This is a genomic window from Photorhabdus temperata (assembly GCF_025384845.1).
Lineage (GTDB): Bacteria > Pseudomonadota > Gammaproteobacteria > Enterobacterales > Enterobacteriaceae > Photorhabdus > Photorhabdus temperata.
Window position 1 is genome coordinate 57,672 of record NZ_JAJAFX010000008.1, and the last position, 57,671, is coordinate 115,342.

Annotated in this window: 49 protein-coding genes and 1 pseudogene (1 of these 50 only partly in view); 37 read left to right on the top strand and 13 right to left on the bottom strand. The window is 41.7% G+C overall.

What is annotated here, in order from left to right:
• The 5 genes in view from rsxC to nth are tightly spaced (at most 12 nt apart) and all read left to right on the top strand, a layout consistent with a single transcriptional unit that may run on beyond the window.
• Positions 1–457 carry the 3' end of an electron transport complex subunit RsxC gene (rsxC, locus tag LGZ99_RS04705; protein ID WP_036837182.1) on the top strand. The gene continues 1,556 nt to the left of window position 1, outside the view, so 457 of the gene's 2,013 nt are visible here — the last part of the coding sequence; the start codon falls outside the window, past its left edge; its stop codon occupies positions 455–457.
• Between the two features lie 12 nt (positions 458–469).
• The gene (gene rsxD, locus LGZ99_RS04710) at positions 470–1,549 is read left to right on the top strand and encodes an electron transport complex subunit RsxD (RefSeq protein ID WP_036837180.1); all 1,080 of its coding nucleotides are present in this window, start codon (positions 470–472) and stop codon (positions 1,547–1,549) included.
• Positions 1,550–1,558: 9 nt separating this feature from the next.
• On the top strand, positions 1,559–2,188 hold the full coding sequence (gene rsxG / locus LGZ99_RS04715) for an electron transport complex subunit RsxG (protein ID WP_036837179.1): 630 nt from the start codon (positions 1,559–1,561) through the stop codon (positions 2,186–2,188).
• The gene (locus LGZ99_RS04720) at positions 2,185–2,883 is read left to right on the top strand and encodes an electron transport complex subunit E (protein WP_021325415.1); all 699 of its coding nucleotides are present in this window, start codon (positions 2,185–2,187) and stop codon (positions 2,881–2,883) included. Before rsxG ends, LGZ99_RS04720 begins: the two co-directional genes overlap by 4 nt.
• A gap of 1 nt (position 2,884) precedes the next feature.
• Entirely contained in the window at positions 2,885–3,520 is a 636-nt protein-coding gene (gene nth, locus LGZ99_RS04725; RefSeq protein ID WP_036837177.1) for an endonuclease III, read from the top strand.
• Positions 3,521–3,659: 139 nt separating this feature from the next.
• Here nth and LGZ99_RS04730 read toward each other — a convergent pair whose 3' ends face one another.
• Complete coding sequence (locus tag LGZ99_RS04730) at positions 3,660–3,962, bottom strand: hypothetical protein (RefSeq protein ID WP_200875265.1); 303 nt, start codon at positions 3,960–3,962, stop codon at positions 3,660–3,662.
• Between the two features lie 187 nt (positions 3,963–4,149).
• Positions 4,150–4,347: a hypothetical protein gene (locus LGZ99_RS04735; protein WP_036837176.1), complete on the bottom strand. Its 198-nt coding sequence runs from the start codon at positions 4,345–4,347 to the stop codon at positions 4,150–4,152.
• Positions 4,348–4,650: 303 nt separating this feature from the next.
• Between LGZ99_RS04735 and LGZ99_RS04740 the strand changes: the two genes are divergently transcribed.
• Positions 4,651–6,594, top strand: a complete 1,944-nt coding sequence (locus tag LGZ99_RS04740; RefSeq protein ID WP_262978901.1) for an exoribonuclease II — start codon at positions 4,651–4,653, stop codon at positions 6,592–6,594.
• Between the two features lie 85 nt (positions 6,595–6,679).
• Here LGZ99_RS04740 and LGZ99_RS04745 read toward each other — a convergent pair whose 3' ends face one another.
• Positions 6,680–8,677: an alkyl/aryl-sulfatase gene (locus LGZ99_RS04745; protein ID WP_021325419.1), complete on the bottom strand. Its 1,998-nt coding sequence runs from the start codon at positions 8,675–8,677 to the stop codon at positions 6,680–6,682.
• Between the two features lie 640 nt (positions 8,678–9,317).
• Between LGZ99_RS04745 and LGZ99_RS04750 the strand changes: the two genes are divergently transcribed.
• The 23 genes from LGZ99_RS04750 to LGZ99_RS04860 all read left to right on the top strand — a co-directional run bounded on the left by LGZ99_RS04750 (position 9,318) and on the right by LGZ99_RS04860 (position 36,039).
• Positions 9,318–9,767: a phage tail protein gene (locus LGZ99_RS04750; RefSeq protein WP_021325420.1), complete on the top strand. Its 450-nt coding sequence runs from the start codon at positions 9,318–9,320 to the stop codon at positions 9,765–9,767.
• 41 nt (positions 9,768–9,808) lie between these two features.
• Positions 9,809–10,882 (top strand): phage tail sheath family protein, encoded by a 1,074-nt coding sequence (locus LGZ99_RS04755; protein ID WP_036837175.1) that lies wholly within the window; start codon positions 9,809–9,811, stop codon positions 10,880–10,882.
• A gap of 56 nt (positions 10,883–10,938) precedes the next feature.
• A complete protein-coding gene (locus LGZ99_RS04760; protein WP_036837174.1) occupies positions 10,939–12,240 on the top strand; it encodes a phage tail sheath family protein in 1,302 nt (433 codons plus the stop codon).
• Between the two features lie 59 nt (positions 12,241–12,299).
• Positions 12,300–13,562, top strand: a complete 1,263-nt coding sequence (locus LGZ99_RS04765; protein WP_036837172.1) for a phage tail sheath family protein — start codon at positions 12,300–12,302, stop codon at positions 13,560–13,562.
• 18 nt (positions 13,563–13,580) lie between these two features.
• A complete protein-coding gene (locus LGZ99_RS04770) occupies positions 13,581–14,039 on the top strand; it encodes a phage tail protein (RefSeq protein ID WP_036837170.1) in 459 nt (152 codons plus the stop codon).
• The gene (locus LGZ99_RS04775; protein WP_036837168.1) at positions 14,036–14,215 is read left to right on the top strand and encodes a DUF5908 family protein; all 180 of its coding nucleotides are present in this window, start codon (positions 14,036–14,038) and stop codon (positions 14,213–14,215) included. The genes LGZ99_RS04770 and LGZ99_RS04775 overlap by 4 nt, the downstream gene beginning before the upstream one ends.
• The gene (locus tag LGZ99_RS04780) at positions 14,202–14,885 is read left to right on the top strand and encodes a CIS tube protein (protein WP_036837167.1); all 684 of its coding nucleotides are present in this window, start codon (positions 14,202–14,204) and stop codon (positions 14,883–14,885) included. Before LGZ99_RS04775 ends, LGZ99_RS04780 begins: the two co-directional genes overlap by 14 nt.
• Positions 14,882–16,432 (top strand): phage baseplate assembly protein V, encoded by a 1,551-nt coding sequence (locus tag LGZ99_RS04785; protein ID WP_036837165.1) that lies wholly within the window; start codon positions 14,882–14,884, stop codon positions 16,430–16,432. Before LGZ99_RS04780 ends, LGZ99_RS04785 begins: the two co-directional genes overlap by 4 nt.
• Positions 16,433–16,444: 12 nt before the next feature.
• Complete coding sequence (locus LGZ99_RS04790) at positions 16,445–16,867, top strand: GPW/gp25 family protein (protein WP_036837164.1); 423 nt, start codon at positions 16,445–16,447, stop codon at positions 16,865–16,867.
• Positions 16,864–17,277 (top strand): contractile injection system spike tip protein, encoded by a 414-nt coding sequence (locus LGZ99_RS04795; protein WP_036837163.1) that lies wholly within the window; start codon positions 16,864–16,866, stop codon positions 17,275–17,277. Before LGZ99_RS04790 ends, LGZ99_RS04795 begins: the two co-directional genes overlap by 4 nt.
• 85 nt (positions 17,278–17,362) lie before the next feature.
• Positions 17,363–20,035, top strand: a complete 2,673-nt coding sequence (locus tag LGZ99_RS04800) for a baseplate J/gp47 family protein (protein WP_051769153.1) — start codon at positions 17,363–17,365, stop codon at positions 20,033–20,035.
• Between the two features lie 15 nt (positions 20,036–20,050).
• Positions 20,051–23,395 (top strand): baseplate wedge protein, encoded by a 3,345-nt coding sequence (locus tag LGZ99_RS04805; RefSeq protein WP_036837162.1) that lies wholly within the window; start codon positions 20,051–20,053, stop codon positions 23,393–23,395.
• Positions 23,396–23,504: 109 nt separating this feature from the next.
• A complete protein-coding gene (locus LGZ99_RS04810) occupies positions 23,505–24,692 on the top strand; it encodes a tail fiber protein (RefSeq protein ID WP_036837161.1) in 1,188 nt (395 codons plus the stop codon).
• A gap of 63 nt (positions 24,693–24,755) precedes the next feature.
• Positions 24,756–26,345: a contractile injection system tape measure protein gene (locus tag LGZ99_RS04815; protein ID WP_036837160.1), complete on the top strand. Its 1,590-nt coding sequence runs from the start codon at positions 24,756–24,758 to the stop codon at positions 26,343–26,345.
• A 9-nt stretch (positions 26,346–26,354) separates the two neighbouring features.
• Positions 26,355–28,436 carry an ATP-binding protein gene (locus LGZ99_RS04820; RefSeq protein ID WP_036837159.1) on the top strand — a complete coding sequence of 694 codons (2,082 nt, stop codon included), beginning with the start codon at positions 26,355–26,357 and terminating at the stop codon, positions 28,434–28,436.
• Positions 28,437–28,460: 24 nt separating this feature from the next.
• Positions 28,461–29,360, top strand: a complete 900-nt coding sequence (locus LGZ99_RS04825) for a Pvc16 family protein (protein ID WP_036837158.1) — start codon at positions 28,461–28,463, stop codon at positions 29,358–29,360.
• A 204-nt stretch (positions 29,361–29,564) separates the two neighbouring features.
• Positions 29,565–31,250 carry a membrane-targeted effector domain-containing toxin gene (locus LGZ99_RS04830; RefSeq protein ID WP_036837156.1) on the top strand — a complete coding sequence of 562 codons (1,686 nt, stop codon included), beginning with the start codon at positions 29,565–29,567 and terminating at the stop codon, positions 31,248–31,250.
• 35 nt (positions 31,251–31,285) lie between these two features.
• Positions 31,286–32,215, top strand: coding sequence for a hypothetical protein (locus LGZ99_RS04835; RefSeq protein WP_036837154.1), 930 nt, complete (start codon positions 31,286–31,288; stop codon positions 32,213–32,215).
• A gap of 43 nt (positions 32,216–32,258) precedes the next feature.
• The gene (locus LGZ99_RS04840) at positions 32,259–34,112 is read left to right on the top strand and encodes an RTX toxin (RefSeq protein WP_152552698.1); all 1,854 of its coding nucleotides are present in this window, start codon (positions 32,259–32,261) and stop codon (positions 34,110–34,112) included.
• Between the two features lie 376 nt (positions 34,113–34,488).
• The gene (locus tag LGZ99_RS04845) at positions 34,489–35,199 is read left to right on the top strand and encodes a hypothetical protein (RefSeq protein ID WP_023046450.1); all 711 of its coding nucleotides are present in this window, start codon (positions 34,489–34,491) and stop codon (positions 35,197–35,199) included.
• A 182-nt stretch (positions 35,200–35,381) separates the two neighbouring features.
• Positions 35,382–35,582: a hypothetical protein gene (locus tag LGZ99_RS04850; protein ID WP_152552697.1), complete on the top strand. Its 201-nt coding sequence runs from the start codon at positions 35,382–35,384 to the stop codon at positions 35,580–35,582.
• Between the two features lie 61 nt (positions 35,583–35,643).
• Positions 35,644–35,871 carry a hypothetical protein gene (locus LGZ99_RS04855; protein WP_152552696.1) on the top strand — a complete coding sequence of 76 codons (228 nt, stop codon included), beginning with the start codon at positions 35,644–35,646 and terminating at the stop codon, positions 35,869–35,871.
• Positions 35,872–35,889: 18 nt separating this feature from the next.
• A complete protein-coding gene (locus tag LGZ99_RS04860; protein ID WP_200862502.1) occupies positions 35,890–36,039 on the top strand; it encodes a hypothetical protein in 150 nt (49 codons plus the stop codon).
• Between the two features lie 86 nt (positions 36,040–36,125).
• Here the strand turns inward: LGZ99_RS04860 and LGZ99_RS04865 are convergent, their stop codons facing one another.
• Positions 36,126–36,344, bottom strand: a complete 219-nt coding sequence (locus tag LGZ99_RS04865; protein WP_023046448.1) for a hypothetical protein — start codon at positions 36,342–36,344, stop codon at positions 36,126–36,128.
• A 352-nt stretch (positions 36,345–36,696) separates the two neighbouring features.
• Between LGZ99_RS04865 and LGZ99_RS04870 the strand changes: the two genes are divergently transcribed.
• The 6 genes and pseudogenes from LGZ99_RS04870 (at position 36,697) to LGZ99_RS04895 (ending at position 44,600) form a co-directional block, all read left to right on the top strand.
• Positions 36,697–41,694, top strand: coding sequence for a putative adhesin (locus LGZ99_RS04870; RefSeq protein WP_081858258.1), 4,998 nt, complete (start codon positions 36,697–36,699; stop codon positions 41,692–41,694).
• 289 nt (positions 41,695–41,983) lie between these two features.
• The gene (locus LGZ99_RS04875; RefSeq protein ID WP_235184647.1) at positions 41,984–42,337 is read left to right on the top strand and encodes a helix-turn-helix domain-containing protein; all 354 of its coding nucleotides are present in this window, start codon (positions 41,984–41,986) and stop codon (positions 42,335–42,337) included.
• Positions 42,334–43,614 (top strand): type II toxin-antitoxin system HipA family toxin, encoded by a 1,281-nt coding sequence (locus LGZ99_RS04880; RefSeq protein WP_036837150.1) that lies wholly within the window; start codon positions 42,334–42,336, stop codon positions 43,612–43,614. The genes LGZ99_RS04875 and LGZ99_RS04880 overlap by 4 nt, the downstream gene beginning before the upstream one ends.
• A gap of 17 nt (positions 43,615–43,631) precedes the next feature.
• Positions 43,632–43,790 (top strand): annotated as a pseudogene (locus LGZ99_RS04885) (CcdB family protein); the annotation flags it as partial.
• Between the two features lie 163 nt (positions 43,791–43,953).
• Positions 43,954–44,181, top strand: coding sequence for a type II toxin-antitoxin system VapB family antitoxin (gene vapB, locus LGZ99_RS04890; protein WP_036837149.1), 228 nt, complete (start codon positions 43,954–43,956; stop codon positions 44,179–44,181).
• Positions 44,178–44,600: a type II toxin-antitoxin system VapC family toxin gene (locus LGZ99_RS04895; protein ID WP_036837147.1), complete on the top strand. Its 423-nt coding sequence runs from the start codon at positions 44,178–44,180 to the stop codon at positions 44,598–44,600. Before vapB ends, LGZ99_RS04895 begins: the two co-directional genes overlap by 4 nt.
• 81 nt (positions 44,601–44,681) lie before the next feature.
• On the opposite strand, the gene LGZ99_RS04900 is transcribed toward LGZ99_RS04895, so the two are convergent.
• The 6 genes from LGZ99_RS04900 to LGZ99_RS04925 form a co-directional block, all read right to left on the bottom strand.
• Complete coding sequence (locus LGZ99_RS04900; RefSeq protein WP_036837145.1) at positions 44,682–45,161, bottom strand: nuclear transport factor 2 family protein; 480 nt, start codon at positions 45,159–45,161, stop codon at positions 44,682–44,684.
• A 36-nt stretch (positions 45,162–45,197) separates the two neighbouring features.
• Positions 45,198–45,803 carry a TetR/AcrR family transcriptional regulator gene (locus LGZ99_RS04905; RefSeq protein ID WP_036837143.1) on the bottom strand — a complete coding sequence of 202 codons (606 nt, stop codon included), beginning with the start codon at positions 45,801–45,803 and terminating at the stop codon, positions 45,198–45,200.
• A 324-nt stretch (positions 45,804–46,127) separates the two neighbouring features.
• Entirely contained in the window at positions 46,128–46,454 is a 327-nt protein-coding gene (gene yciH, locus LGZ99_RS04910; protein WP_021325445.1) for a stress response translation initiation inhibitor YciH, read from the bottom strand.
• Positions 46,444–47,190, bottom strand: a complete 747-nt coding sequence (pyrF, locus tag LGZ99_RS04915; protein ID WP_021325446.1) for an orotidine-5'-phosphate decarboxylase — start codon at positions 47,188–47,190, stop codon at positions 46,444–46,446. Before pyrF ends, yciH begins: the two co-directional genes overlap by 11 nt.
• Positions 47,191–47,234: 44 nt before the next feature.
• The gene (lapB, locus tag LGZ99_RS04920; protein WP_021325447.1) at positions 47,235–48,404 is read right to left on the bottom strand and encodes a lipopolysaccharide assembly protein LapB; all 1,170 of its coding nucleotides are present in this window, start codon (positions 48,402–48,404) and stop codon (positions 47,235–47,237) included.
• A 6-nt stretch (positions 48,405–48,410) separates the two neighbouring features.
• Entirely contained in the window at positions 48,411–48,722 is a 312-nt protein-coding gene (locus LGZ99_RS04925) for a LapA family protein (RefSeq protein WP_021325448.1), read from the bottom strand.
• 589 nt (positions 48,723–49,311) lie between these two features.
• Between LGZ99_RS04925 and ribA the strand changes: the two genes are divergently transcribed.
• Positions 49,312–49,908 carry a GTP cyclohydrolase II gene (gene ribA, locus LGZ99_RS04930; RefSeq protein WP_036837141.1) on the top strand — a complete coding sequence of 199 codons (597 nt, stop codon included), beginning with the start codon at positions 49,312–49,314 and terminating at the stop codon, positions 49,906–49,908.
• 65 nt (positions 49,909–49,973) lie between these two features.
• Here the strand turns inward: ribA and acnA are convergent, their stop codons facing one another.
• Positions 49,974–52,649, bottom strand: a complete 2,676-nt coding sequence (acnA, locus tag LGZ99_RS04935) for an aconitate hydratase AcnA (RefSeq protein WP_036837139.1) — start codon at positions 52,647–52,649, stop codon at positions 49,974–49,976.
• A 252-nt stretch (positions 52,650–52,901) separates the two neighbouring features.
• On the opposite strand from acnA, the gene LGZ99_RS04940 reads away from it, so the two are divergent.
• The gene (locus tag LGZ99_RS04940; RefSeq protein WP_023045299.1) at positions 52,902–53,729 is read left to right on the top strand and encodes an Evf family palmitoylated virulence factor; all 828 of its coding nucleotides are present in this window, start codon (positions 52,902–52,904) and stop codon (positions 53,727–53,729) included.
• 50 nt (positions 53,730–53,779) lie between these two features.
• Here LGZ99_RS04940 and cysB read toward each other — a convergent pair whose 3' ends face one another.
• Both cysB and topA read right to left on the bottom strand, forming a co-directional pair.
• A complete protein-coding gene (cysB, locus tag LGZ99_RS04945) occupies positions 53,780–54,754 on the bottom strand; it encodes an HTH-type transcriptional regulator CysB (RefSeq protein ID WP_021325452.1) in 975 nt (324 codons plus the stop codon).
• Between the two features lie 307 nt (positions 54,755–55,061).
• A complete protein-coding gene (gene topA / locus LGZ99_RS04950) occupies positions 55,062–57,659 on the bottom strand; it encodes a type I DNA topoisomerase (RefSeq protein ID WP_023045298.1) in 2,598 nt (865 codons plus the stop codon).
• Between the last annotated feature and the right edge of the window lie 12 nt (positions 57,660–57,671).

A 57,671-nucleotide genomic window follows, 5' to 3' on the forward strand; every position in this document is an offset into this window, starting at 1 on the left:
AGACAATTCAGCAGCCATCGCTGCCCGTCAGGCAAGAAAAGAACAGCTTCGTGCTCGTCAGGCAGAAAAACAGGCTACTGAAAATATCAATACTGTTACACCTGATACACCTGAACCAGCAGGTTCAGAAGATCCTCGTAAAGCCGCATTAGCAGCCGCGATTGCCAGAGCTAAAGCGAAGAAAATCGCCCAAAGTCAGGAAGTGACACCGTCACTAGAAACAATAGAACCAGAATCTACCGCTGATGAAAAGCAAGATCCGCGTAAAGATGCAGTCGCGGCTGCCATTGCCCGTGTTAAAGCCAAGAAAGCTCAAACACAGCAAGCAACCGACATTCAGGCAGAAGCACCACCAGCAGAAGAAACTGATCCGCGCAAAGCTGCCGTTGCCGCCGCTATCGCCAGAGTTAAGGCAAAGAAAGCCGCTCAGGAACAACAGAAAATTTCAACAGAATAGTGATTGTTATCAATGAAATTCAGGCCCGTTCAAACTGACAATAAAAAGCTAAAAGTCGCAAGTTCGCCTTTTACACACAATCAGCAAAGCACCAGCCGTATTATGCTGTGGGTTGTGCTGGCAGCGATACCCGGTATTGCGGTACAAACTTACTTTTTTAGCTACGGTACATTGTTCCAGATCCTGCTTGCAGTTATTACTGCCCTGCTGGCGGAATCATTTGCTCTGTCTCTGCGTAAACAATCGATTATGACGCGTTTGCAGGATAATTCCGCGTTGCTGACAGGCTTACTTTTGGGAATCAGTCTGCCGCCACTGGCTCCTTGGTGGCTGATTGTATTGGGAACAGCTTTTGCAGTGATCATTGCCAAACACCTGTATGGTGGTCTTGGTCAGAACCCGTTCAACCCGGCAATGGTTGGTTATGTCGTGCTGCTAATATCATTCCCGGTGCAAATGACCAGTTGGTTGCCGCCTATGGATTTGATGGCAGCACAAATCACACCGCTGGACAACCTGACAATGATCTTCACCGGACACACTCCCGATGGAGCAACATTGCAACAGTTGCAGCAAGGTTTCGACGGAATAAGCCAGGCAACACCACTGGATAGTTTTAAAACCGGTTTACTGACTCACAATATTGATGATGTTCTGCGTCAGCCAATATTACAGGGATCTCTGGCAGGCATCGGCTGGCAATGGGTCAACATTGCCTATCTTGTTGGCGGACTTATTATGCTCAACAGAAAGGTTATAAGCTGGCAAATTCCTGTGGCATTTATCGTTATGTTAGGTCTATGTTCACTCACAAGCTGGCTGATTGATCCCAGCCGTTATTCCCCGCCATTATTACAACTGTTTTCTGGTGCAACCATGCTGGGCGCATTTTTCATTGCAACCGATCCGGTCAGTGCATCTACAACCCCCAAGGGCCGTTTAGTTTTCGGCGCAATGATTGGCTTGCTAGTCTGGGTCATCCGTGTTTATGGTGGTTATCCTGATGCGATAGCATTTGCCGTCTTATTGGCGAATATCACCGTGCCGCTGATTGACCATTACACTCAACCCCGTACTTACGGGCATAAATAAGGAGCCGTTATGTTAGAAACAATGCGACGTCACGGCATCACGCTGGCTATTTTCGCTGCAATCACTACCGGACTGACGGCTGTCGTGAATTCACTGACTAAAAGTACCATCGCAGAACAGGCCGCGTTACAGCACAAATCACTGCTTGATCAGGTTGTTCCACCCGCTTTGTATGACAACGATATGCAAAACGAATGTTATCTGGTCAGTTCTGATGCTTTAGGAAACAAATTACCTCATCGTCTCTATCTAGCCCGCAAAAATGGTCTGCCGGTGGCGGCAGCGTTGGAAAGTACAGCACCAGATGGCTATTCAGGGGCTATTCAATTACTGGTCGGAGCAGATTTCTCAGGAAAAGTATTAGGCGTGCGGGTGACAGAACATCATGAAACTCCTGGCCTGGGCGATAAAATTGAAACCCGGATTTCAGACTGGATCAAGGTATTCTCAGGGAAAACCGTAAAATCAGATAATAACCGCCACTGGGCGGTGAAAAAAGATGGTGGTGAGTTTGATCAATTTACCGGCGCCACTATTACCCCACGCGCTGTGGTAAACTCAGTCAAATGGACCACTCTCTATTTACAAACCGTACCTGAACATCTCTCTTCTCTGGAACCCTGTGGAGAAAAATCATGAGTGAAACCAAAAACTTATTTACCCAAGGACTGTGGAAAAATAACTCCGCTTTAGTACAACTGCTGGGATTATGTCCACTGCTGGCGGTGTCTTCCACTGCAACCAATGCGCTTGGTTTAGGGCTGGCAACCACACTGGTTTTGGTCTGTACCAACATTGCGGTGTCCAGCCTGCGTCGTTGGGTCCCCAATGAAATCCGCATTCCAATTTATGTCATGATAATCGCTTCGGTTGTCAGTACCGTACAAATGCTGATTAACGCCTACGCTTTTGGCCTGTATGAATCACTGGGGATTTTTATTCCGCTGATTGTCACTAACTGTATTGTTATTGGTCGCGCTGAAGCCTATGCTGCCAAAAATCCGGTCATGCCGTCTGCCATTGATGGTTTAGCCATGGGATTAGGCGCCACTTTTGCGCTGTTTGTTCTCGGTGCGATGAGAGAAATTCTCGGCAATGGAACCCTGTTTGATGGCGCTGATCTGCTACTGGGCAATTGGGCTAAAGTGTTACGAATAGAAATCGTTCATATGGATTCCCCTTTCCTGCTGGCTATCTTGCCACCGGGCGCTTTTATTGGCTTGGGGTTAATGCTGGCAGCGAAATACCTGATTGATGAAAAAATGAAAACCAGAGCGATAAAAGAAAAGAGCAATACAGTAGCAATGTCACCAGGACCAGAGAGCTCCATTTAATATGAACAAACAAAAACGTATCGACATTTTAACGCGTTTACGCGATAACAACCCAAAACCAACGACTGAGTTGGTTTTCACCGCCCCCTTTGAGCTGCTTATTTCAGTATTGCTTTCAGCTCAGGCGACAGATGTGAGTGTTAATAAAGCGACAGCGAAACTCTATCCGGTTGCCAATACACCTCAGGCCATTCTTAACCTTGGCGTAGATGGGCTGAAAGAATATATAAAAACCATTGGCCTATATAACACCAAAGCGGAAAACACTATTAAAACCTGCCGGATTTTGCTGGAAAAACATGGTGGTGAAGTTCCTGAGGATCGTGCTGCGTTGGAAGCACTGCCAGGCGTTGGCCGCAAGACAGCCAATGTAGTATTAAACACCGCTTTTGGCTGGCCGACCATTGCTGTAGATACACATATTTTTCGGGTGTGTAACCGTACTCATTTTGCTCCCGGTAAAAATGTTAATGAAGTCGAAAATAAATTACTGCAAGTCGTCCCGGCTGAATTTAAAGTCGATTGCCATCACTGGCTTATTTTACACGGACGTTATACCTGTATAGCCCGTAAACCTCGTTGTGGTTCTTGCATTATTGAAGATTTATGCGAATACGATTGCAAACAAGATCTATAAAAGGCTAAGGGCCGTTGCGGTGAGACGAATAATCGGGAAAAAGATGTTGCACTCACCCTCCCCTTACACCCAATTACAACCAGAAATTCTGCACGCTATCAAGAATATTCAATTTCCAGTTAGCTTATTTTTCATGCTGTCAGTCTTCGACAGATATAATCTTCACATCAAATATTTGCTCGACAACCATCTTTGGTGACGTCGATAAAGACCAAACAGAGAAGTACAATACACCTGTCAAAAGAACAAATAACAATGAACCAGCAGCACCTTTGATAATATCTAATATATGGTTAGGTTTAATATTATTCAGTTCAGAATGAACTTTTGCTGAAAAGAATGCTTCCCTTTCCTCAAGATCTTCCTCAAGAACATCAGCCAGAAACCTCTCTGTCAACACAGTAGCCTCACTACGGTAAAACTCAAGTTGTGCAGGAGACATCGATAATTCATTGAAAGGCTGAAGATCTCTATCTATTGGGTCTCTTTGATGTTTTTGTTTAAAATCCTTAATAAACTGGATTTTTTGACGTTTGTAGACAGAAATAGGAAATTATCCCATGAATATCATCATCCGAGTCTACCAGCTGTTCATAGATATAATTATATTCTTTAGCCACAACACCACACTAACCTTTAGGATGCCTAACAGACTGAGAAGCCGAGCGCCATGCTGCTTTCAGCTCTTCACCAGATTTCTTCAAAGCATGATTACTAAACCCATAAATAGTACTGGCACGATTTGAAGGTTCCACCTGGCGCCTTAAAATACCTCTCGCAGCACGCTTTACTGCCGTTGTGGTAAAGTTTGAATTTACTTTGTTCATAAGCCACTCCAACGAAAAACCGTACCATATTATCACATAATGGCCGCACTTCTGAATGCCAGATCGTAAAAACTCAGACTGCCAGTTGATTTATTTGGCAAATGAGATTTTCAACTTTGACTACATTATATTGCTTTTAAGTTTAAAGAAAAAGTTTACCCTGAGTAATTATTGTAATTTTCATTGCAAAATCCATACTGTTTTATGCTATTTTGAAGATGTTACTTGCTCGACACCGCTGATTCGCGTAAAAATGTTATTCCAAAACTATCTGATAATAACCCTCAACTTTCTCCGGATATTATGTTTCAAAACAATCCGCTGCTTGCACAGCTAAAACAGCAACTTCATTCCCAGACACTCCGCGTAGAGGGCCTTGTAAAAGGCACAGAAAAAGGTTTCGGATTTCTGGAAGTCGATGGGCAAAAAAGCTATTTCATTCCGCCTCCACAAATGAAAAAAGTGATGCATGGCGATCGGGTTACCGCCGCTATTCATACTGATAAAGAAAGAGAGATCGCCGAACCAGAAACCTTGGTCGAGCCATTTCTGAGTCGCTTCGTTGGCCGTATCCAGAAAAAAGAAAATGACAACCGTCTATGGATCGTTCCTGATCACCCTCTGCTAAAAGACGCCATCCCTTGCCGCCCGGCTAATCAAGTCACTCATCCGTTTCAAAACGGTGACTGGGCCGTCGCTGAAATGCGCCATCATCCTCTGAAAGGAAGCCGTGGCTTTCATGCAGAAATTACCGGCTATATCACCGAAGGCGACAATCACTATGCACCCTGGTGGGTAACACTGACCCGTCATAATCTGGAACGTAATGCGCCAGAGATGACTGCCGATTGCCAATTGAATGATGGCGATCTTGAGCGGATAGACTTAACTTCTCTGGATTTTGTTACTATCGACAGTGCGACCACAGAAGATATGGACGACGCTTTGCATGTCGCCAAACAAGATGACGGCAGCCTGAAACTCAGCATAGCCATTGCTGATCCAACAGCTTATATCGCAACTGACAGCGAACTGGACAAAATTGCCCATCAACGCGCTTTCACTAACTACCTGCCAGGTTTCAACATCCCCATGCTGCCGCGCGATCTGTCAGAAAACTTATGTTCTCTGCGTCCGAATGAGCGCCGCCCTGCATTGGTTTGTCAGGTGTCTATTCTTGAAGATGGTCAGCTTGGTGACGATATCGCGTTTTTCTCTACCTGGGTTGAATCAAAAGCGAAGCTGGTTTACGACGAAGTTTCTGACTGGCTGGAAGGAAAAGGTACCTGGAAACCTGCTTCTGAATCCATTACAACTCAAATCAATCTCTTAAAAGAAATGAGTGAACGCCGTAACCAATGGCGCCACCAACATGCCCTTATTTTCAAAGATCGCCCTGATTACCGCTTTATTCTTGATGAAAATGGTTATGTGCTGGATATCGTCGTAGAACAACGTCGTGCATCAAACCGTATTGTCGAAGAAGCTATGATCACTTCTAACCTGTGCGCGGCAAAAATACTGCGCGATAAATTAGGCTTTGGCGTCTACAATGTCCATACCGGTTTTGAGCCACTCCAGATTGAACAAGTGGTTGAATTACTGAAAGAAAATGGTATCGAAGAAAATGCAGAAGAGTTGCTGACACTGGATGGCTTCTGCAAATTACGCCGTGAATTGGATAAACAGCCAACACAATTCCTTGATAGCCGTATTCGCCGTTTCCAGACTTTTGCAGAAATTAAACCTGAACCTGGTCCCCATTTTGGCCTCGGTTTTGATGCTTACGCCACTTGGACATCACCAATCCGTAAATACAGCGATATGGTTAACCATCGCTTACTGAAAGCAATTATTCAAAAAACGGATGCAGAAAAACCAGCAGAAGAAACCTGCCTGCAACTGGCTGAACGTCGCCGCCTGAACCGTATGGCTGAACGCGATGTGGGTGATTGGCTATATGCGCGTTTCCTGCAACCCCATGCAGGAACCGAGCAACAATTTACCGCAGAGATCATTGATATTACCCGCGGTGGTTTGCGTGTCCGGCTGGTAGATAATGGCGCGGTCGCCTTTATACCGGCGCCATTCCTACATTCTGTGCGTGATGAACTGCAATGTAGTCAAGAGACAGGCACCGTGATTATCAAAGGTGAAACCGCTTACCAATTGAATGACATTATCGACGTCCGTATCGAAGAGGTAAGAATGGAAACGCGCAATATCGTCGCGCGTCCCACTGCCTGATTTCTCTCATAAAACCTTTCTAAATCAAACTACAGCGATTAAGCTGTAGTTTGTATTTAAAAAATCAGCTCTCAGAAGCCAAAAATTACATCATATTCTGTTCTACACGGGGTGTCACAATGTTGAACCAGAATGGGAAATTATCCAGCATACCAAGGAACTCATTAAACTTAGCGCGCTCTCCCTTAATTTCCACATTCCGTTTTTTTACCTCATTATCAAATTCTTCTTTACCCAAGTGAATTTTATCCAGAATAGCTTTGGTTAACGTCAATGTAACATCAGCCTGTGCCACCTGCTTATCCGTATAATTCAGCACCCCATTTTCCACGGTCAGTGTATAACGCTTATTGAGATCGGTAAGATTAATATTCATCACCCATTTTTTACCGGCAGCTTTAGGCCCATTCAGCCGCACGGCCAAATAATCAAATAACATCTCCGGTGATATGGCACGAATCGTATCCGGGCTGCCAGCATTCAAGCCGCCAGACTTTGGTACACCATGACGCAGTTCCGATGCGCCCTGCAAATAGATCGAACGCCAAGAATTTGATTCAGATTGATAACCTAATTGCTCATAAGTTTTAGCTAACAATGCCTTCCCTGCCACACTATCGGGGTTAGCAAAAACAACATGCTTAAGCACTTGCGCTACCCAACGATATTCCCCTTTATCAAAATCAGCCTGCGCCCGTTTTATCAACGCAGCTTCACCACCCATATATTCCACATATTTAATCGCAGCAGGTTTCGGCGGCAAGTTATTCAAATCAGAAGGATTTCCACTGTACCAACCCATATAGAACTGATAAACCGCCCGCACATTATGGCTCAGTGCTCCATGATAGCCACGGTTTGGAAAATAACGTGCAAGCTCTGATGGCAATCTAAGCATCTCGGAAATTTCTTCACCGGTGTAGCCTTTATTCATCAGATTCACTGTTTGGTCATGCATATATTTGTATAAGTCACGTTGTTTCTTGAAATAATCCACCACACGCTCTTTACCCCACATCGGCCATTGGTGGCTCTGGAATTTTACCTCGACTTGATCCCCATATAACTCAATAACTTGATCAATATATTTCGACCAGGCTAAAGCGTTACGTACCTGAACACCTCGTAACGACAAAATATTATGCATGGTATTCGTGGTATTTTCCGCCATCCACATCGCTTTCCATTGTGGAAACCAAGTATTCATCTCTGCGGGAGCTTCCGTGCCAGGCGTCACCTGGAACACCATATCCACACCATCAATCGTCACTTTTTCACCCGTGAGCTTGATAGTACGTGTTGGAGGGATCAACGTTACCGTTCCACCCGCAGATTCCGCACTCAAACCTGTCCCTACATGCCCCTGTGGAGTCCGTGGCAACACAGAACCAAACATATAAACAGCCCGACGGCTCATAGCATTACCGGCAATCACCTTCTCACTGGCAGCCTGCTCCATAAAACCTTCTGGCGCAATAATTTGCACTTTTCCTGCTTTAACATCATCCTCGTTAACAATACCGCGTACACCCCCGTAATGATCAACGTGAGAATGGCTATAAATCACACTGACCACCTGTTTCTTACCCAAGTGTTTACTGACCAGATCGTAGGCTGCTTTTGCTGCTTCAATGGATGTAGCCGGATCTAAAACAATCCACCCGGTATCTCCCGCAATAAAGGTCACATTAGCCAGGTCATAACCACGCACTTGATAAATACGATCGCTCACTTTATAGAGCCCATATTCCACATTAAGTTGTGCATTACGCCACAAGCTAGGGTTAACGGTATCTGGAGCCGGTGCTTTATCGGTAATAAATTTACGATAACTATCAAGATCTAATATGACTTTACCTTTATCATCACGAATAATCAGAGAATCAGGTCTGGCAATAAGACCTCGTTTAGCATCATCAAAATCAGATTTATCGTTAAATGGTAACGTTGATGCCATTTCAGCATTAACTTGTTTAGTGATTTCAGTAGCTGGAAGGGAAAGTTTATCGTGACTAAATGATGAAGAACTAAAAATGGCAAACGATACTGCGGTTGAAATAGTTAATAAGCATTTGTAATTCATAAGATATTATTCCTTTAGACATATTAATTAGGTTATTAAACCAGAAGTAACTTTATCCATAAAAACCAAACGATATGAATCATAGCCTGGTAATAATAGATAGTAATATGGAAATAAGTAAAGGAAACAAATCCAAGTTATCCCTATTAGAATCACAACAAAAAATATTTGCCATTATAGTAAAACTATAAATAACGACATTAATCGCCATTCTTCGTTATTAAAACCTAATAACCTGACATATTAAACCTGAGAAAATAATTATACGTAATCCTCTGTTAACAAATCGCTTTGCCGAAACTTGTCATTATTTATATATCAAAATTTATAACACACTATTTATTCATCCTTTTATAGAAAAATATAACCATGTGATTGCAAAATAATTTACATTGTGATTATTCTATTGATTGATAATTTTAAACATTAATAATTGATATTTGAAATTGATTTGAGTTGACTATAATCCAACGTGATCATCAATGTGATCTCAAATTCACCGAATAACGTTTCTATATGAAGAGTAACCAAGAAAAACCAGGTTAGTGCGGTAGCTATTGTCTATAGCTACCGCACTAATAAAAACAAAGCAATAATCGCTTTTAATTCGCAATATAAATGAAAAATAAAGGAAATAATTATGGCTACAACTACAGATCAAATCGCTGTTGACTATCCGATTCCTACTTATCGATTTGTCGTCTCCGTTGGTGATGAACAAATCCCTTTCAACAACGTTTCGGGACTGGATATTACTTATGACGTTATCGAGTATAAAGATGGTACCGGTAATTACTATAAAATGCCGGGCCAACGTCAGTTAATCAATATTACGCTACGTAAAGGCGTATTCCCTGGGGATACTAAACTTTTTGACTGGCTTAATTCCATTCAGCTTAATCAGGTTGAGAAAAAAGACGTTGCCATTAACCTGACCAATGAAGCCGGTACCGAAATTTTAATGACCTGGAGCGTAGCAAATGCGTTCCCAACCTCATTAACCTCCCCTTCTTTTGATGCCACCAGCAATGATATTGCGGTTCAAGAAATAAAACTTACTGCGGATCGGGTAACCATTCAGGCAGCTTAAAGCATTTATGCAAAATACCGCCCAATAATTGGAGGCAATATATGACAACAACAACTTATCCCGGTGTTTATATTGAAGAAGACGCCTCGCTGTCACTTTCTGTTCGCTCTAGTGCAACGGCAGTGCCTGTTTTTGCTGCCGCAGATGGCAATTTACCTAATACTCCTACCAGAGTTAATAGTTGGTTGGAATATCTGACACGAAAAGAAGATAAAAAATTCGATCCCACCAATAAGCTTGATGTCGCACTGCGCGCTTATTTTATTAATGGAGGTGGATATAGCTATCTCGTAAAAACGAGTGAATTAACAAATCAAGTTCCAAAGCTTGACGATGTAACATTACTGGTTGCTGCTGGAGAAAATATTACCACTGCCGCAGCTGAACTTTGTATATCAGGCAAAGGATTATTTGCTATTTTTGATGGCCCGCAGAATGATACCAATATAAAAGAACCAGACACAGTACTCCAACCTTATACTGCTACCCATTATGGCGCAGTTTATTATCCCTGGCTGACCGCTAAATGGGGAGAAAATAAAACCTACGTTGATATTCCACCCAGCGCAGTCATGGCCGGTATTTATGCCAGTGTCGATAATAGTCGAGGTGTTTGGAAAGCGCCGGCTAATGTCCCTATTCAAGGCGGATTACAACCTAAATACCCGGTGACTGACGACCTGCAAGCGCAATATAACAATGGTAAAGCGATAAATATGATCCGTACCTTTCCTAAGAGCGGCACGCTGGTTTGGGGAGCCAGAACCCTTGATGACAGTAATAACTGGCGTTATATCCCGGTTCGCCGCCTGTTTAACAGCGCAGAACGAGACATTAAAAATGCCATGAGTTTCGCGGTATTTGAACCCAACAGCCAACCAACCTGGAAAGCCGTACATCGGGCTATCGATAATTATCTCTATGCCCTCTGGCAACAAGGCGGACTGGCAGGCGACAAAGCTGAACAGGCTTACTTTGTTCAAATCGGTAAAGGCACCACCATGACCGAAGACGATATCAAACAGGGCAGAATGATTGTCAAAGTGGGTATGGCGGCGGTTCGTCCGGCTGAATTCATTATTCTGCAATTTACCCAAAACGTTGCCCAGTCTTAATGGAGCGGTAACTGATTCAGGATCACCGCCTATTTACCCTATTTAAGGAAAACCTCATGGCTTCTGCAACCTATGCCACACCGGGCGTTTATATTGAAGAAGACGCCTCGCTATCGTTATCAATTAACACTAGCCCCACAGCTATTCCCGTTTTTATTGGTAAGTTTTTCAAAAAAAACGGGAGCCAACTGGAAAAAGGGAGCTGTATTAGAATTACCAGTTGGTTGGATTTTACTTCGCAGTTTTCATTATCGCCCGCAGTATCAGTAAAGGCTACAGCTGCGGGTAGTGACCCTAAAACCTATACCTATTCTGCCACTGTTACCGCGACTTCTTACAGTGCCTTTGCTGTACAGCACTATTTTAATAATGGTGGCGGCGTTTGTTATGTATTGCCGTTGATAGAAACTGAACAAAGTGCTGTAACAGCAGAATTAGCAACTCTGCCAGATCTAATTGAAAAACAACAGGAGATTACCTTACTAGTCTGCCCTGAAACGGATATAGAATTAAAACAGAAAGTCTACGATGCGGTAAATTCGCTATTGCAGGCAAAAGTGGGTTACTTCCTGATTGCTGATAGTAAAGACGGGACAGAAAAACCAAGTACCCAGCTAGATAAAACCGCCGTCTATTACCCTGATTTAGTGACCTCTTTTACTTATAGCCGTCCGGCGGATGATAAAATTGTGCTGAACGATTATGAAGGTTCAGCTAATCTGGCCGCACTGAAAACTGCTTCTCCAAAGGAATATGCTGCCGCTAAAAAAACAGTCGATGACAAATTAAGAGCCACTAAAATTATCTTACCCCCAAGTGCCGCAGTCGCGGGTGCCTATGCTGCAACCGATGCCAATCGTGGTGTCTGGAAAGCGCCCGCTAACCTGGCATTGAATAATGCTAAACCGTCTGTGGCGATCACAGATACCACTCAAGGAACCATGAATGATGCGGGTATTAATGTCATCCGTGCCTTTACCGGCAAAGGCACGCTAATTTGGGGAGCCCGCACATTAGATAAAACGGACAATTGGCGCTACATCCCAGTTCGACGTTTATTTAATGCGGCGGAACGGGATATCAAGAAGGCAATGCAATTTGCTGTCTTTGAACCCAATAGCCAGCCAACCTGGAAACGGGTACAAACAGCCATTGACAACTACCTCTATCAACTCTGGCAACAAGGGGCACTCGCGGGAAATAAACCGCAAGAAGCTTATTTTGTTCAGATTGGTAAAGATATCACCATGTCCGAGGATGAAATTAAACAAGGCAAAATGATCGTCAAAGTCGGTATGGCCGCCGTGCGTCCTGCTGAATTTATTATCCTTCAGTTTTCACAAAACGTAGCACAGTAATCGTACTGAGGCGCGGTTTAACGCCGCGTCCATTCAGTCATTAAGCTAAGGAGACAATAATGACAACGGATATAAAACAGCCTGGCGTCACAATAGCGGAAAATTCAATATCTCTGAAACCAAATAATGAATTTATCGGCGTACCGGTTTTTATTGGTTATACCGAAAAAAGCTCAGACAATAAAACAGCTATCAAGCTAAACAACCTTGTCGATTTTCCCCTATCATTTGGTAAGTCAGGATTAATGTATTATTCAGTGCGTCACTTTTTTGACAACGGCGGTCAGCAAGCCTATTTACTGTCATTGGGTCATGATAAATCGTTAACCGATTTTCAATTATTGATCACCGCCCTACAACAGGAGTGGGTGAAACAAGCGATTTCCGCAGAACATGAAATCACGCTAATTATCGCTCCTGATATTACCCGCTTTAACCAAGATGATAGCATTACCCAAGGAATAAAAGCCGGGTTATTAGTACTTGATTTTTTCATAGAACCACTCGGCAGCCTAGGATTAGAGGTTATCACTCACACTAAAAAAGCCCTCTGGCAACAAGCATGGCAATCAATACTCGATCTTTGTAAAAGTCAACGCGGCATCATAGGATTACTGGATGCCCCGGACGATCCAACACTAGCAGCTGATTGCCTGGCTAATTTTTCCTCAAGTGATCGACAATGGGGCGCCGTATACTGGCCTAGGCTGATAAGTACTTATCAGGAGAAAGATAAACATATCGTACTTTCACCTACCGCTGCGGTCGCCGCCGTCATCCAGCGTAATGACAACCAGAAAGGAGTATGGACCGCGCCCGCCAATGTAACTTTAGCCAAGGTGATAAGCCCAGTACGCTCTCATATTGAAGCCGATAAACTCTTTAATCAGGACGGCACCTCACTGAATCTGGTTCGCAGCTTCCCCGGCAAAGGCATTAAAATCTGGGGATGCCGCACCTTGGACAACAAACCCGATTCTCCCTGGCGCTATATCCAAATCCGCCGTTTGGTTTCCTATATTGAAGCCCATATGACCCAACTGGGCCGCGCCTTTGTCTTTGAACCCAATAACGCCATCACCTGGATGAAGTTTAAAGGTCAGGCTTACAACTGGCTGCGTCAGTTATGGTTAAAAGGCGGGCTGCGCGGCACCCAGGAAGATCAAGCATTTGAGCTACTGCTGGGTGTTAACGAATCAATGAGTGAAGCGGATATGCTGGCTGGAAAAATGATCATGAAAATCAGACTGGCCCTGTTAACTCCAGCGGAATTTATCGAGCTGAGTCTGACATTTGATACCCGTACCGGAACCACCAATTAAATTAAACAGGGGCAAAACATGCACAATCTCTACACCCCGTCAGTGTCACATCGTTTTATCGCCAGCTTTCTTTTTAACAATATCCCCAGCCCGCTCGACATCGCCTTTCAACGGATCTCAGGCCTGAGCCGTGAGCTGCAAACCACTCAACACAGCCAGGGCGGGGAAAATGCCAGAAATGTCTGGCTGGCCGAAAAAATCCAGCATGGCAGCCTGGTGCTGGAGCGCGGTGTCATGACGATCACACCGCTAACCTTAGTGTTTGATCGCGTCCTACGCGGCGAAAAAGCGATTTATGCCGATGTCGTCGTCATGCTGCTAAATGAAAAATCTTTACCCGTGGGAAGCTGGACAGTCAGTAACGCGCTACCGGTCCGATGGTCCACCAGCGACTTTGATGCCAATAGCAACGCCGTTTTAGTAAATTCCCTAGAATTACGTTATCAAGATATGCGCTGGTTAGGAGTGAAAGCATGACTATAGAAATTAAGGAACTGATTATTCAGGCCAAAGTCACTGATACTGCGAGTGACCCATTATCCCCCCAAACGCTAGCCCAGGAAAAACTGGATAACGCCCGTCTGATTGACCTGGTGAAACAGGAAGTGCTAGACGCATTGCGTGAAACAGGAGGCTATTATGAGTTTAATTGAACGTGGCCTGTCCAGGCTCACCCTCACCGCCTTCAAAGACCGGGAAGGGAAAGTTTCCGTCGGCAGTTTGCAGGCCATGTATAACCCCGACACGATCCAACTCGATTATCAAACCCGCTATCAACAGGATGAAAGTGTTAACCGTGCCAGCCAAAGCAGCCGCTATGTGTTATCTCAGCCAGCCGGATTGTCATTAATCCTGCTGTTTGATGCATCAATGCCCGGTAATAACACACCAATAGAAACACAACTTGCGACCCTGAAATCCCTGTGTGCGGTAGATGCCAGCACCAAAGTGCCCCACTTCCTAAAAATCAAATGGGGCAAAATGCGCTGGGAAAACAAAGGCTATTTTGCCTGCCGAGCCAATGGCCTCACCATTAATTACACCCTGTTTGATCGGGATGCCACGCCGCTGCGGGCCAGCGCCACCTTATCCTTGGTTGCGGACGAAAGCTTCGTTATTCAGGCTACCGAACGGCAATTAAAATCCCCCCCAGCCACCGCGGTCAGCGTAACCGATATGCTCTCCCTGCCACTGATAGCATTGGGTGCAGGCGCTTCTCTGGCTGGTGGTATCGATTATCTCTCTCTGGCCTGGCAAAACGGCCTGGATAATCTTGATGACTTTACCCCCGGACAAACACTGCAAGCTAAGGGGGATGCATGAAAATACCCACAGTAACCATTAATATAGGTGGTAAAACACTCAATCAATTTACCGTGATCAGTCTGACAACAAACCATCACATCAATGGTATTCCTTCGGCCAACATCACACTGGGCATAGCTGGTGATGCCAATCATATTTTTGACGCCAAGACGCAGGCTGAACTGGCAAGTTGCCGTCCAAGCCATGAACTTATTGTTCAACTCCAAAAAGCCGTGTTGTTTAAGGGAGTCATCGTTCGACAGACGCTTGGGCTTAAAGGTCAGGACAGCATCGTTACTTTGACAGTAAAACATCATCTACAAAAACTAACACATAGCTTTCACTCGCAGCTATTCAATAAACAGAGTGATGAAGCGATTATCAAGAAACTATTCAATCAAAACGGTATCCAAACAAAGATAAAACAAGCGCCTCAACTCAAAACCACTCATGAGCAAATGGTGCAATTTCGTTGCAATGACTGGGCCTTCTTAAAAAGCAGACTGGTTGCCACTAACACCTGGCTGCTGCCCGGTAATGAATCGGTTACGTTGACAACACCTAAGGCCCTGAACCATTCAACTGTGCATACGATCCACCAGCGTGGCAGCGATCAGGACATTGTGCTATTTGAAGCGGATCTGCAATGGAATAACCAACACAGCCCTAAAACAGTGAGTATACGTGCCTGGGATATTGCCCAACAAAAGCTTTCTCAGGGAATTCAGGCGAAAAACAGCGGGCTTGGCAGTCACAAGCTAGCGATAGACAGTATCGAAACCCTGACCAGTCAAGAATGGCAATGGGTTCTCAGCTACCCGCTGGATAATGAACAAACCAAATATCTTGCTCAAGGCATCATGGATAACCTGAGAAGTCACAACGTATCCGGCAGTGTTGAAGTTGAAGGCAATGACCACTATCAACCGGGTGATCTCCTTGCACTAAACGGCTTTGGTCAAGGCATGGATGGTCAGGTAATTATCACCGGCGTCAGTCAGAAGATTAATCAACGACAAGGCTGGCGCACCCGGTTAACCTTAGGTATGCAACCAGACGTGGAACATCCCGTACCGCAAGTTAAAGAACTGCATATCGGTATTGTGGAAAAATACCAAAAAGACAGCCAATCACTGGGCCGTATTCCGGTCAAAATACCGGCCTTAAACCTAACCCAAGGTGTACTTTTTGCCCGCTTGGGTAAACCTTATGCCAGCAACGAAAGTGGATTTTGCTTTTATCCAGAACCGGGGGATGAAGTGATTATCGGTTTCTTTGAGTGCGACCCCCGTTTTCCGGTGATATTAGGTTCCATGCATAATCCTAAAAATAAATCTCCGGTAGAACCCAGTGAGAAAAATCAGATGAAAACCTTAGTTATCAAACAAGGAGATAACAAGCAGGAATTAATATTCGATAATAAAGAAAACACAATGGCACTTAATTCGACTAAAAACCTCATCACTAATGCGCAGGAAATTAAAATACAAGCCGAAAAATCCCTGTCAGCCTCTGGAAAATCAGGGGTAGATATTAAAGGCTCGAAAATTAACTTAACACAATAATAAGGTATTAAGATGACAAGCAAAATATTAGCCGATATTTATGGCCGGGGCTGGAAATTTCCACCAGAGTTTTCCATTGAAACTGGAGTAGCAATGGCCGAAGGCGCCGAAAATGTTCGCCAAAGTATGAAAATCCTTTTTTTAACTGAACCCGGTGAACGGATTATGCGTGAAGATTATGGCTGTGGTTTGAATGATTATATGTTTGAAAATATCAGTGATGAATTGTTGTCGAATATTCAAACCCGTATTGAAGAGCGAGTACTACGCTATGAACCCCGAGCAGAAATCACAGATATTCAAGTCAATCAGAAAACAGGCTCACCTAATACTCTACACATTCAAGTGACCTACTCCCTGAGAGGCAGCGGAATCAGTCAACAACTTGAAGGTATCCTTGAGATCGGCGAAGGCCGGATACAGGTGAGCTTATGAGCAAGCAATTAATCATTGATGGTGACAGCCTGCTATTTGAGCCGTTGTTTGGCAACCGGCAGGTCACGCTCCTGGGGCCAGCAACCATCAGAGGCAGCGGACACGCTCAAATCCAAGGCAAAAAGATCGCCATTGTGGGTGATGAAAAAAAGGTACAGCTCCAGGCGCAATATATTACTCCCAGCCACCCTATACCTGGCATGGGAATGGTCACCATTGCCCAATTAGATGCCAGCCAGCAGGTGAATTTTTGTCGCAGTCCTATCACAGTGATTGTTGCCGGGCAGCAATTTACCGCCCGTTTTACTCCGACACAGCCGGCGAAGAGTCAGGCAGGTCCAGATATCACGACACCCAGTATGGGAAAAGGCCGTTTTATTGCCAGTCAATATGCCGTCAATGCCGGATAAATAACCCTTCAAAATTCATTATTAAATAACGATCTTATTCTGTAAAAAGATATCAGAAATATATTCAAATAATAGGTGGTATAATATGGGACTCAGCGAATTAAAAAATAAACTTGCCACTATCGTACCAGAGACAGAATTTAAACTTGATGAAAGAAGTACGCTGGATATTTTAAACTGGCTACAAGAATACGCTAAAAAAATTCCTTTTGATCAAGAGAAAAAGCAGTTCTGGGATAGTTTCTATTTTATTCAGGAAAATAGTCCTGAGAAATTAGCCGATCTTTACCAAAACATTAATAAAGCAAATGGCCATTTACCAGCCCATCAAGCTTTTGTTTTAGCTTTTTTAAAACTCTTAGAAACCTCCAAAGTTTTATTTAATACTTTTCCAGCACGACATCGTGATCTTTATTACCGGGAATTATTGGGACTGAAACCGAGAAGCGCCCAGGCGGATAGCGTTGCTTTAGGCATTACTCTAAATACAGATAATGCAGAATATCTTATCCCTAAAGGAACCTTGTTTGATGCCGGGCAGGATAGCGCTGGAAATCCATTACAATATGCATCAGATACAGATTTACTGACAAACCAAGGAAAGCTGACCGATCTACGTTGGCATCGGAAAGATAACGATGGTTGGAAATCAGCAATACTATTAAGCGCTTCAGACAATATTGAATTACCTGAAAACGGTATTCGACTTTTTAGCGAAACATCCAATGATATCGAGGTTCATTCTGGTCGCTTGAGTTGGGGCAAAATAGAAACAGATATATCGTCATTAGCTAATACATTCTATTTAGGCTTTACCGATGTATTACCAGGACAAACTTTATCCCTGTACTGGCAGTTAGAAGGTTCTAGAAAACTCCCTTTATCCTGGTTTTACCTCAATAAAAACAACAATTGGAGTCCACTGGATAAGTTGATTGACGATAAAACTCGTAACCTGTTTGACCGAGGAACCTGGCGTACCTTGTTACCCCATGATGCTTCAAATCAAACCTCTCAAATGCCAAAGGGGCGGTTCTGGTTGAAAGCACAAACGCCACTAATAAGAAATCTACTGACGAAGACGAATAAGGGAAAACTGACTGATCTGTACTGGTATCGGAAAGATAATGGTAGCTGGCAATCGGCAATGCCTCTTAATTTGTCCAATGACATTAAATTACCCACAAATGGCATTCAAATTTTTAGTCCAACATCTAATGATGCCTCGGTTTTATCCGGCTACCTGATTACCACATCTTCATTTGCTATGTCGTCAGGAAAACTCATAATTAAAGCCACATTAGCAAGTAAATGGGGAGGTGATCCTGCACACATCACCGCTCAAATTAGCTCAGGAGATCACTGGCTTTCTCTGTCAGCAAAAGTTAACGATAAGATTATTGAACTTAGTTTATTATCCAGTGATGCACCTGTCACCCCCCCTGATGCCTTGGATAATATGAAGTTTAAAGAACCAGTATTAAAACTAGGCACCTTTCAGGGATCGATTTTACCTAAGATTGAGGGTATTGAAATTAGCATTGACGACAGAAGTAATGTGCTATCAATTGATCACTTCTCCGTTTATCCATTGATGCCTTTTGGCTGGGGTAATAAAGACTCCGAAGTATCTTCATTAACCAATGGAGAATTTTATTTGGGTTTTACTGGCGTATTACCAGGGGATACTTTATCCCTGTGCTGGCATTTAGAAGGCTCTAAAAAACCTGCTTTATCCTGGTCTTATTTATCTAACAACAATACCTGGGAATCATTAACTGAACCACCCCAAAGTTCATCTAACCAGGAAATCTGGAGCACTTTATTGCCGCAACAGGCATCAAACACAGCATCTCAAATGCCAAAAGGACGTTACTGGCTAAAAGCACAAATATCAATAGAAGAACAAGCAATACCAATAAAGGTAGCCAGTAAGATTGAACCTCTGGATTATCCCAAAATTAAGGGCTTGTTGTATAACGCTACAACCGCAACTTTAATCAACACAGAAACCGTCGAACAGGATCATTTTATCAACGGCTTGCCCGCCAAGAACATTAAGCAGCCGGTCAACGCATCTGTTGCAATCAATGACGTCGCTCAACCCTGGACATCCTGGAATGGTCACCCGAAAGAAGACGAACAAACCTTCCTGAAACGGGTTCCCGCCCGGCTTTCCCATCGTAACCGAGCATTGAATTGGGACGATATTGTCACATTACTAAAAGAGCAGTTTATCAGCATATTTGATGTTAAATACCCTTCTACTAATGAATTAACCAAAATACCAACGCCAGAAAATCGCCAATTAATCGTTATCCCAGGTAATCGCTACAAAGATAATGATGATTCACTACGCCCAGAATTGAATCAAGCCCGGTTGACCGAAATGGTCGAATTGTTAGATCGATTAAGCAGCCCCTGGACAACCATTGAAATTAAAAATCCCACATATGTTAACGTTCTAATCCACTATGAACTGATATTTGCCTCGGATGTTAACCCGGATTATGGCCGCCATCAGCTACAACAGGAGCTAAGTCGAAAATATATGCCATGGGAAGAAAATACTGCTATTGGCGTAACACTAGGTAATCATATTGACTACTACCAGTTATTAGCCTCGATTCAGCAATCACCTCTGGTTGAACGGGTCACCAACTTAACTTTAAAAAAAGACAACCAGCCTACCGTAAGTGAAAATATAGAAGCCACAGATGATGAAGTATTGATTTTAGTCTGGCACAAAAATCCCTAAACGAAGGAGTTAATAATGAATAATCGAGATACGCTATTTCCCATTATTAAAGACTATATTACTTTTGATACTTTACTTGCTCAAGCAAAAACCGTTATTGGACAACAATCCAATCAATGCTGGAACGATATGGAGGAAAATGATCCAGGCATCACTTTATTGGAAGCCTGTTGTTATGGTGCATCCGATTTGGCCTATCGCCACTCACTCCCTCTCAGGGATCTCCTAATTCCCAAAGAAGAAGATGAAAGGGCATCAAGTCAAGGTATTTTCCCGGGCGAATTTGGCCCACAACAAATGCTGACCTGTGGTCCAATTACCGCAGAGGATTATCGCCGGGCTTTATTAGATTTGCATAGCAACGACAAAAACGATGGTTATTTTCTCTTTAACGATGTACAGCTTATTCGTGAACCTAAAAATAAACGCTATCAATACTGGTATAACAAAGAAAAGAGAGAATACAGTTTTAAAAACCACGGATCAGATAGCGCATTAACGCTAAAAGGAAATTATTATCTTTATTTACTCCCCAGCAGGAAAACTGAAATTAATAAAATTCAAGCTGAGAAAAGCTTACAGGATTTTCTGAAAGACAATCGCAATTTGGGAGAGTCAGTTAGTAATATTATTTGGTTAAAACCGGTCAATCTACCGTTGAAAATTGATATTCAACTTGATAATGACGTCAAAGATATCGCTGACATCTTTGCCCAAACTTATATGACAACGGAACGAGCGATTGCAGAGAAACCGCTACGTTATACCATCCAAGAGATGAAAGAAATGGGTTTCAGTCATGAAGAAATTTTTGATGGACCTTATTTGCATCACGGCTGGATACCCGAACTCCCTCCGGTTAAAGACTATAACGGCGCTATGGTATTAAATCTAAGCCCTCTAGTTAACCAATTATTAGCAATCAAAGGCGTTCAAAGCGTTACCCGATTCACGTTAGATGATAATAATGAAAAAATTTCTAAGTTACCAAATGATAATTGGTCCTGGGAAATCGATCATGGATACTATCCCAGACTATGGGGCAGCGATCCATTAGAGTTAATTACCTCACAATCAAGCCCAATCATCATTACCGCCAAGGGAGGGATTAAAGCCAACGTAACTAAACAACAGGTAGAAGAAAAAATAATTTCAGAACCTCTGATTAATACACAGCCTGAACTATTAAATTGGGGAAAGCATCGTAAAGTCCTGGATTACTACCCGATAAGCAATAAGTTACCCGCCTGCTATGGATTACAGGCCAAAAAACCTACGCCACAGCAAGTACAATTGCACCAATTTATGCTCCCTTTTGAACAGATGTTGGCTAACGGCTGCGCTGAACTTGCCCTCTTACCGAAACTCCTGGCTTTTAAACAACGGGGGGAGACCGTATATGGTGTGCAATGGCCTTTTAAAGCGGGTACAGTCAGTTACAACGTTCATCAACAGATCATCTCTGACTTAACCGCAAAACTAAATTACGATTCACAAATCTATATTAATGATGATATTCAGAGGCCCAACTATATAAAAGAACTGGAAATCTTAGATCATCTGTTGGGTTATTTTGGCGCTCAACTTGCCGCCAGACCACTTACCCTTGATTTTCAGGATTTTCTGGACACCCAACGTGGTTATTTAGCCCAACAACCGGAATTGACCTACCAACGTAATAATATCCGGATTGATAAAATATCGGCACTACAAAAACGGATTGCTGCCCGGTTAGGTTTAGGCGGGGAATGTTTCAGTGACACGCCTGATCTGGCTAATTTGCCTTTCTATTTAATTGAACACCGCCAATTACTACCGGCAAAACCCGATATCCAATTCAATACTAAGCAAAAACCTGATTCTCTGGTGATTGAAGATGATCAGTTAAGAATCACCCAAAAAGGTACAGCAGGCCGCTTATTACAAGGCCAGGTGATTAACCTGATTATCATTGAAGGTGACAGAGAATTTACTTTGCGGGGGCAAATGATCACCGAGGTGGCAGGAGAGACATTCTCCCTTAGCACACGCAATAGTTCGGATCTAGAACACAATCTGGAAAGAGTGCTGGTGGCATCTAAGCAAGACAAACTGTTCTGGCAAAACAGCCCAGTGTGGCTGGAAGATATGGATTATCAATTGGTGTATGCCGATGCCACATATCAAAATGCTACCGAAGATGAACATTGGATCACCTCCAGCACCCAAAGCCCTTTCCCTGCCATGATTGAAGAAAATGACGAAATCACGCTGAAATATGTCATTACCCCATCAGGGCCATCCACAAGCACATTAGCCCGTGCAGTTCGTGCTGAAAAGAAATCCGAATATGAACTTAAAGCACGCGTCGTTAAATTTGATCGCATTCAAGGCAAGATATTAATTAGACGCAATCAAGACTCACGGGATAATTTTCCACCCGAGACAGAAGCATGGCGCTATCGCTGGTATTTCTCCAGCGAAAAATATGCCCTGGCCGATCGCTTCTCATTTGTGGTTAGCGTGGTAGTGAATCGCCTGTTAATTGAGAGTAACAACGTTGACCCTTACAAACTAGAAACCTGGGTAAAAACAGAGATTCTCTCTGAATTTCCCGCACATATTTCGATGATTATTCACTGGTTGTCACCAGAACATTTCATGAACTTTGCCAGCACTTATAAACGCTGGCAAAACAATGATGCGCCTTTAGGGGACGAGGCATACCATATTTTAGAGACTTTAACCCTGGGAAGATCACCTTCCGCTGCAACCGGTATTGGCAGTATGCGAATTGCCACCGAACAGCAGCGTATTGAGGTCATTGGTGAATTGGGCGATCAATGGAATGAAGAAGTAATAAAAGATAATCAGCTATTATATGTTCCTTATACTAAAACGGTAGTATTGGTAAATATTGACTTCAATAAAGAGAATAATAAAGAAACGACTGTTTCAGAACTTCTGTATCAACCGGTAGATAATAAAGGAAAATTGGTATTTTTAACTGATAACAGTCAAATAGGCCCTGAATATGCCGTATTGAAATCAGATAATGCATGGACAGATTACCACATCAAAGTGAAAAAGAATAAAAATGGGGTTATTACCGATGAAATATTGCATATTAAAGGAAGAAAGAAAGTCGGAATTAATTTATCGTGGACAGCAATGAATTTATATGATCTTGATACAGATAGTCGCTGGTCATTCTATTATGGATTTGTATTAGACGATAGCCAAGATCTTTCTGGTGCATTATTCCACACCGAAGAGCCCCTTATTTTATCACTAAATTACATATCTGCCTCTAATGACCTTAAAGGAGAAGCGAATACAAAATTTGGTTTTTATTTCTCCTATGATGGAAAAAAACTTTAACAATATAAAATAAGCATCTCGTTTATTCACACATCAAAACATTTCAAGAATCTCTCTATTATTTTAATCTCTCTTAGTATAATAGCCCACATAATATAAGGTGATAAGCATGGAAAAGAAATATAATCTGAAAAATTCCGGAGATAATCTGGAAAATGCCAATATTAAATCACAAGGGCCTTCAGTCGGTGATTTAAAAAACCGTTTTAAAGAAGGCAGTATTCCATTACAGACCGATTATGCCGATTTGATTAATATTGCTGACATTGGGCGTAAAGCTTGTGGTCAGGCACCGCAACAAAATGGGCCAGGAGAAGGATTGAAACTGGCTGATGACGGTACGCTTAATCTAAAAATGGGTATACTTTCCAGCCAAAACTTTTCTCCATTAATATTAGAAAAAGATATTTTATCTGTAGACCTTGGTAGCGGTTTGATTAATAAAGCCAATGGAATATGTGTTGGTCAAGGTAATGGTATTGTTGTCAATAATGACAATGTGGATGTCAAAGCCAATAATGGTATCAATGTTGATACTAATGGTGTCTCTGTAAAATCAAGAAATTCCACGATTAAAGTCGAATCTACGGGGATATCAGTAGGTATTGGTTGGGGAGTAAAAATAGGTGGTGAAGGATTAGATATTAAGGCCAGTAGTGGCATTAGCGTCGATAATAATGGTGTTTCAGTCAAAGCCGGTAACGGTATTACGGTGAATTCAGACGGTGTTAGTATTGATCCCAATAAAATACTCCCCAAAGGAATGATTGTGATGTTTTCTGGTAGTAATGCTCCTACCGGATGGGCTTTTTGTGATGGTAACAGCGGAACCCCAGACTTAAGAAGCCGTTTTGTCATGTGCGGTGAAACTATTTCTGAAACAGGGAAAAGCAGTAATAAAGCCAGTGGAAATGGGGGTGGAAAAAACTTTTCCAGAAATACAACATCAACTGTGGTTTCGGTCAATGTTACCGTGCAAAGTACGACATTAACAGAATCACAAATACCCAAGCATAAACACATTGAGAGCATGCCCTATTATAACACTCGAGGATTCGCATATGATTATACGACTATAGGAAAAACTGGCTACAAAATAGACAACTCAGATAACGGATATATATGGACAAAATCATATGGGACAAACTCATCTGGGTCAGACTATCATCCACACACATCAGAAACAGGAGGTGGACAAGGACATAATCATGATGCAACAGCATCATCTCCTTCACATACTCACAGTATTGATGTAGTTCCACCTTATTATATTTTAGCTTTTATTATGAAACTCTAACTTCATCCCATACAGAAAGACTTAAATTATCTATTTTTTACTCATTACCAAGGATATATTGATATGACTTCGGAGCCAAATCTGTTAAATCGGATTACCATCACTATTGAAGCTAATAATCAACAGGTGGCTAAGAAAGTATTGCATGGTTCCCTGCTTAATCAATCAAATATAAACAGACTAATTAATTCATATTTCAATCAACATGACATTAATCAGAATATATATTTAGAAACACTATCTATAAATCTTGGAGAAATAAACTTATATGAATTTAATTCACTGTTTCCTGTTCAGCTCAATGCTGCTTTAAGTAAGGCATTGAGCCAATATCAGATAAATAATCAGGAGGAAAATATCCTTTCAGAAGGGTCCAGATCTCAAAAAATTACCGGTAATCTTCCTTTATTACACGATAATAATCCAAATAATGTTGATGATTTTATCCATTATTTACATCAAAAAGATTCCACATTAAATCCAATGGAGAAAATGAAGAATAGTAAAATTGCAGATATCAATATTAAACAACTCATTAATCAATTAACACAGGTACAAAACAAATGGACACTATTATTGGTAAAAAGCTGTTTATCTGAACACAGCCTGCAAAAACTTCTGGCTATCAGGCAACCGGCTTTATTAACCGCCATTAATGGTAAATTAACGGAAAAAACAACCAAATCACAATATCAGGAGGAGCTTGTCTCCTCCGAACAACTGATATTCAATGCACTGGGATATATACAGCGGCATAACATACAGGAAATACCCAAACCCGATGCTAAAATTATCTCACTCATCACAGCTGAATTAAATAGTAGCAAACTTAACGCAGAACCTGTTATTACGCTATTTCGCCAGTCTATAGCCCACAATACCCCATTAAATGGTTGGCTAAAGCAACTCTGGCAAATAGCCCCTATTCTACAACTCTGTAAAAAACATCTATCAATTGAGGAATACCGATATCTATCGGAACGCTTTATTCCAAATAATATAGATAAAAATGGCTCTGATATTGAATCAGCAAATCGGCAAATATTTTCAACACTGGATAATACATCCGTTACAGGAGAAGATAATCTCAACCCATTCCGACCTAATAACAAGCCACACTTTGAGCCGATTCTATTACCTGAACAAGCCCTGCCACGTCAGGTAAGTAATGCGGGGATATTGGTTCTTTGGCCAATACTACCCGCCTTGTTTAATCGGCTTGGTTTGCTTGAAAAACAAAAAGTTATCCATCGTCAAGCCCAGTTCAGCGCAGTTGATCTCCTTGATTATCTAATTTGGGGAACCGAAGAAATACAGACAGAACGAAAAACACTAAATTACGTTCTGTGTGGGCTAACGGCCAATGAAGATACGGAATCACTCTCTATTGAACCAGAAAAGCAGTTAATAACAGAACAATGGCTGGATGCTATTATTCGTCAACTTCCCAGTTGGAAAAAGTTAAGCCGCAATGATGCCCGCCAGTTATTTTTACAACGACCGGGTGAATTACTGGTCGATGAGCAGGAAATCAAAATCACGATACAGCCTCAGCCATTTGATGCACTGTTAGCCGATTGGCCCTGGCCTCTCAATATCGCCAAACTTCCCTGGTTGGATCGCCCTTTACGGATCGACTGGCAAAACATTTAAAAGGTTTATATGAATTTCCCACTAACAAATAACCACGATATGGTAGCAGAATTAAACTGGATTTATCCCCATCTGGAACGTATCGATCTGCTATTACAACGTTACTACTACCAAAAAAGAGACTGGTTCGATTCCTTACCGGAGAGTTTCTTACTGACCGAAGACGAAGTGGATCAACGTTTAGCGGAACCACAGGGAATTCCTCATTGGCTAAAAAAGAATAATATCGTTGGCAATGCAGAAACAGAAGGTAATTCTACCTCCGGTGCATTATCACTGTTAATCGAACGTTTTGAACTCACGGAATTTGAGCGCGATGCTTTACTATTGGGTCTGCTACCTCATTTTGACAACCGTTATCATGCACTGTTTGCTGTTCTGCACGGCAACAGTAAAAAACAGTGGCCCAGTTTTGCTTTAGCGATTGAATTATTTAGCCAACGCCAAAGTGATTGGCAATTACTGCAAAACAGCTTTTTACCGCAAACACCGTTAATTAGTCACCATTTATTACGACTCAATAACCAAGAGGAGCCCATTTGGCTACAAACGCAATTTTTAACCCACAATGCAGTCTGGCATTTTTTATCAGGTCAGCGAATCGTTTTACCTCCCTTGATAACTTGTGCTTATTGGTGTCACCCCGCCCCACACACTCGGTATCCGCCAACCCTTTATCATTCTCTTGAAAAGATATTGTTAAATGAAACGGACGAAATACGCCCGCTGTTGATACTCAGAGGAAAACAGGACAGTGCCAGAGAGCTGGCAGTGAGTAATATTATGTCGTTTCATGGCATCAATACCTTAACCCTTGATTTAGCCCGTCTGCCAGACGAAGAGAATACCGCCACAATATCTGACCTGCTAACAGGCGTAATAAGGGAAACCCGGCTACACGATGCCTGCTTATTAATTCGCAACTTTTCTTTGCTGGCAGAGGAAAAGAAAATATTGCACAGCGAATTATCCACCCTGTTGAATCAACCAAAATTGAGAGTGGTTTGCCTGGCAGAACCGAGAGATTCATTAATATGGATTAAACATCTACCAATGGTGCAAATTGAGATGCCGGTGGCAACTCTGGCGGATAAGCAAGCCATGCTGAAAGAAAATCTGCCGGATAATATCGTTCAGAAAATGAATATCACTCAGTTATATCAGCGTTTTTCATTTACACCGGAAACATTACCGCTAATTATTACAGAAGCTTATCAATACCAGGCCCTGCGACAACCGGAAGGCCAATTAGAAGAAGCGGACTTACGTAAGGCATTAAGTTTTCGTGCTCAACAGAATTTCGGCAAATTGGCTCAACGAATAACCCCCAAACGCAGTTTTAATGACTTAGTGATTTCAGATGCATTAACTCAACAGTTAAAAGAAATCATTGCCGCCATTAATTATCGAAATCAAATATTAGACGCAGGCTTTCAGGAGAAAATAGGTTATGACACCGGTATTAGCGCCCTATTTTATGGTGAATCAGGGACCGGAAAAACGATGGCCGCAGAAGTAATTGCCGGGCATCTTGGGGTTGATTTGATTAAGGTAGATCTTTCCACCGTGGTGAATAAATACATCGGTGAAACTGAAAAAAACATCTCCCGGATTTTCGATCTCGCCGAAGCTGACTCTGGCGTATTGTTTTTCGATGAAGCCGATGCTTTATTTGGCAAACGCAGTGAAACCAAAGATGCTCAGGACAGACATGCCAATATTGAAGTTTCTTATTTATTACAACGACTGGAAAATTATCCCGGACTGGTGATCTTAGCCACTAATAATCGCAACCATTTGGATAGCGCTTTTAACCGCCGTTTTACCTTTATTACCCGTTTCACTTATCCCGATGAAGTCTTACGCAAAGAGATGTGGCAAGCAATCTGGCCTGAGCAACTTAATTTATCAAATGAACTTGATTTCGATTATTTAACTAAACAAGCCGATCTAACCGGAGCGAATATCAGAAACATTGCCTTATTATCATCAATGTTAGCGGCGGATGATAATGGTGAAAGAATTGAAAATAAACATATAGAACGGGCAGTTATCCTTGAATTGAATAAAACTGGCCGGTTGGTTTTTTAAATATTAAATAAAATTGGAGTTAATATGACAAATATAATTGATCCTGACAATGCTATTATTGCAGTTAATAACGCATTAAATGAGATCTTATCTCAGCGTTTAAGCATCTCTGGTCAGGAAATTGATATCCGCTTTGATCTGCCAGAAGTAAACTCAATCCCATCAGCGCCGACAGTAAGTATATTTCTCTATGATATACACGAAGATCTGCAATTACGTTCTGCGGAATCAAGGCTTTATAACCCTGCAACCAGCACATTATTACCAGGGTGGGTAAATATTAACTATAACTATTTAATTACTTATTGGCATTCGAGTAACCCAAGAGGCGGAGATAATCCTGACAGTAAGCCAGATAACCAAGCTGCACACGTCATGACAGCTATTTTAAATGCATTAATTAACAACCGACAATTACCTGATATTTCTGGTGCCTACACCAGAGTAATACCACCGCAAGAAAGTCTAAATAGCCTGGGTAACTTTTGGCAAGCGCTCGGCAACCGCCCTCGCCTTTCTTTATTATATTCAATTACCGCACCGGTAAAACTGCAAAATATTGAAGATGCTATAAAACCCATTAGCGATATTTCTACTTTTGTGGATCAAAAATCAAATCTGGATAATTCACAAATAAACCAGGCTCTGGCAGATAAATTATATGCCGATTTAGGCGGAACAAAAGAGGTACATCTTGCCCTTACCAAAGTCAATCTGGCAACCCAATTCACTACGGAAAACAATGAAGATCAGGAAAATAAAAACGTTATTCTTGAAGTTTCTGGCATTACCACTTCAATTTATTTACCCAAAATAAAAAGTGTTCTCTCAGGATGGAAAAGTAATCAAAGTACCGTTGTTAAGGTAAATGGAATAGGCATTATTGTTTACGAAGAAAACTCCAATAAGTTAATGGGAATTTAAAATTTGCTATTTATATAAAGAGAGTATTTAATGAGAATAACTACCTATACATTAATATTTCTTCACTAAAATGTTTCATTAATATATTAAAATATTTTTAACTTAATTTTCTTTATCTCTAAAAAAACTAAATGACAATAGGAAATTGAACTATATATTATTTATTCCCAATCTATCTCTTACCGAAGATTAACAGGTGATAATATGGAATATGAGTACGATAAAACAGACGATAGGAAAAGAAAACACTCAACACAGTGGGCAGATTATGAAGAAAAATCATTTGTGCCGACATTAGACTTATCTCAAAGTCGTCAACATAATCCATCACGCGACGCTTTAAATAGGGCAGATAACAATGAAACATCTCCATTACTCCATAATCTCATCACCAGTGATAATTTACGCAAAGAGGCGGCTGTCTTTGCCAAGCGGATTGGTTCCTCTTATCAGAGAATTCTGGATGGGCTTCACCGTATCCATACTCTTAATGGGAATGAGCAGTTAACCGCAGGCTTCGAACTGCATCAACGTATTACCCGTTACCTTAAGACACATCCTGACTCCAAACGTAATACTTCCCTGAGAAGAATGCAGACGCAACTGGAGGATCTAATGTTTACCGGTACTTTACAGATGGTACGTCGTCCTTTGCTGGAGATGGCGGAAAGCCGCCCTAATATGGCATCACGGATCTATCAGATTGCCTGTAACGAGACCCGAGGTAACACGCCTGGGCTGACCGATCTGATGGTGCGATGGGTAAAAGAAGATCCTTATCTTGCGGCCACGACAGGCTATCAGGGAGAAATCCCCGACGATCTGCCTTTTGAGCCTAAATTCCATGTAGAGTTGGGCGCTCAGTTTGATGATTTCAAAAAATGGCTGAACATAGCCCAGAGCCAAGGGTTACTGACTCATGCCCGGCTTGATGAACCGAGTAAACGGGTTCATCTCGGTTACAGCTATAATGAACTGCTGGATATGACCGGAGTTGAAAGTGTGCAAATGGCGGTTTATTTCCTCAAAGAAGCGGCCAAACAGGCCGATCCGGGATTTGCTGGCTCACAAGAAGCCATTTTACTTAACCGTTTTGCTAATCCTGCCTATCTGGCACAACTGGAACAAGGCAGACTGTCGCAAATAGAAGCGATCTATCATAGTTCCCATAACACTGATGTGGCAGCCTGGGACAAGCAATTTGACGCCGATGCGTTGATACAATTGAACCACCGGTTGAATGGCAGTACTGATTTGGACAGCCAATTATCGCTGCTACTCAAAAATCGCCAGGGGTTGTTGATCGGTGAAAGTCACGGTTCGGATCTGAACGGATTACGTTTTGTCAATGAGCAGATGGATGCATTGAAAGCGCATGGCGTATCCGTCATTGGTCTGGAGCATCTGCGCTCAGATTTGTCTCAACCGTTGATAGATAACTTCCTAGCAAGCGGAGATATGTCAGCTGAATTGGCGGCAATGATTAAGACCAAACATTTGGATCCTGCCTTATTTGAACAAGCCAGAATTAAGAGCATGAAAATCATTGCATTGGATGACAACAGCACGACACGCCCTGTCGTGGCAGGCACACAACATGGCCTGATGTATCGAGCCGGCGCAGCAAATAATGTGGCGGTTGAACGTTTGCAACAATTGCCTGTGGGAGAGAAGTTCGTTGCCATTTATGGTAACGCTCACCTGCAATCCCATGAAGGTATTGACCATTTTATACCCGGCATGACTCATCGTCTTGGCTTGCCCGCTCTCAAAGTGGATGCCAATAATCATTTTGTGGCTCAGGCAGATGATACTAGCCAGCGTAAGCGTTATGACGATGTAGCCAATGTGCCGCGCATTCAGTTAATACCACAAGCAAAGCTACTTTAATAACCGACTAATTACCAACCATTAACGGTGATAATATGGTATACGAATACGATAAGACGAACGATAGGAAAAGAAAACGCTCAACACAGTTGGCAGATTCTGAAGAGGAATTATTTATTCAGGTATTAGATTTGCCTCAAAGCAGTCAGAATAATCCGTCACGCGATGTTTTAAATATGGAAGACCAGCATGAAACACCAAAGGATTTTATTGACAGAACAGGTCGTGGGAAACTATTCCGTGCAATTCGTATGATGGCCTCGGACAAGCGGGAGCCAATCACGGAAAATCAAGTTATTGTGCCTCCGGATGGTGATCTGTTTACAGAATTAAAAGATAAACATCAAGATAGAGCTGATGAATATAAAAAACTAAAAAAATGGCCAGAATATGCTTTAATCAAGGCAACTGCCCCTACCGCTAATACCCCAATTGCCCAACATATCTCTGGTGATAATGTGTTAAGCGCCTATATCTCTACAGGTGATGCAAAAGGAGCCGCACAGAATACCGTAATGAACTGGAATGGGATTGGACCGGTTTCAGAAAGAAGGAAAAGACCAGAAAAAACATGGTCTCCAATCATAGAGATTGATGTAAGCAAATTGCCCGATACCACTAAAATCTTCGATTTAAATAAACCAGATAGTACTTTCTTTGATGCCATGAATAGCAATATTGCTCAAAACGCCTTTGCAGATAAAGAAGTGCTGATTTCACCAGAAATACCAGGCAATGCTATCGTACGCGTCATTAACGATCCGGAGGAGATAAAACAACTTGCTGATCTTAATCCAAGCCATTCTCCCATAGCGAAAAAAAGTGCTATCCCTGAAGAAAAAATCATCTTTGGTGAGAAAACATCTTCTTCTATATATGATAGCGATGCCACTATATCGTCAGAGTTACCTGTTTTTCAAAAACGCAAGAAACCGAGAAACATAAGAACGCGTACGGATAGTTAAGATGTGTAACGCAGAATTTCTGATTCTTTTCATAGGTGATAATATGCCAAAAAATAAATATAGTGATAATACCAATCATTCAAAAAGTAGAGAGAAAAAATTTTTAGCCCAACCGGAGAACTCTATTGAAGAGGATGAGGAAGAGATAGACAACGACACATTAGAACGGCAACTATCCTTACTGAATAAAGGAAACAAACAATTTATCGATTCCACCAAACGACGCTTTGGTAAGATAAATTTAGATCAGCCCAGCAAAGAGCTGAAAACTGTGCGTAACGCCTTCAATAAAATAGTCAAACAACCTGATGAAAAGCACGTATTGAAACTTGAAGAAGCTTTATCTCATTGGCAACAGTATGACCCCAATGAGTTTGCTAAACGCAGTGAACTGGTAAAAAACCTGCGTTCTGAGATGAGTAAGCTGATCTCACACCGTCAAGCTCAGAGAGCCAAATCTGCTGGGATCCTAGGTATCACAGTAGCACCTCAACATGTTAAGCAATTTAATCCAAAAGTATTGTTCGACGGGTTTGGGCGCGTAGTGGGCCTGAAAGAAGATATAACACAAGACGAAATTTCTAACCTTACTCATTCGAAAATCAAGTCATTAACCCAAACTAACTCTACTGCGGAGCGAGAAGCCCCCAAAACCGAAAGTGAAAGTATCATAGCTTTTGTTACTCGACTGGAAGAAGCAGCTACTCCTGAAACTAGACCCTTAATTGAGAGAGCTAAGGAACTTTGGTTCACTGGAAAGGTGACAGAAAAGACTATCAAAAAACTATTTGAAGATGCAGTCACTCAACTGCATGCATATCCAGAGCTACAATCTCTGGCACAGCAGTTACACACAGATGCCAGTAAAAAAAAGACTACCGGACAATATATCGATAGCCTGTTTGGTCGCCGTTTTGATTCCGAACTGGCACATGAAATGGTGAAAGCCCCTTCAGAAAATGCGAAGAAGACCTCCAGACAGACAGGACAATTTCTGATACAAGAATTTGAACAGTTTATGCATAAATTGTTTCCTAATACAGCCGACAGTGAACGGCATGATGACCGCATTACAGCTAAAATGGCCTCTTTTGCTAAAGACATTAAGAAGGATATTCGCCCCTGGTTTAGCCAAGTACCTGAATTAACCGCATTCCTGGATGAGCCAACCTTTGCTAACTTCAAGGCTATGATGACCAAGGTGAATGATGGATTTGATGTAATCAAAGTGCCATTTCTCGCAGTAAAAATGGCGATCAGTCAAGATATGGGAATGGGTCAGGCTTCGTGGAAAACAGAAGGTGATCGTTTCTATATGCAGGAGGTTACCAAGACCCGTTCAACCGGTACCCAGCTCACCGCAGGAACTGATCTTGCACACAAAGTTAAGCTGATCGAACAACAGACTGATGATTATGGTACTGCTCTGCCCTATCAGCCTGCGGGTGACAAATATGACAACTTCGGGTATGGCCGGAAGGTCGCTGCGGGCCGCATCCTGACTCCTGGACAAGAAACTGAATTCGAACGTAACGCTCTGGCACAAGGCCATTCTGTTGTGACAGGAGCATCTGGCTCAACCAATATCATGGTTCATCTCAATAACTATATTGCTAGTAAGGATCCCTCTTTCTCGGCAGATCAGGGATATCTTAATACTTTAGCGTTTCTGGTGTTTGACGGTGGTCACTCTGTCAACGAGAGTCTGGCCGTTTATAAAGCATTGCAAGTAAAAGGTGATGAACGTAAGCAGGTACTGCAAAGCTACACCGCCAATTATACGGACTTAATCGATATCGCAGGGGAAGCAAGCGAAAAATGGGTGAAACCAGCACTGGATAACGCCTTTAAGAAAACCCAGGAACTTTATCGGAAGATTAAAAAACATGAAACCTAAGTCATGAATATGCTAAACAAATATCATATCGAAATAAAACCTAAATCTGATAGATTCAATTAATGCTAAAACATTTATCGCCAAGGATATGAAAATTATTGAATATATTATAAATAACAGTTTCAATAAAAAACAATTGGAATTAATCACATCCTTAAAAACTCAAACCATTATTATAGCTGGAATATACAAATAATTACTTCAATTATTCCAGAGACAAAAAAATTATTTTCAACCATCCTAATTATTTATCAAAGAATAAATATCAATTATTAACAGAAGATTAAATTAGAATTAATAATATAGAACGCGAATACAGTAAAAAAACAAAATCAATCCCATATAACTTTTTTATCATAAATAGTTGGTATGAAATATGAAAAAATATGAAATGTTAACATTAAGGCGAGATCTCGAATCACTAGGTTATAAAAAAAAGAACAACCCATTCTTATGGGAACAAAATAAGGATACTGTTCATGAAAGTCTTTCCAATGAGTTCCCTAACAATCGAAGGAACCAGAACCATCTTAATGATTTAGCAGAGTATTGCTGGTTAGTTTATCGTAAAGCCCTTTTATCAAAGGGGCCTATGTTAATTGGTCGAGCTAATGATCTTTGGCAAGAAAAATGGCTTAAGCCACTTGGACTTGGTAAAGGAATAAATGAGAATTTATGGAACAAAAATGCCCACGGAAATATGCTGGTAATAGACAAATGGTCTGGTGTAATTAATGATTGTTGGGTGCTTGGTGGTATTCATAGACATGCAGATTTTCATCTAATGTCAACAGCAGCCCCTGCTAATTTATGGAATCACGAAGAGGGCTACCATGTAGTTACAGCGAGAGAAATATTAGGTCTTCTCAATTTTGGATATCAAAGAGAAAAACGAGGTGGACAAGTGATTTATACATGTAAGAATTATTCTTCCGCCGATAGAGCGAGTCTTCTTCCCTATAATGTTTTAATGAAAAAGGCAATAGGACAGGGACCTTCTTCAATTACAAAGCTTATTTCTGAACAAGTGACAGGTTTTAACGAGGAAATTAAAACGTTCGATTATTCTAGCTTAAAACATATATAGATAAGAGATTTATTGAATAAAATGAGCTTGTAAAAATAGATTGTGTTATTAACCCGAATTCTGGATAAGAAATTGACATGAAGCCTGTTCCAGGAGCAGTGTTTTGGTGCATGCCGAAACAGCTCCGGGGAGGAACAGGCTATGGACAACTTAGTTGAAATTTTCTGTGATGTCGATGATTTTTGCCGTTTTCATCCAGTACCGTCGCCGATTTAAACGTTGATGAATATAAAAAACAGTTAAGAGGGGAAAAAAGTGTCTATGTCAATGTGTACTCTGATGCCCTGAAAAGAGTCTATGAAGACCCATTATTAGGGCCTGAACATGTCGCCCATATCGCTATCCATGAGTTGTCTCATGGTGTCTTGCATACTCAAGAATAAGTATATTGGGGTTCTGTCCAGTCCAGGATTGCACGACTTAACTGATTTGCTCAGTATTTTGATGCCACCGGCAAATGAGCAAGATAAAACAGAGAAACAACGCCGTGCCACTGGCTCAAGAAAAGCGCTGGAAAATGCAGATTCATTTACCCTATCAGCACGATATTTGTATTACACCGCACAAGATCCCGATTTTTTGTTATCTCTCCACAAGGAGTACACCGAGTTCAATAACAAAAAAATTGATCGATTGATTATCAGTCCCCCCAAATGGACCAGAGCACAGTAATTCCATTAGCTAAACCGTATGGTTGCCGACCCCGCCGGGCACTATTCACGACCCGATGTAACCTGTCTTCTTTTAGATAAGACCCGACGTCTGCCCGCTATCATCAAAGAAACCGAATGGTGTGACAGCGAAGTTTGTACTGAGAAGGAAACGATCAATACACAGTAGAAGAAAGATCTGATGATATCAATACCAAGCAGAAACAAATAAAATAATTTTATAAATTCATTTTCAGCCGCGCAGTAGTCATTCAGTTACACCAGTCCCTGTAATACGCGGCTGAAATACGTTGGATCATACCACATCAGATACTTGTTTCTTAGTACCGTCTTCTTTAACGCCTGTTTTTTCATCCCGCCTCCCCTGTCCATTTGTATCTGACTAATTATAAAGAATTTATTAACCCATCCCATCATTTCAATCATCAGATAAATCGCTAAAACTAACCTGAGTCCTACCTGCTGTTCACTCAATATGGAGGCTTCATTAAGACGCCTATCATAAAAAATAATAAATAAATACTTATATATAATTAAACAAATTAATAATTTCCACTTACATTAATTAGTATTTTACATTAATTGACTTTGATTATAATTGACCAACTTGATTAATGTGATTTTAAGGTTATGGGTAATATTTAATTATCAATAGTAATCAATATAAATCAGATCAATGTGGTAGTGATTCAGTTAATGCTGATAATCATCCCCATTCATCCTTCCATTAATTTGGTAAATGCAGTGAAACAAAATTGTAAAAAACATATGACAACATTGTAGTTTTTATTTTTCATCTATAAATATAATCAACTAGGAGGATTATATGTCACATTCCGATTATGATATTGAAAATACCAATAGTAATGCACCCTATGCAAAAGGAGAAAATAACAGCATTTTATCTCCAATAGCAGAATCTTCATCCTGGAATCAACGACATCCTGATCAAGAAGAAACAGAACATGCTGTAGTCCAGGGAAAATATTGGGAATACCAACGTAATAGTAATGAAAATTGCAAAGATAATAAATGTAATAAGAATAGCGATGAGGTATTTGTCTCTCTATTGAAGGGTAATCAGAATTACCCAACCTGGATCACATCCGATATTAAATCAACGAGTCTATACATAGTTGAAAATCTATCTTCTTATCGTCAATATTCACCTGAATTCCAAAAATCTCTAAAAGAAAAGTTGAGCATAGTTTTTGACAACTATTCCGAAATAAAATATTCTGATTTACTGCATACAATAAATAACATCCTCAATCTTATTTTTATAAAAGATTACAAAAAGACAGATAGCGATGCAGCAATAAATACTCTACTGGCAAAGATGGAGATTCTTAACAAACTAAAAAATCTGCATAAAGATGAAGTCGCCACAGATAAAATCAAAATAGATGTATGGGACGAATTAGGTATCAACCCCGAAGAACCCCTACTGAAAATATATCGTGAGGCATTTTCTACAGGCGATATCGATGATGAAATCTATTCAGATGCACTGCTGACTTTTATGTCAGATGGCAATATAGAGTTAAGTGATAAAGAAAAGTCAGATTATAACCAACGAATTAAAGATAAAGAAGATCTTTTTAATTCGTATAAACAAGGCATTGAAAAGGTAACGAAGCTAATCACCTCAACTAATATTAATCCAGGCATACCCATTACTGACTCGGAAATTAATCAAGGTATTAATATTGGCGATGATATATTATTAGCCCAATTAGCCAAAGAAGAGATAACACTAAAAAACCAAAATCGCACCGAATATAGCCAGAAAGATATTTTTGAACTGCAAACACTACAAGCAGCTAAATATCATTTATTAGTTTTATCTTCATTAGGCGCCCTGCTTTATCAAATTGCACCTAAAGTAGGAAAAATGACTAAAGGTCATGGTGATTATCGCGATATTATTTTCGCCCAAAATCAGGCCAAGTTATTATTTAAAAAACATAATATTCAATATGATACTGATCATGTTCTTACCCAGGAATCAAAACATATTGATATGGAAGGCTGTATTATTTTAACAGCAGCAATCATTTATCGAATGAGAAAAGAAAATGCTAATGTGGAACAGGCATTTAATTACTCCACATTAGAAACAATAAAATTATTTGAAAATGACAAGATAAAACTTACCCCTTTCAATAAAAAAAATGTAAAGCCGGCAGGATACTTTTCTTTTATCGATTTCAAAAAGAGAGATAAATTTGATTCACAATACAATTTTAATGAGCAATTTAATGTTTATAAAAACAAATACAGTCATTATGAATCCATTTCACTCAGTAAATTAATATTCTCATCTCCTGCTGCGCAATTAACTGTCGAAGAAATTGTTAACCCACCAGAAGAAGCTTTTCTCTATTCAGTCGAACAGAGTATGGGAAATGTCGCCATGATAAAAATGTATCAAGGTAATTGGCTGGTTGTCTCAACAATACAAGGAGGAATAAAAGCAAAAAAATATACCCAACAGCAGGTTGATAGCCATCCCACCTTACGTGCCATGTCTAGACCCCATGCCTTATTTTTAACTGAGCTAAAAATGGAGATAGGCATGGGCATATTAATGCCAAATATGATGGTCAATACCGGGAAAAGGCTTTTTCCGATTGGCTATGAGCGTTCTAACACGCTGATTGGCTTTTCAGAAACAAGCAGATATAAGCATTCTTACGATGCATTTTGGAATGATTATTATGGTATAACGTCAGGAATGAATGTAGGAATTAGTTTCACCGGTTCACCTAAATTTAATTTTTATAAAGAAGATAACTTACTTTCTGTTACCGCAACAATAATACAGCAAGGTTTAAACGATATTGCAATAAAAAGTAAACAAGCGCTGGATATTACCTCTGGGTGGCATATAGCAGCAACTATTCTTATTCCTTTCTACAATGTTATCTATAAATCAACAACCGATAGTGAATATCAATTAACGGGAGAAGATATTGGTTCAATTATCTTTGATACAGCAAATGTGCTGTTAGTTGTTGCCACCTTAGGCATGTCACTGACTGAATCAATGGCTGCAAAAGTAACACAAACCACATTGCGCCTCAGACAAGCCGGCCTGTCCGGGAGAGCGTTAATTCAAGCAGTCATCAGAACATTACCAGAACATGGCATAATCACCCTACGTCAATCTTCCAGCATTCTGCTCGGTGGATTAATCGATTTAATCGAACCTTTACCAATCAGATCAACACTGACCTTAACTTACCGGGGAGTAATCAGCGCAGTAGGGGCAATGAGAAATAGTATTAAACTTGAGAAAAGTTTCGCTGATATTTTTGGCAAAAGCGTTAAAGGATTAGGTAAACTTAAAGATGAATGGAAAATCAGTCATCTTCCACTCGACGGAATAGCATCTCATTCAAATGAAGGAATATATAAAGGGATCTATTCAATACGCCCTGCTAATGTAGAAGCAGCCGCAAAACAAAACTACTATATAAAGGAATCTGGCGCTAATTATCAAGTCAAATGGGATGAAGCAAATCATACTTGGCGTGTCGTCAACCCTGCCTACCCCGAACAATTTAGTTACTGGCCTGCGGTTAAATTAGATAAAAATGGGCATTGGATTACTCATGCCGATGTATCTAATAAATTTCTTATTCTGGAGCAAAGTAAAAGAATAACTCAGGAACTTGAGGCAGCACACAGTAATATTAATAACGATAAGATATTGGATGCATTTATTCATATCAATACCGCATTCAAAAATTGTGAAAAATATGATATCGATAAACTCTCAGATATTACTGACACATTAACACATTTTTTCGAAAAATCGCTAAAACTTGGAGATAAGACAGTTCTACTCAGCACAGAGATAGTAGATATCCAGCAGGCTTGGATCCGTAAAGTTATCTTACCATTACAAAACAATCCGAGTATTTCGATTGAAAAAATTAATGCTATCAAAACCGAACTTCCTTATTTACTAAAAGAAATATTTTCCTTCGAAAATCAAATACCCAACCAAGCAGAGATAAATAGAATTGCCCTTGCCATCGAGGAAATACCGTTCACATCGATGCCAAAATATACTTCGGGCAATATCTCAAAAACGGCTCAATATACATCAATAGAGAGTAACCGTGTTGATATTCCTCCTGTGGGGATCACAATAACAGGTAATCAACTATTTATTAATCAAGTCACTCATGCACTAAACGAAATAGACCAAATACCCTCTGGAAATATTGTTATTCAAGAACTTGAAAAACAGGGTTTAAATATACAGCCTCCAACAATGAGTGCCATTGTACGCGAAAAAGATGGGCAATTTTATGCCAGAAACAGCACCGGTAGCAGTATCGCCTTTGATCCAGATAATCATCTGATTGGTATGGAAGAAAAAATTACCGAGGAACCTTGGCGTTCTCGTGAACCTGCGATTGCTTTATATCATGAGATGCTACATATCTATTATAATCGTTACCCAACATGGTTTACTTCTATCGATAATAAAATGATTGATAAGAAAATCAGTGGTGGTTTTTCTACACTGGAAGAATCACGTATTGTGGGAACAAAATATTACGTTAACGATGAAAATACGTTATTTGATTTCAGTAATTCTGATTATTTATTGGAGAATAATTCAGCCCTGTTAACGGAAAATAGATTCAGAGCAGAACATGCCATATTTAAAGGCAAAAATGAATACATTATCCGACCTTATTCTGGCAAGGGCGATAATCAAATTCCGCTGACAAACATCAAAATAAACATAAATGAATCACACCGAAATGTCATGGGCGTTGGTGATGGAAAACCTGAAAAAATGCCCGATGAGTCGGCAACTGATTACCGAAACAGAGTGAGAGAATGGAGGAAAGCCAATAAGAAACCAGAAACAGATATTGGAACGGGTGATATTAGAAAAACAAAAGCGGCAACCAGGATTAAACATTTACAAAAAAGCTATCCTCAATTAGAGCCACAAAGAATTGAGTTGGGTGGTGCATTCCAATTATGGACAGTACCGAATGAGCCTACCAATAAATTGATGCTAAGTTCACACGGATATTTTTTCTCTGATAGTGCAGCGACACAAGTCCCGGCAGGGAAAACGATCCAGTTTCTTGGCCCCCACAATAAGACATTATTGGAAGCACCAGAAAACCCATTGAATTCTCCCTTTGATGTTACATTGGGTAATAGCGGCTTGACGGTACAACCTTATGCAACAATTAAAGCAGGCAACACAGCAAGTCTGGCTAATGTAAAAATAGGCGATAAAACTTTTACCGTAAACGATATTCAAAATATGGCTGCCAATGATGTTGAAAACTATCTGCTTGCTACCGGAGTAGAAGCTAATAGATCAAATCATGGCAAGGTAAGAAATTATGGTATCAAATATTACGAAAGAATGCCTGATGAAGAAGTTAAGGCGGCAATATGGAAAAACAGAGCAAACGATACGGCAATCATTAAATATGATGCACTCGTGGTTAGCCCTGAAGCAGGAAACCGTAAAAAACTGTCTGATATTTTTGCCCTGATGAAAACAGACGAAAGGATGGCAAAGTATGACGAAATAACCTTTGTCGCCTGTCGTGAAGAGCTTAATAGAATGAACATGAAATCAGTACATGACACCGGCCTTGGCGGCGGTTATGAACCCAAGCTGGAACCAACGGTTACTATGTCACGCCGGCGACGAGAGGCGGCACTCACTCCCGATGGCGCAATAATCTATTCTGTTATTACGGTAAATTTGCACCATAATCTCACAACAGAAAAAATCGTCGGTATAGCACCTTTCTTATTTATAGATAATTAAAACGTACCTTTATATCATCTGAAATACCAAACTAAGGCGGGGAGCCCCTCCCCACCTTATTTATACCAAATAGACAATATTACCGGTTTACCTACCAGCAGACTGATATGTCACTGACATCTCTTTTCTAAAGGACTCATATACAACCCTAAAGAACCTTAAACACCTTTATGAGACTCATATGACGCTCTTAAAATCTCCCCTGCATATCAAGTTTTGGTAAAATAAGAGGTATAATAAAATCCCTTAACTAGAAAATCCAAATTTAGGAGGTGTGTTTGTGGCTCTAATGCTTTATACCGAATCAGAGTTACTGGCAGAACTTGGGCACCGCCTTCGGGAGCACCGACTGCGACGTAACATGCTCCAGACAGAGCTAGCGCACAGGAGCGGTATTTCTGTCTCTGCGCTCAAAAAACTTGAAGGCAGCGGACAGGGCACGCTTGAGAATTTTATGAAGGTTGTCTTTGCCCTACGGCTGGAGAACGAAGTGAAGTCCCTGTTTGTGCCACAACAAATCAGCATTGCACAGCTCGAAGCCATGAAGAAACCGGTTCGCCAGCGCGCCCGGCGAACCCTTCGCCCGGCCCGGAAACTCTCCTACAATGTCCGCGCGCATCAATCAGGAGGATCAAAAAAATGACGGTACGAAACTTTCAATATCGGTCACTGAGCCGGCTACAGGTGATCTACAGCGGTTGGGGAGAACAGTGGGTGCTGGGCCATCTGGCCGAAAGTACCGTGCGTGGACGTTATTTATTTGAGTACACCCATGACGCTCTTGAGAGTGGCATCGAATTCTCACCCTTGAAACTGCCGCTTTCCACAGAGACTTACACGAATTTTGAGCATTTTCAGGACTGGCTCCCTGGCTTCATCTCAGATTCTCTACCGGATGGGTGGGGACGGCTGCTTATGGACCGGTTCCTTCGCCGTAATCATGTCGATCCTGGCCGGATTTCAGTCCTGGAACGTCTGGCCTTGCTAGGCGATAACACGATGGGAGCACTGACCTACCAACCTGTTCTGCCTTTACCGGACGACCAGGAAGACAAATATAGCATTCTGAGCTTGACCGGACTGGCTCAACAGATCCGTCAAGAAGTCACTGGTCAGGATTCGGAAGCACTGCAAGAACTTTTCCTGCTGGGCGGCTCGCCCCACGGGGCCAGGCCAAAAGCACAGGTAGAATATAATCCATCCACCGGCCAGATGAGAACGACTGCGTTCCCAGGGAGTGAACCCTGGCTGGTCAAATTCCCCGCAGCAGAAGAAAACCCTTGGGTCTGTGCCCTTGAGGAGGTATATGCCTGTATGGCCAGAATGGCGAACATTGATTTCCCCGCAAGCCGCTACTTCCGTCTTGAAGGGGAACTCGCTGCCTTCGGTGTCCGACGATTCGATCGTGAGAATGGAATGCGAGTACCGGTACTGAGTATGGCCGGCGCTCTGCATGCCGATTTCCGGTTACCCTGTATGGATTACACAGATATCCTACGGGCGACTGGGTTCATCACACGCTCTGTTGTTGAGAGAGAAATCCAAGCCCAGCGTATGGTGTTCAACGTGTTGATGTATAACCGCGACGATCATGTGAAAAACTTCGCCTTCATTCTGAATGAAAACGATGAGTGGGTAGTATCCCCCGCCTATGATCTGACCTTTGCGGACGGACCCGGCGGACAACATCAGACCGCAGTGGGTGGTCACGGTTCGGATATCACCCGCACCATGTTACTGAAGGTTGCCAACAATGCGGGCATCGCGCAGGACAGAATGAACAACATTATTAATGAAGTAGCAGATGTCGTCGCCGACTTCGCTCATACTGCACAGGATGTGACTGATGATATTCCCACTGATGAACTTCATCAGGTCACGAACTGTATTAACCGTAATCTATCTTATCTCAAACGGTAAATGAAAGCCCTTGGTAGATCCCCCTTATCAGGCTGATAGACGACAAAAAATATGCTGTCATGACTCACGAACTAGCCAGTATATCTGTTCATGCTTTGGGTGCTGAATTTTGCGATGCATCGCAATACCGCAATCAGGTAAAGGCGGCACTCAATTTCTTCTTTGACGGTATTTAGTCGGATAAACGCAAGCTGTTGCCAGACTGCGCTTATCCGACCAACTCCCTTGCGAGACGATGTTAGCCGGAAATCTTGCTGGCTTGGAAGTATAATGGATATGTTGACATATGCTAGATGCAGGCATATATTGTGCACATATGTTAAACAAAAGGAGGTTCACATGCGTACCGTAGCGATATTTAAAAACGGTAATAACCGGGCAATAAGACTCCCAAAAGATATGGATTTTGATGGTATCGCCGAATTAGAAATTTCCCGTATCGGGGACTCCATTATTCTGAAACCAATAAAACCCACATGGGATTCTTTTCTGTCACAGGAAAAAGCTGATAATAATTTTTTAGAATCACGCCCTGATATTATCGAAGAAGGTCGCGTGAAATTATGAAAAATATTTATATGCTGGATACCAATATCTGCTCTTTCATTATGAGAGAGCAGCCAGCGAATGTTCTCCATAAATTACAACAATGTGTTTTGTACAGACATGAAATTGTTATCTCAGCAATTACCTATGCGGAAATGAAATTTGGAGCTATTGGCAAAAAAGCTTCTCCGAAACATACCATACTCGTTGAAGCATTCTGTCAACGCCTTGATGCCATCCTGCCATGGGATAAAGCCGCCGTAGATGCTACAACCGATATTAAAAACACGCTGACCACAGCAGGAACACCGATCGGCGCTAATGATACAGCTATCGCAGGACATGCACTAGCGTGTGGAGCAATCCTGGTGACAAATAATACCCGCGAGTTTAAGCGTGTGGATGGCTTAATTATCGAAGATTGGGTAAACTGCCCCTAAATAACGTAAAAAGCATCACGGCTGGCTTATTAAGCACACCTATAAACCAGCCATATCTACAATTTTCTATTTACTATTAAATTACAATCCTAAATCAGATAATCCGGGATGATCATCAGGACGGCGGCCTAAAGGCCAATGAAATTTTCGTTCAGACTCTTTTATCGGCAGATCATTAATACAAGCATAGCGGTTGAACATCAAGCCGTCTTCGTTAAATTCCCAGTTCTCATTACCATATGAGCGAAACCAATTACCAGAATCATCGCACCACTCATAAGCATAACGAACCGCTATTCTATTATCAGTAAAAGCCCACAATTCTTTAATAAGCCGGTATTCGTGCTCTTTCTCCCATTTTCTGGCTAAGAAATCCTGAGCCTCTTTGCGGCTATACACGAATTCAGCGCGATTACGCCAATGAGTATCCAATGAATAAGCCAATGAAACCTTTGCAGGGTCACGGCTGTTCCATCCATCTTCGGCCAAGCGAATTTTTTGAATAGCCGTTTCCCGGGTAAATGGCGGTACCGGATGGCGAATTTCTTTTGTATCAGACATATTTTGTCTCCTAATTAATTATAATTAAATTTTCCATTAACTCACATTGTATTTATTCAATAATGCCTTAGCGATATTCATTGCTTCCAAAGCATAATTTCTGTCATTCATTATATGGGCAGTTGTAATAGCGCCTTCTATCAGAATCAAAAATTTCCTGGCTAAATCTACCGATGAGTCCGGCGATATTTCCTCACAAATAGAAAGAACGTAAGTAAATACTTTCTCTTTATGCTCCTTAGCAATAATTCTTACCGGATCAACAGGATCAAGCCGTTCACCGGATGTATTGATAAACGCACATCCTCTGAAATCATCACTTTCGAACCATGTTTGTAATACCAGAAAAATATTCAGCAATTTCTCTTCTGGTTTCTTATATTCAGCTATTGATGAAGTAAACCACCCCATCCATCGTTCATCTCGTCGGCGAAGAACTTCTTCAACCAACCCATCTTTGGTGCCGAAATAACGATAAATTGTCTTACGTGAAGAACCGGTTGTACGCGTTATCAGATCGATACCTGTCGCCGCAATCCCCCTGGTGTAAATTAATTCATCTACAGCATCCAACATGTTTTCCCTGATGTTTGACGCTTTCTCACCTTCCATGTTTTTCATGGTAGAACGATCATTCTCCATAGTCAACCTCTTAACTAAAAAAACAGAATAAATTTGTTATCCTTATGATTTAAAAAGTAATTTTAATAATAATCACATTTATCATAAAGTGACCCATTTTCACAAAAGAACTATCTTAAATAGTCTACAGTGCATTATGATACCAAAATCATAGTGTAAAATAATTTACGAAACAGATTGGATGTTTTTAACTTTTCAGAAGGGGAGTTAATTGTATTTAATCGAAAAATCATCAACCATTAATAGAGAGTTGAGAAGAAATCCGCATGTAAAAGAATATTATCCGAACAGATAGGTATTAAAGGGCGAATATCCGCCCTTCTATCAACCACCAGCCAATTTAACTGTCATCCCTTTGGCTTCAAGCAAGTGTTTCAATAAATCCCTTTTATCGCCCTGAATTTCTATTTCACCATCTTTTACTGAACCACCGCAGCCACATTTTTTCTTCAATTCAGCCGCCAACTTGACCAGCGTCTGATCATCAGCGTCAATTCCGGTAATAACGCAAACGCCCTTTCCTTTACGACCACTGGTTTGGCGCTGGATTCGAACAATACCATCCCCTTTCGGACGCTGAGGTTTAGCGGTTTCTTCCTGAATCCGTCCGCCGTCTGTGGAATAGACCAGCCGCGAATTATTATCTTGCATTAATAACTCCTGCAATAGATTGGTTAATCTGACGCAAGGCTGCCGCCGGATCCGCTGCACGAGTAATCGGACGCCCGATAACCATATAATCAACACCAGCCAGTACCGCCTGTTCCGGCGTCATAATACGACGCTGATCACCGGCTTCACTGCCTGCCGGACGAATCCCCGGCGTTACCAGTCGGAAATCCTGACCACAAGCGTTTTTCAGTTGCTGAGCCTCATGCGCAGAACAAACCACACCATCCAATCCACACTCCTGCGTGAGTTTTGCCAGCCTTTCAGCCTGCTGCGCCGGCGTAATATCAATACCGATACCTTGCAGATCCGATTGTTCCATGCTGGTTAATACCGTGACGGCAATTAATAACGGCGCAGCATGACCATAAGGCAACAGCGCTTCTTTCGCCGCCGCCATCATTCTGGCGCCACCGCTGGCATGAACGTTTACCATCCAAACTCCCATCTCAGCCGCAGCAGCTACCGCCCTGGCGGTGGTATTGGGAATATCATGGAATTTCAAATCCAGAAATACTTCAAAGCCACGCTGGTGCAACGATTTAACAAACTGAGGACCATTGAGGGTAAACATCTCTTTACCCACTTTCAGGCGGCAATCCTGTGGATCAATTTTGTCGGCAAAAGCCAAGGCAGCATCCTGATTGTCGTAATCTAAAGCAACAATTACAGGCGAGCTAATCTGTTTACCGAATGATGTTAAGGTATGCGATGTCATTTTTTAACCTTTTTGACCAACAAAGAAATATTACTGTGATATTGTCACTGACCATCCAACCCACGGATGGGTTTAATCGAATCCCATGAGCGGCATGATGGGCAGTGCCAATAAAGTGAATGAGAAGTAAAGCCGCATTTATGGCAGCGATAATTAGGTTTGGTACGAATTTGTTCACCCACCATGTCCCGCAGCAAAATAATACTTTCTTTCGCCCGGCCTTCTTCCGCTTCCGCCAAATGGTAATCCATCAGGCGATAAAACAGGCGCATCGTCGGATGGCGTTCTAATTGATGATTGATATAGATCTGCGCGACTTCATGGCCCTCTTTCTGCTCGATAATATCAGCCAGTAAAAGTTCGGCAGCTGCTCCACTATCCTCTTCGACACAACGTTTGAGGAATTTTTCCCATTCATCAATCTGATTCAGATGCTGGTAACATTCCTGGAGAATAGGTAATACCTCACTGACCAACTCTTTATCCTGCTCAAGAACAGATTTTAAAGAACCTGCCGCTTTGGTGTATTCCTGTTGGACCATAAACAGGCGTCCCAACATAATAGAAACCCTGGCGCAATTTTTATCTGCCTGGACAGCTTTATTGAGATAGCCAATAGCCTCATCAAGATCATCACCGCCCATTTCCTGCAAGGCCAGTTCGCAATAAAAATGCGCAATTTTTTCCCGTAAATCATGTTTGCCGGACTTAACTAATTTTTCAGCGATATCAATGGCTTTTTTCCAATCACTGGTTGCCTGGTAAAGCGTAAGCAGTGATTGAAACGCATTTTGCCGAAAGTCTTTTTCATTCACCAGCTGAACAAACATATTTTCAGCACGATCATATAAACCCGCAGACATATAGTCGCGGCCTAATTGTTGCGTCGCCAGTAAGCGCTGTTCAAATGTCAGAGAAGCGCTTTCCATGAGAGATTGGTGAATACGGATAGCCCGTTCCACTTCCCCCCTGGAACGGAACAGATTCCCCAAAGTCAGATGCGCTTCAAAAGCGGAACTGTCCTCTTTAAGCATCTCAAGAAACAGATCCACCGCTTTATCTTGCTGGTTCGAAAGGAGAAAGTTAACCCCGGCAACATATTCCCGCGACAAGCGATCAGCATTTTGTTGTTTATCTTGTTGAGCACTTCTGCGCCCCATATACCAGCCATAAGCAGCGGCCACAGGAAGCAACAGAAACAACAGCTCTAACATGGGAATTTATTCCTTGCTAAATACAGGCGGTGAATGAGTAACCGGAGGTTCAGCAGGTTGCTCCAGTTGTGCTTCCAGTCGCTTAATCTTGCGTTCAGCTCTTCCCAATGATAAACGAGTACGAAGATAGAATAATCCACAGATAACCCAGCCTAACACGAAACCGCTAGCGAACAATACAGCCAAAAGCGTAGATACAGAGTAATTCCCTTTAGCAATCAGATAGTTAAAAGTAACAATCTGATCGTTATTTGCGCCAAGAGTTACAGAGATGACAAAAATCACCAATACCAGTAATAAAATCAGAAAATATTTCACATTTTTTCCTGTTATCTATTGTTGCTTGGGTATTATGCCAAATAACAGACATAACGGCCCATTAAATTAGCATTTCCAGTCTGGGCAAAGGAAGCAATTTATCATGATAAATGCTTCTTTCAGCTTTTTTGCGATATCTTCCCACTAACTAAGTGTAAATAAGAAGCAATTACCTATCTAAATCCTTTTGGAAGTTAATCAACCGCCATTCCAATACAGTATCTTAAGCCACTGACGCTCTCCCATAGGTTGCCATTGCCATCCTGCTATCAACACGACAACAGGTGGCAACAATAAAATCATGGTCGCTATAACTATAGGTCTGATAAATTGATTCATATCCGCTACCAAATTATTCCTATATGCATTTTAAAAATCTGTCTATAGTTTAACACGTTGATGTTATATCTATTACTTATATACGATTATTTGAAGATTTTTCACAGATAATTGGTTGTAAATATGGCAGAATACATGTGCGTTATAATCAGAGAAAATTTCTTGTGCAGTTTCAGCTGATTTCCCAGACCGATATTATTTTTTACAATCCATTCTTATAACGAGTCTGAATCGACATATGAACAATAAGATGCAATTAAGACAGATAGCTGAGGCTAAATTACCTACCCCATGGGGCGACTTTTTGATGATCGGCTTTGAAGAAATCGCCACGGGTCGAGATCATGTTGCATTGGTATATGGCACTATTTCTAATAATGAACCTGTTCTCTCCAGGATCCATTCAGAATGTCTGACGGGTGATGCCCTGTTCAGCCTGCGTTGTGACTGCGGCTTTCAACTTGAAGCAGCTCTGGCTCAAATTGCTAAGGAAGGACGGGGGATATTACTTTACCACCGGCAAGAAGGCCGTAATATTGGCCTGCTAAACAAAATTCGTGCTTATGCACTACAGGATAAGGGCGCGGATACGGTAGAAGCTAATCATCAGTTAGGTTTTGCCGCCGATGAACGTGATTTTACCTTATGTGCAGACATGTATAAATTGCTGGGCGTTAATGCTATTCGTCTGCTGACAAACAATCCTAAAAAAGTGGAAATTATGACCGAAGCAGGTATTAACATTGTGGAGCGGGTTCCGTTAATTACCGGCCGCAACGCTAAAAATGCTTATTATCTAGATACCAAAGCCAGAAAAATGGGGCATTTTCTGCCGGAAGAGCCTTAATTTCTACTTATTTTAGCTGACAAAGATGGCGCCAATGCTGGCGCCATCTGTATGGAATGTAAAAATCATTTCAACATATGGCGGATGACATAATGCAAAATACCGCCGTGGTGGAAATAATCCAATTCAGTTCCAGTATCAATACGACACCGGGCCTCAACGACCACCTTGCACCCATCAGCATAAGTCATTTCTACCGGTACGATCTGACCAGGCTTAAGGTTATTCATCCCCGCAATATCAATCGTCTCATCACCGCTCAGATTCAGCGTCTTACGATTTACTCCCTGAGGGAATTCCAGTGGTAATACACCCATACCAATCAGGTTAGAACGGTGAATACGTTCAAATGATTCCGCAATCACCACCCGAACCCCCAACAACCGGGTTCCTTTCGCGGCCCAATCGCGACTCGAACCAGAACCATATTCTTTGCCGGCAATTACAGCCAATGGTGTTTTTTCTTCCTGATAGCGCATGGCCGCATCATAAATCGCTAATTGTGTCTGTGATGGAATATGGCGGGTATATCCCCCTTCTACACCCGCAATCATTTCATTACGGATACGAATATTGGCGAACGTCCCGCGCATCATCACTTCATGGTTACCACGCCTTGAGCCATAAGAGTTAAAATCCTTCGGATCAACGCCATGTTCCTGAAGATAACGCCCTGCCGGACTGTCAGCTTTGATATTTCCCGCGGGGGAAATATGGTCTGTGGTGACAGAATCACCAAGAATAGCCAGTATATTCGCGCCGTGAATATCAATTATAGCCTCCGGCTCCGCTGTCATCTCACTAAAGAATGGCGGGTGGCGAATGTAAGTAGAGTCAGGTTGGAAGTCATAAGTTACAGAACTGACGACATCCAGCGATTGCCATGTTTCATCACCATCAAATACTTCGGCGTACTCTTTGTGGAACATGCCAACCTTAACTTTATCAACCGCTTCAGCAATTTCTTTCCGGTCAGGCCATATGTCTTTCAAATAGATATCATTGCCTTGCTGATCCTGACCAATAGAATCTTTAGTCAGATCCTTTTTCATGCTGCCGGATAAGGCATATGCCACAACTAATGGTGGTGATGCCAGCCAGTTAGTCTTTATCAGCGGATGGATCCGGCCTTCAAAGTTCCGGTTGCCAGACAGGACCGCACCGACGGTAAGATCGGCTTGTTTAATCGCAGTTTCAATAGGTTCAGGCAATGGCCCGGAGTTACCAATGCAAGTTGTACAGCCGTAACCCACCAGATTGAAACCAAGTTTCTCCAGATATGGCGTAAAGCCAGCAATCTCAAGATAATCCGTCACAACTTTCGAGCCGGGCGCCAGTGAGGTTTTTACCCACGGCTGGCGTTTAAGCCCTTTCTCAACCGCTTTTTTCGCCAGTAAACCCGCGGCCATCATCACACTTGGGTTAGATGTGTTGGTACAGGAGGTAATCGCAGCAATGACAACCGCACCATCTTCTAACTCATAGACCTGGTTATCCAGATTAACAGGGGCTGAGGCGACTTTTCCTTGCGCTTTATTCATCTCCAGATCAATAGCTGACTGAAATGCCTGTGGTACCCGCGCTAAAGCAACCCTGTCTTGTGGACGTTTCGGCCCGGCTAGGCTGGCTTCCACCGTAGACATATCCAGTTCCAGACTGTTGGTAAATACCGGCTCATCACCCAGATTTCGCCATAGCCCCTGGATCTTACAATATGTTTCAACCAGAGCAATCTGCTGTTCTGCGCGCCCGGTTAACCGCATATAACTCAGCGTAATATCATCTACTGGGAAGAAACCACACGTTGCACCATATTCCGGTGACATATTGGCAATGGTTGCCCTGTCTGCCAACGGCAAGTCAGCTAACCCATCACCATAAAATTCAACAAATTTCCCCACCACACCCTGTTTACGCAGCATCTGTGTCACTGTCAGCACAAGATCTGTGGCAGTAATCCCTTCGCGTAACTTTCCGGTGAGTTTAAAACCCACCACATCAGGGATAAGCATGGAAACAGGTTGTCCTAACATAGCCGCTTCCGCTTCGATACCACCAACCCCCCATCCCAAAATACCAAGGCCATTGATCATAGTAGTGTGAGAATCCGTACCAACCAGGGTATCAGGATAAGCCAACTCCCGCCCGTTATGCGTTTCATGCCAAACCGTTTTACCCAGGTATTCCAAGTTGACCTGATGGCAAATCCCGGTTCCCGGCGGTACGACGCGAAAACGGTTAAATGCTTGTTGCCCCCAACGCAGAAACAGGTAACGTTCATAGTTACGTTCCATTTCTAATTGAACATTTTGTTCAAAGGCGTTTTCTGTGCCAAATTTATCCACCATAACGGAATGGTCAATGACCAGATCAACAGGTGACAATGGATTAACCTGTTCAACATCACCACCAAGACGCTGAACTGCATCCCTCATCGCCGCTAAATCAACGACAGCCGGAACTCCCGTAAAATCCTGCATTAATACACGAGCCGGTCGGTAAGCAATTTCCCGGTCTGCATGACCGCTATTTTGCCAATCAACAATCGCTTTTAAATCGTCATCAACAACAGAGTTGCCATCAATATTGCGCAGGAGATTTTCCAGAAGAACTTTCATTGATTTAGGCAAGCGGGAAATATCACCTAAATGTTTAGCAACCAGTGGCAAGCTGTAATAATCATACTCTTTACTTGCAGCGGAAAGTGTTGAAACACAAACCTTTTTCAAATCAAACGACATAACTCCTCCTTCTTATTATGCTGGCATCACTCAGAGCCATCTTATGATAATGGCACAAGTTAAACATAACATATAAGCAAATAATTGTTTTTTATTACCACACAATTTGTCAATTCAGATTGTCCATCAGAATTTCTGTAATAAATTTTGATGATTTAGTGGGGTAAACAATTGAATGACAATCAGCTAGAATTAGTTCGCCAACAATTAAATTGGACTCTAATTATTAATTAAAAGAATAAGGACAAAATTATGGATATAAGAAACTCAATTACAAATCACCAGGTTCATATCGAGAAGATCAATGAAGCCAATAAGTTCTTCCACATTGATGGCGCTTATTTTAATATAGAAAATACAAACACATACAAAGAAAAAGATGGTTTAGTTCAATTCATTATCGCAACACAATTATCTGATCAAAAAGATGTTCAGGAAAAAACGAATAGTTTAAGTCAAACATTAATTGCACTTTCCTCCATCGCAACTAATTATGTCAATAAACATGCAGAAAAGCATGGAGAGAAATATAAGACAGATATGGCATTCTGGACTCAAGTTGTCAATAAACTCCCTTTAATGGGTACCACCAAAGTCGAATCCAAAAACTACACAGACTCATTGACGGGTCTAAGTATCTCAAAAAGTTTTCTTCATTTTATCATGAATGTTGTTGTATTCGAAAATACAGATATGCTGGCAAACTTCGCTGACTTTCTTACCAAACAAGGAGAAACGATTCGTTTAGGCATACGGAAAAATAAAGGTTTTTATTCTACTATGACACTGACAGTTGCCATAGATACCTTGGTTGTCGGAGAAAAAACGGTATATATTCCAAAACTGAAACTCTATAGAATTAATTTCGATAGTAATAATTCAAACTTTTTATCAAGTTGTGCTTCTAATGAGAATGTTAATATTGATTTTGAATACTCATCCTTAATATCGGTCTTAGACTACGAAGCGCTCGAACATCCTGATCTTAAGGCCAGTTTTGATAATTTCATTAATAAGCACAGAAAAATATCAATAGAAGATTCCGATGATTTCTTCAGTGGTGAGTTTGATCCAACCTGATAAGTAAAATCCGGGAGATAATGGAAGTCATTATCTCCCTTATTATTTTATTATATGATTGGCAATTTGATATCTTTGAACATGATTTCGATATCTTCATTTGAGCGCAAAGCAACCGCCTGATCAATAACATCACGCGTCAGGTGGGGTGCGAAACGCCACATAAAATCATACATATAGCTGCGCAAGAAACTACTGCGCCGAAAACCTATCTTAGTTGTGCTGTAGCTGAATTTATCTCGCATATCAATGCAAATAAGATCTTTATCCTGCACCGGATCAACCGCCATGCTGGCAATAACCCCAACACCCAAACCCAACCGGACATAAGTTTTAATGACATCAGCATCAGTGGCAGTAAAAACAATTTTAGGTTTTAAGCCCACTTTATCGAATGCAACATCCAATTCAGAACGACCGGTAAAACCAAAGGTATAAGTAACCAGTTGATATTCTGCCAATTCTTCAATTGAAACATTCTCTTTACCCGCCAGCGGATGATCCTGTGTCACCACTAACGTTCTGTTCCAATGGTAGCAAGGCAACATTATCAAATCTTCGTATAAATGCAGCGCTTCAGTGGCAATAGCAAAATCAGCATTACCTTTACTCACAGCTTCAGCAATTTGCGTTGGCGACCCCTGGTGCATATGCAAAGAGACCTGCGGATAACGCTCAATAAATCCTTTAATCACAGGAGGTAATGCATAACGGGCCTGTGTATGGGTAGTGGCGATATATAGCGAACCACGATTCGGATAAGTATGTTCACTGGCAACTGACCGTATTGCATCAATTTTAGACAATACTTCACGAGAAATTCGGACAACCTCTTCACCTGCGGGAGTAACATGCGTCAGGTGTTTACCACTGCGGGAAAAAATCTGAATACCTAATTCATCTTCAAGCATCCTGACTTGCTTACTGATCCCTGGTTGAGATGTATACAATCCTTCCGCCGTAGATGAGACATTAAGGTTGTGGTTTACCACCTCTACGATATAACGAAGTTGCTGCAATTTCATATAAGCACCATCCCAAAATAAACGCTGTGAACAATTATGACTTAAAATCTGGCCTGATATTGCTGTTTGCTATTTATTATAACTAATAGAAATAATAATGTTTTCTCATATAACCACTATAACACGATTATATATTTATATAACGAATAATTGAAAAATCATAACGAAGGTTATAGCTGAATTTCAATTCATATATTTTAAAATTTTGTTGATAGATGAAAAAAGCCAACCTATAAGGTTGGCTTAATAGAAAAAAATGACTTCATTTTTGAGAAAAAGAGCGTGTTGATTCTCTTAAAAATTATTATTATTTATCTTTCTCAACCCATTTTCCATCAACATAAAACACACTCCACCCCGTCGCCTTGCCATTTTTCTCTGAAGAAGCATATTGCTGTTTAGTTTTACGACTAAAACGGATAACAGTTTTATTACCTTCAGCATCAGCCACAGGCGCATCAGCCAGATAGCGTAGTTTTTCCGGCAGGCGGTCTTTAAAACGAGCCAGCTCTTCTACCAAAGGCGCTCTGGTTTCCCTCGATTTAGGAAAAGTATTCGCGGCTAAAAAGACGCCAGCGGCACCATCACGCAATACAAAATACGCATCAGACTTTTCACAAGGAAGTTCAGGTAACGGAACCGGATCTTCTTTTGGTGGAGCAACTTCTCCGCTACGCAGGATCTTGCGGGTATTTTTACACGTTTCACTGGTACAGCCCATGTATTTACCAAAACGCCCCATTTTCAGATGCATTTCAGCGCCACATTTATCACACTCGATAACCGGGCCATCATATCCTTTAATGCGAAACTCGCCCTCTTCCACTTCGTAGCCATCACAAGCAGGATTATTACCACAAACATGCAATTTACGCTGGTTATCGATAAGATAACTGTCCATCGCTGTACCACATTCTTTACAACGACGACGAGCACGTAATGCGTTTGTTTCCGCATCATCCCCTTCCAAAATGTTGAGAATTTCATTTTCAGGGATAAGGTTGATCGTCTGCTTGCAACGCTCTTTAGGTGATAACGCATAACCGGAACAACCCAGGAAAACGCCCGTGGTTGCCGTGCGGATACCCATAGGACGATTGCATGTCGGACACTCAATGGAGGTAATCACCATCGGGTTGGGTCGCATCCCGCCATCTTCCGGGTCTTTATTGGCGACATCAAGCTGTTCACTGAAATCAGTGAAAAACTCATCTAAAACCCCTTTCCATTCAGCTTTATTACTTGCAACTTGATCGAGCTGATCTTCCATTTGCGCGGTAAAATCATAACTCATCAGCCCGTTGAAATTCTCTTCCAGCCGATCAGTTACAATTTCCCCCATTTTCTCTGAATAGAAACGACGGCTCTCCACCCGAACATAGCCACGATCCTGAATCGTGGAAATAATGGAAGCGTAGGTAGACGGGCGACCAATACTGCGTTTTTCCAGTTCTTTAACCAAGGATGCCTCGCTGTAACGTGCTGGCGGCTTGGTAAAGTGCTGGCTTGGGAGCAGTTGTTGCAAATCAAGTTCAGTACCAATGTCAACAACAGGCAAAGTATAGTCTTCATCACCCTTGCGCAATACCGGCATCACTTTTGTCCAGCCATCAAAACGCAATGTACGGCCCTTGGCGCGCAATTCAAAATCACCCGCCTGTACCGTCAGGGTTGTGGAATCGTATTGTGCCGGTGTCATTTGGCAAGCAACAAACTGACGCCAGATAAGCTGATACAGTTTTTGCGCATCCGCATCCATGTCTTTCAGTTGTTCAGCCATGACATCAACGCTGGAAGGACGGATAGCTTCGTGCGCTTCCTGTGAATTCTCTTTGCTGCTGTAAGTATTCGCTGTTTTCGGCAGGTATTTATCACCAAAATTATCACCGATATAACCACGAACCATATCCAGCGCATCCTGACTCAGGTTGGTTGAGTCAGTACGCATATAAGTAATATACCCTGCCTCATACAAACGCTGGGCCATCATCATGGTCTTTTTAACACCAAAACTTAAACGCGTGCTGGCGGCCTGCTGTAATGTGGAGGTGATAAACGGCGCACCCGGTTTACTGGATGTTGGACGATCTTCACGATCAATAACTTTGTAACGGGCTTTTTCCAATAACGATATGGCGGCCTGAGTTTGCTCACCATTAACCGGCTTAAACGGCTTACCCTGCTTATGAGTCACTTCCATATGCAGTGAAATTTCATCTTTCGCCAGTAAATCAGCGTGTAACTGCCAATATTCTACCGGTACAAACGCTTTAATTTCGCGCTCTCTTTCCACAACAAGGCGTACCGCCACAGATTGCACGCGACCGGCAGAAAGCCCTCTGGCAACCTTTTTCCACAGTAGCGGAGAAACCATATAACCCACAACCCGATCCATAAAACGACGGGCTTGTTGCGCATTTATCCGGTCAATATTCAATTCACCCGGATTATCAAATGCCTGTTTGATGGCATTTTTAGTAATTTCATTAAAAACAACCCGGCTAAAACGATCATTGTCACCACCAATCACCTCCCGCAAGTGCCATGCAATGGCTTCTCCTTCACGGTCAAGATCCGTTGCGAGATAAACATGATCTGCTTTTTCAGCCAGTGATTTCAGCTCTGCCACGACCTTCTCTTTGCCTGGCAAAATCTGATAATCAGCTTCCCAGCCGCGGTATGGGTCAACCCCCATACGGCTGACTAATGCAGCTTTCTCATCTTTTTTGACCTTCTTCTTAGACTTATCGGTAGATGAGCTCGAGCTCTTTTTGCTGGCTGAGCCGCTGGTCGGCAAATCACGGATATGACCCACGCTGGATTTCACCACGTAGTCACTCCCCAAATATTTATTGATTGTTTTGGCCTTTGCCGGGGACTCCACTATTACAAGAGCTTTACCCATAGTTATCTTTAC

Excerpts from the sequence above, each read along its gene's own strand:
- rsxD (WP_036837180.1), top strand. The coding sequence starts at position 470 with ATGAAATTCAGGCCCGTTCAAACTGACAATAAAAAGCTAAAAGTCGCA.
- rsxG (WP_036837179.1), top strand. The coding sequence starts at position 1,559 with ATGTTAGAAACAATGCGACGTCACGGCATCACGCTGGCTATTTTCGCT.
- LGZ99_RS04720 (WP_021325415.1), top strand. The coding sequence starts at position 2,185 with ATGAGTGAAACCAAAAACTTATTTACCCAAGGACTGTGGAAAAATAAC.
- nth (WP_036837177.1), top strand. The coding sequence starts at position 2,885 with ATGAACAAACAAAAACGTATCGACATTTTAACGCGTTTACGCGATAAC.
- LGZ99_RS04730 (WP_200875265.1), bottom strand. The coding sequence starts at position 3,962 with ATGTCTCCTGCACAACTTGAGTTTTACCGTAGTGAGGCTACTGTGTTG.
- LGZ99_RS04735 (WP_036837176.1), bottom strand. The coding sequence starts at position 4,347 with ATGAACAAAGTAAATTCAAACTTTACCACAACGGCAGTAAAGCGTGCT.
- LGZ99_RS04740 (WP_262978901.1), top strand. The coding sequence starts at position 4,651 with ATGTTTCAAAACAATCCGCTGCTTGCACAGCTAAAACAGCAACTTCAT.
- LGZ99_RS04745 (WP_021325419.1), bottom strand. The coding sequence starts at position 8,677 with ATGAATTACAAATGCTTATTAACTATTTCAACCGCAGTATCGTTTGCC.
- LGZ99_RS04750 (WP_021325420.1), top strand. The coding sequence starts at position 9,318 with ATGGCTACAACTACAGATCAAATCGCTGTTGACTATCCGATTCCTACT.
- LGZ99_RS04755 (WP_036837175.1), top strand. The coding sequence starts at position 9,809 with ATGACAACAACAACTTATCCCGGTGTTTATATTGAAGAAGACGCCTCG.
- LGZ99_RS04760 (WP_036837174.1), top strand. The coding sequence starts at position 10,939 with ATGGCTTCTGCAACCTATGCCACACCGGGCGTTTATATTGAAGAAGAC.
- LGZ99_RS04765 (WP_036837172.1), top strand. The coding sequence starts at position 12,300 with ATGACAACGGATATAAAACAGCCTGGCGTCACAATAGCGGAAAATTCA.
- LGZ99_RS04770 (WP_036837170.1), top strand. The coding sequence starts at position 13,581 with ATGCACAATCTCTACACCCCGTCAGTGTCACATCGTTTTATCGCCAGC.
- LGZ99_RS04775 (WP_036837168.1), top strand. The coding sequence starts at position 14,036 with ATGACTATAGAAATTAAGGAACTGATTATTCAGGCCAAAGTCACTGAT.
- LGZ99_RS04780 (WP_036837167.1), top strand. The coding sequence starts at position 14,202 with ATGAGTTTAATTGAACGTGGCCTGTCCAGGCTCACCCTCACCGCCTTC.
- LGZ99_RS04785 (WP_036837165.1), top strand. The coding sequence starts at position 14,882 with ATGAAAATACCCACAGTAACCATTAATATAGGTGGTAAAACACTCAAT.
- LGZ99_RS04790 (WP_036837164.1), top strand. The coding sequence starts at position 16,445 with ATGACAAGCAAAATATTAGCCGATATTTATGGCCGGGGCTGGAAATTT.
- LGZ99_RS04795 (WP_036837163.1), top strand. The coding sequence starts at position 16,864 with ATGAGCAAGCAATTAATCATTGATGGTGACAGCCTGCTATTTGAGCCG.
- LGZ99_RS04800 (WP_051769153.1), top strand. The coding sequence starts at position 17,363 with ATGGGACTCAGCGAATTAAAAAATAAACTTGCCACTATCGTACCAGAG.
- LGZ99_RS04805 (WP_036837162.1), top strand. The coding sequence starts at position 20,051 with ATGAATAATCGAGATACGCTATTTCCCATTATTAAAGACTATATTACT.
- LGZ99_RS04810 (WP_036837161.1), top strand. The coding sequence starts at position 23,505 with ATGGAAAAGAAATATAATCTGAAAAATTCCGGAGATAATCTGGAAAAT.
- LGZ99_RS04815 (WP_036837160.1), top strand. The coding sequence starts at position 24,756 with ATGACTTCGGAGCCAAATCTGTTAAATCGGATTACCATCACTATTGAA.
- LGZ99_RS04820 (WP_036837159.1), top strand. The coding sequence starts at position 26,355 with ATGAATTTCCCACTAACAAATAACCACGATATGGTAGCAGAATTAAAC.
- LGZ99_RS04825 (WP_036837158.1), top strand. The coding sequence starts at position 28,461 with ATGACAAATATAATTGATCCTGACAATGCTATTATTGCAGTTAATAAC.
- LGZ99_RS04830 (WP_036837156.1), top strand. The coding sequence starts at position 29,565 with ATGGAATATGAGTACGATAAAACAGACGATAGGAAAAGAAAACACTCA.
- LGZ99_RS04835 (WP_036837154.1), top strand. The coding sequence starts at position 31,286 with ATGGTATACGAATACGATAAGACGAACGATAGGAAAAGAAAACGCTCA.
- LGZ99_RS04840 (WP_152552698.1), top strand. The coding sequence starts at position 32,259 with ATGCCAAAAAATAAATATAGTGATAATACCAATCATTCAAAAAGTAGA.
- LGZ99_RS04845 (WP_023046450.1), top strand. The coding sequence starts at position 34,489 with ATGAAAAAATATGAAATGTTAACATTAAGGCGAGATCTCGAATCACTA.
- LGZ99_RS04855 (WP_152552696.1), top strand. The coding sequence starts at position 35,644 with ATGCCACCGGCAAATGAGCAAGATAAAACAGAGAAACAACGCCGTGCC.
- LGZ99_RS04860 (WP_200862502.1), top strand. The coding sequence starts at position 35,890 with ATGGTTGCCGACCCCGCCGGGCACTATTCACGACCCGATGTAACCTGT.
- LGZ99_RS04870 (WP_081858258.1), top strand. The coding sequence starts at position 36,697 with ATGTCACATTCCGATTATGATATTGAAAATACCAATAGTAATGCACCC.
- LGZ99_RS04875 (WP_235184647.1), top strand. The coding sequence starts at position 41,984 with ATGCTTTATACCGAATCAGAGTTACTGGCAGAACTTGGGCACCGCCTT.
- LGZ99_RS04880 (WP_036837150.1), top strand. The coding sequence starts at position 42,334 with ATGACGGTACGAAACTTTCAATATCGGTCACTGAGCCGGCTACAGGTG.
- vapB (WP_036837149.1), top strand. The coding sequence starts at position 43,954 with ATGCGTACCGTAGCGATATTTAAAAACGGTAATAACCGGGCAATAAGA.
- LGZ99_RS04895 (WP_036837147.1), top strand. The coding sequence starts at position 44,178 with ATGAAAAATATTTATATGCTGGATACCAATATCTGCTCTTTCATTATG.
- LGZ99_RS04900 (WP_036837145.1), bottom strand. The coding sequence starts at position 45,161 with ATGTCTGATACAAAAGAAATTCGCCATCCGGTACCGCCATTTACCCGG.
- LGZ99_RS04905 (WP_036837143.1), bottom strand. The coding sequence starts at position 45,803 with ATGGAGAATGATCGTTCTACCATGAAAAACATGGAAGGTGAGAAAGCG.
- yciH (WP_021325445.1), bottom strand. The coding sequence starts at position 46,454 with ATGCAAGATAATAATTCGCGGCTGGTCTATTCCACAGACGGCGGACGG.
- pyrF (WP_021325446.1), bottom strand. The coding sequence starts at position 47,190 with ATGACATCGCATACCTTAACATCATTCGGTAAACAGATTAGCTCGCCT.
- lapB (WP_021325447.1), bottom strand. The coding sequence starts at position 48,404 with ATGTTAGAGCTGTTGTTTCTGTTGCTTCCTGTGGCCGCTGCTTATGGC.
- ribA (WP_036837141.1), top strand. The coding sequence starts at position 49,312 with ATGCAATTAAGACAGATAGCTGAGGCTAAATTACCTACCCCATGGGGC.
- acnA (WP_036837139.1), bottom strand. The coding sequence starts at position 52,649 with ATGTCGTTTGATTTGAAAAAGGTTTGTGTTTCAACACTTTCCGCTGCA.
- LGZ99_RS04940 (WP_023045299.1), top strand. The coding sequence starts at position 52,902 with ATGGATATAAGAAACTCAATTACAAATCACCAGGTTCATATCGAGAAG.
- cysB (WP_021325452.1), bottom strand. The coding sequence starts at position 54,754 with ATGAAATTGCAGCAACTTCGTTATATCGTAGAGGTGGTAAACCACAAC.
- topA (WP_023045298.1), bottom strand. The coding sequence starts at position 57,659 with ATGGGTAAAGCTCTTGTAATAGTGGAGTCCCCGGCAAAGGCCAAAACA.